The organism is Microcoleus sp. AT8-A3 (assembly GCF_036705675.1).
Lineage (GTDB): Bacteria > Cyanobacteriota > Cyanobacteriia > Cyanobacteriales > Microcoleaceae > Microcoleus.
In genome coordinates, this window is the sequence record NZ_JAUBVD010000008.1 from 1 (window position 1) to 57,671 (window position 57,671).

Annotated in this window: 51 protein-coding genes and 1 tRNA gene (1 of these 52 running past the window's edge); 25 read left to right on the top strand and 27 right to left on the bottom strand. The window is 45.2% G+C overall.

Annotated elements, in window-relative coordinates; genetic code table 11:
- The coding region (locus QUB51_RS06600) for a tetratricopeptide repeat protein (RefSeq protein ID WP_333392991.1) at window positions 1–690 on the bottom strand (690 nt) is incomplete at its 3' end.
- Between the two features lie 84 nt (window positions 691–774).
- Here QUB51_RS06600 and QUB51_RS06605 point away from each other — a divergent pair.
- The gene (locus tag QUB51_RS06605) at window positions 775–1,104 is read left to right on the top strand and encodes a hypothetical protein (RefSeq protein ID WP_333055536.1); all 330 of its coding nucleotides are present in this window, start codon (window positions 775–777) and stop codon (window positions 1,102–1,104) included.
- Window positions 1,105–1,133: 29 nt separating this feature from the next.
- Here the strand turns inward: QUB51_RS06605 and tsaB are convergent, their stop codons facing one another.
- The 3 genes from tsaB to QUB51_RS06620 form a co-directional block, all read right to left on the bottom strand.
- The gene (tsaB, locus tag QUB51_RS06610; RefSeq protein ID WP_333208061.1) at window positions 1,134–1,892 is read right to left on the bottom strand and encodes a tRNA (adenosine(37)-N6)-threonylcarbamoyltransferase complex dimerization subunit type 1 TsaB; all 759 of its coding nucleotides are present in this window, start codon (window positions 1,890–1,892) and stop codon (window positions 1,134–1,136) included.
- A 2-nt stretch (window positions 1,893–1,894) separates the two neighbouring features.
- Window positions 1,895–3,607, bottom strand: coding sequence for a serine/threonine-protein kinase (locus QUB51_RS06615; protein WP_333259345.1), 1,713 nt, complete (start codon window positions 3,605–3,607; stop codon window positions 1,895–1,897).
- Between the two features lie 225 nt (window positions 3,608–3,832).
- On the bottom strand, window positions 3,833–4,081 hold the full coding sequence (locus tag QUB51_RS06620; RefSeq protein WP_333055539.1) for a Ycf34 family protein: 249 nt from the start codon (window positions 4,079–4,081) through the stop codon (window positions 3,833–3,835).
- A 108-nt stretch (window positions 4,082–4,189) separates the two neighbouring features.
- Here QUB51_RS06620 and QUB51_RS06625 point away from each other — a divergent pair, with 108 nt between their 5' ends.
- Complete coding sequence (locus QUB51_RS06625) at window positions 4,190–5,440, top strand: CCA tRNA nucleotidyltransferase (RefSeq protein ID WP_333259348.1); 1,251 nt, start codon at window positions 4,190–4,192, stop codon at window positions 5,438–5,440.
- 127 nt (window positions 5,441–5,567) lie between these two features.
- Here the strand turns inward: QUB51_RS06625 and QUB51_RS06630 are convergent, their stop codons facing one another.
- The 4 genes from QUB51_RS06630 to QUB51_RS06645 form a co-directional block, all read right to left on the bottom strand.
- A complete protein-coding gene (locus tag QUB51_RS06630) occupies window positions 5,568–5,915 on the bottom strand; it encodes a DUF952 domain-containing protein (protein ID WP_333055541.1) in 348 nt (115 codons plus the stop codon).
- Window positions 5,916–5,934: 19 nt separating this feature from the next.
- A complete protein-coding gene (locus tag QUB51_RS06635; RefSeq protein ID WP_333259352.1) occupies window positions 5,935–7,560 on the bottom strand; it encodes a CocE/NonD family hydrolase in 1,626 nt (541 codons plus the stop codon).
- Between the two features lie 360 nt (window positions 7,561–7,920).
- Complete coding sequence (locus QUB51_RS06640; protein WP_333055543.1) at window positions 7,921–8,373, bottom strand: cupin domain-containing protein; 453 nt, start codon at window positions 8,371–8,373, stop codon at window positions 7,921–7,923.
- Window positions 8,374–8,533: 160 nt separating this feature from the next.
- On the bottom strand, window positions 8,534–9,304 hold the full coding sequence (locus tag QUB51_RS06645; RefSeq protein WP_333055544.1) for a cysteine hydrolase family protein: 771 nt from the start codon (window positions 9,302–9,304) through the stop codon (window positions 8,534–8,536).
- A 213-nt stretch (window positions 9,305–9,517) separates the two neighbouring features.
- On the opposite strand from QUB51_RS06645, the gene QUB51_RS06650 reads away from it, so the two are divergent.
- The 5 genes from QUB51_RS06650 (at window position 9,518) to QUB51_RS06670 (ending at window position 15,588) form a co-directional block, all read left to right on the top strand.
- Window positions 9,518–10,963, top strand: coding sequence for an amidohydrolase (locus QUB51_RS06650; protein WP_333259355.1), 1,446 nt, complete (start codon window positions 9,518–9,520; stop codon window positions 10,961–10,963).
- Between the two features lie 310 nt (window positions 10,964–11,273).
- Complete coding sequence (locus QUB51_RS06655; protein WP_333055546.1) at window positions 11,274–12,476, top strand: glycoside hydrolase family 10 protein; 1,203 nt, start codon at window positions 11,274–11,276, stop codon at window positions 12,474–12,476.
- Between the two features lie 14 nt (window positions 12,477–12,490).
- Entirely contained in the window at window positions 12,491–13,168 is a 678-nt protein-coding gene (locus tag QUB51_RS06660) for a TIGR02117 family protein (RefSeq protein ID WP_333259359.1), read from the top strand.
- A 131-nt stretch (window positions 13,169–13,299) separates the two neighbouring features.
- Window positions 13,300–14,073, top strand: coding sequence for a 1-(5-phosphoribosyl)-5-[(5-phosphoribosylamino)methylideneamino]imidazole-4-carboxamide isomerase (gene hisA, locus QUB51_RS06665; RefSeq protein ID WP_333055548.1), 774 nt, complete (start codon window positions 13,300–13,302; stop codon window positions 14,071–14,073).
- A 144-nt stretch (window positions 14,074–14,217) separates the two neighbouring features.
- Window positions 14,218–15,588 carry a cation:proton antiporter gene (locus tag QUB51_RS06670; RefSeq protein ID WP_333055549.1) on the top strand — a complete coding sequence of 457 codons (1,371 nt, stop codon included), beginning with the start codon at window positions 14,218–14,220 and terminating at the stop codon, window positions 15,586–15,588.
- Between the two features lie 144 nt (window positions 15,589–15,732).
- Here QUB51_RS06670 and QUB51_RS06675 read toward each other — a convergent pair whose 3' ends face one another.
- From QUB51_RS06675 to QUB51_RS06705, 7 genes are all read right to left on the bottom strand, one after another.
- Window positions 15,733–18,564, bottom strand: coding sequence for a PAS domain S-box protein (locus QUB51_RS06675; RefSeq protein ID WP_333055550.1), 2,832 nt, complete (start codon window positions 18,562–18,564; stop codon window positions 15,733–15,735).
- 42 nt (window positions 18,565–18,606) lie between these two features.
- Entirely contained in the window at window positions 18,607–19,677 is a 1,071-nt protein-coding gene (locus QUB51_RS06680) for a BMP family protein (protein WP_333055551.1), read from the bottom strand.
- Between the two features lie 252 nt (window positions 19,678–19,929).
- Window positions 19,930–22,104, bottom strand: coding sequence for a glutamine synthetase III (locus QUB51_RS06685; RefSeq protein WP_333231102.1), 2,175 nt, complete (start codon window positions 22,102–22,104; stop codon window positions 19,930–19,932).
- Window positions 22,105–23,104: 1,000 nt separating this feature from the next.
- Window positions 23,105–24,379: an alpha/beta hydrolase gene (locus QUB51_RS06690; RefSeq protein WP_333208050.1), complete on the bottom strand. Its 1,275-nt coding sequence runs from the start codon at window positions 24,377–24,379 to the stop codon at window positions 23,105–23,107.
- Between the two features lie 632 nt (window positions 24,380–25,011).
- Window positions 25,012–25,668 carry a hypothetical protein gene (locus tag QUB51_RS06695; protein WP_333259363.1) on the bottom strand — a complete coding sequence of 219 codons (657 nt, stop codon included), beginning with the start codon at window positions 25,666–25,668 and terminating at the stop codon, window positions 25,012–25,014.
- 4 nt (window positions 25,669–25,672) lie between these two features.
- Window positions 25,673–26,962 (bottom strand): AAA family ATPase, encoded by a 1,290-nt coding sequence (locus QUB51_RS06700; RefSeq protein WP_333259366.1) that lies wholly within the window; start codon window positions 26,960–26,962, stop codon window positions 25,673–25,675.
- Between the two features lie 246 nt (window positions 26,963–27,208).
- Complete coding sequence (locus tag QUB51_RS06705; RefSeq protein WP_333055556.1) at window positions 27,209–27,811, bottom strand: 2OG-Fe(II) oxygenase; 603 nt, start codon at window positions 27,809–27,811, stop codon at window positions 27,209–27,211.
- A 245-nt stretch (window positions 27,812–28,056) separates the two neighbouring features.
- Between QUB51_RS06705 and QUB51_RS06710 the strand changes: the two genes are divergently transcribed.
- Window positions 28,057–28,278: a hypothetical protein gene (locus QUB51_RS06710; protein WP_333055557.1), complete on the top strand. Its 222-nt coding sequence runs from the start codon at window positions 28,057–28,059 to the stop codon at window positions 28,276–28,278.
- A 183-nt stretch (window positions 28,279–28,461) separates the two neighbouring features.
- A complete protein-coding gene (locus tag QUB51_RS06715; protein ID WP_333055558.1) occupies window positions 28,462–28,821 on the top strand; it encodes a group 1 truncated hemoglobin in 360 nt (119 codons plus the stop codon).
- Window positions 28,822–29,150: 329 nt separating this feature from the next.
- On the opposite strand, the gene QUB51_RS06720 is transcribed toward QUB51_RS06715, so the two are convergent.
- The gene (locus tag QUB51_RS06720; RefSeq protein WP_333102648.1) at window positions 29,151–29,486 is read right to left on the bottom strand and encodes a XisI protein; all 336 of its coding nucleotides are present in this window, start codon (window positions 29,484–29,486) and stop codon (window positions 29,151–29,153) included.
- A complete protein-coding gene (locus QUB51_RS06725; protein ID WP_333102649.1) occupies window positions 29,474–29,887 on the bottom strand; it encodes an element excision factor XisH family protein in 414 nt (137 codons plus the stop codon). The genes QUB51_RS06720 and QUB51_RS06725 overlap by 13 nt, the downstream gene beginning before the upstream one ends.
- 158 nt (window positions 29,888–30,045) lie before the next feature.
- On the opposite strand from QUB51_RS06725, the gene QUB51_RS06730 reads away from it, so the two are divergent.
- On the top strand, window positions 30,046–32,496 hold the full coding sequence (locus QUB51_RS06730) for a glycoside hydrolase family 31 protein (protein WP_333259369.1): 2,451 nt from the start codon (window positions 30,046–30,048) through the stop codon (window positions 32,494–32,496).
- Window positions 32,497–32,534: 38 nt separating this feature from the next.
- Here QUB51_RS06730 and QUB51_RS06735 read toward each other — a convergent pair whose 3' ends face one another.
- The gene (locus QUB51_RS06735; protein ID WP_333231097.1) at window positions 32,535–32,753 is read right to left on the bottom strand and encodes a hypothetical protein; all 219 of its coding nucleotides are present in this window, start codon (window positions 32,751–32,753) and stop codon (window positions 32,535–32,537) included.
- A gap of 274 nt (window positions 32,754–33,027) precedes the next feature.
- Here QUB51_RS06735 and QUB51_RS06740 point away from each other — a divergent pair, with 274 nt between their 5' ends.
- The 5 genes from QUB51_RS06740 (at window position 33,028) to QUB51_RS06760 (ending at window position 42,819) form a co-directional block, all read left to right on the top strand.
- Complete coding sequence (locus QUB51_RS06740; protein WP_333259373.1) at window positions 33,028–35,637, top strand: DNA methyltransferase; 2,610 nt, start codon at window positions 33,028–33,030, stop codon at window positions 35,635–35,637.
- 155 nt (window positions 35,638–35,792) lie between these two features.
- Window positions 35,793–36,977 (top strand): Fic family protein, encoded by a 1,185-nt coding sequence (locus QUB51_RS06745; protein ID WP_333231093.1) that lies wholly within the window; start codon window positions 35,793–35,795, stop codon window positions 36,975–36,977.
- Window positions 36,978–37,001: 24 nt separating this feature from the next.
- Window positions 37,002–39,827 carry a BPTD_3080 family restriction endonuclease gene (locus QUB51_RS06750; protein ID WP_333259376.1) on the top strand — a complete coding sequence of 942 codons (2,826 nt, stop codon included), beginning with the start codon at window positions 37,002–37,004 and terminating at the stop codon, window positions 39,825–39,827.
- 55 nt (window positions 39,828–39,882) lie between these two features.
- Window positions 39,883–41,748: an ABC transporter ATP-binding protein gene (locus QUB51_RS06755; RefSeq protein ID WP_333055565.1), complete on the top strand. Its 1,866-nt coding sequence runs from the start codon at window positions 39,883–39,885 to the stop codon at window positions 41,746–41,748.
- Between the two features lie 474 nt (window positions 41,749–42,222).
- Window positions 42,223–42,819, top strand: coding sequence for a Uma2 family endonuclease (locus QUB51_RS06760; RefSeq protein ID WP_333055566.1), 597 nt, complete (start codon window positions 42,223–42,225; stop codon window positions 42,817–42,819).
- 296 nt (window positions 42,820–43,115) lie between these two features.
- Here QUB51_RS06760 and QUB51_RS06765 read toward each other — a convergent pair whose 3' ends face one another.
- Window positions 43,116–43,538 carry a hypothetical protein gene (locus tag QUB51_RS06765; protein WP_333055567.1) on the bottom strand — a complete coding sequence of 141 codons (423 nt, stop codon included), beginning with the start codon at window positions 43,536–43,538 and terminating at the stop codon, window positions 43,116–43,118.
- A gap of 293 nt (window positions 43,539–43,831) precedes the next feature.
- Here QUB51_RS06765 and gnd point away from each other — a divergent pair, with 293 nt between their 5' ends.
- Complete coding sequence (gene gnd, locus QUB51_RS06770; RefSeq protein WP_333055568.1) at window positions 43,832–45,286, top strand: decarboxylating NADP(+)-dependent phosphogluconate dehydrogenase; 1,455 nt, start codon at window positions 43,832–43,834, stop codon at window positions 45,284–45,286.
- Window positions 45,287–45,389: 103 nt separating this feature from the next.
- Here the strand turns inward: gnd and QUB51_RS06775 are convergent, their stop codons facing one another.
- Window positions 45,390–45,620 (bottom strand): hypothetical protein, encoded by a 231-nt coding sequence (locus QUB51_RS06775; RefSeq protein WP_333055569.1) that lies wholly within the window; start codon window positions 45,618–45,620, stop codon window positions 45,390–45,392.
- A complete protein-coding gene (locus QUB51_RS06780; protein WP_333055570.1) occupies window positions 45,604–45,801 on the bottom strand; it encodes a hypothetical protein in 198 nt (65 codons plus the stop codon). The genes QUB51_RS06775 and QUB51_RS06780 overlap by 17 nt, the downstream gene beginning before the upstream one ends.
- A gap of 77 nt (window positions 45,802–45,878) precedes the next feature.
- On the opposite strand from QUB51_RS06780, the gene QUB51_RS06785 reads away from it, so the two are divergent.
- The 3 genes from QUB51_RS06785 to QUB51_RS06795 all read left to right on the top strand — a co-directional run bounded on the left by QUB51_RS06785 (window position 45,879) and on the right by QUB51_RS06795 (window position 47,178).
- Window positions 45,879–46,349 carry a restriction endonuclease gene (locus QUB51_RS06785; protein ID WP_333055571.1) on the top strand — a complete coding sequence of 157 codons (471 nt, stop codon included), beginning with the start codon at window positions 45,879–45,881 and terminating at the stop codon, window positions 46,347–46,349.
- A gap of 3 nt (window positions 46,350–46,352) precedes the next feature.
- On the top strand, window positions 46,353–46,766 hold the full coding sequence (arfB, locus tag QUB51_RS06790) for an alternative ribosome rescue aminoacyl-tRNA hydrolase ArfB (protein WP_333183163.1): 414 nt from the start codon (window positions 46,353–46,355) through the stop codon (window positions 46,764–46,766).
- A 172-nt stretch (window positions 46,767–46,938) separates the two neighbouring features.
- Entirely contained in the window at window positions 46,939–47,178 is a 240-nt protein-coding gene (locus QUB51_RS06795) for a hypothetical protein (RefSeq protein WP_333055573.1), read from the top strand.
- Between the two features lie 123 nt (window positions 47,179–47,301).
- Here QUB51_RS06795 and QUB51_RS06800 read toward each other — a convergent pair whose 3' ends face one another.
- From QUB51_RS06800 to QUB51_RS06815, 4 genes are all read right to left on the bottom strand, one after another.
- Window positions 47,302–47,571 (bottom strand): helix-turn-helix transcriptional regulator, encoded by a 270-nt coding sequence (locus tag QUB51_RS06800; RefSeq protein WP_333038826.1) that lies wholly within the window; start codon window positions 47,569–47,571, stop codon window positions 47,302–47,304.
- Window positions 47,572–47,805: 234 nt separating this feature from the next.
- The gene (locus QUB51_RS06805; protein ID WP_333055574.1) at window positions 47,806–48,087 is read right to left on the bottom strand and encodes a helix-turn-helix transcriptional regulator; all 282 of its coding nucleotides are present in this window, start codon (window positions 48,085–48,087) and stop codon (window positions 47,806–47,808) included.
- 130 nt (window positions 48,088–48,217) lie between these two features.
- Window positions 48,218–49,534: a transposase gene (locus QUB51_RS06810; RefSeq protein WP_333208030.1), complete on the bottom strand. Its 1,317-nt coding sequence runs from the start codon at window positions 49,532–49,534 to the stop codon at window positions 48,218–48,220.
- A gap of 414 nt (window positions 49,535–49,948) precedes the next feature.
- On the bottom strand, window positions 49,949–50,221 hold the full coding sequence (locus tag QUB51_RS06815; RefSeq protein ID WP_333038831.1) for a helix-turn-helix transcriptional regulator: 273 nt from the start codon (window positions 50,219–50,221) through the stop codon (window positions 49,949–49,951).
- 246 nt (window positions 50,222–50,467) lie between these two features.
- Between QUB51_RS06815 and QUB51_RS06820 the strand changes: the two genes are divergently transcribed.
- The 6 genes from QUB51_RS06820 (at window position 50,468) to QUB51_RS06845 (ending at window position 55,404) form a co-directional block, all read left to right on the top strand.
- On the top strand, window positions 50,468–51,466 hold the full coding sequence (locus tag QUB51_RS06820; RefSeq protein ID WP_333055575.1) for a hypothetical protein: 999 nt from the start codon (window positions 50,468–50,470) through the stop codon (window positions 51,464–51,466).
- Window positions 51,467–51,473: 7 nt separating this feature from the next.
- Window positions 51,474–51,635, top strand: coding sequence for a hypothetical protein (locus QUB51_RS06825; RefSeq protein WP_333055576.1), 162 nt, complete (start codon window positions 51,474–51,476; stop codon window positions 51,633–51,635).
- A gap of 359 nt (window positions 51,636–51,994) precedes the next feature.
- The gene (locus QUB51_RS06830; protein ID WP_333259380.1) at window positions 51,995–52,219 is read left to right on the top strand and encodes a hypothetical protein; all 225 of its coding nucleotides are present in this window, start codon (window positions 51,995–51,997) and stop codon (window positions 52,217–52,219) included.
- Between the two features lie 55 nt (window positions 52,220–52,274).
- Window positions 52,275–52,622, top strand: coding sequence for a hypothetical protein (locus QUB51_RS06835; RefSeq protein ID WP_333259383.1), 348 nt, complete (start codon window positions 52,275–52,277; stop codon window positions 52,620–52,622).
- Window positions 52,615–52,842 carry a DUF2283 domain-containing protein gene (locus tag QUB51_RS06840; RefSeq protein WP_333259386.1) on the top strand — a complete coding sequence of 76 codons (228 nt, stop codon included), beginning with the start codon at window positions 52,615–52,617 and terminating at the stop codon, window positions 52,840–52,842. The genes QUB51_RS06835 and QUB51_RS06840 overlap by 8 nt, the downstream gene beginning before the upstream one ends.
- A gap of 93 nt (window positions 52,843–52,935) precedes the next feature.
- Window positions 52,936–55,404, top strand: a complete 2,469-nt coding sequence (locus QUB51_RS06845; RefSeq protein ID WP_333259389.1) for a restriction endonuclease — start codon at window positions 52,936–52,938, stop codon at window positions 55,402–55,404.
- 220 nt (window positions 55,405–55,624) lie between these two features.
- Here QUB51_RS06845 and QUB51_RS06850 read toward each other — a convergent pair.
- Both QUB51_RS06850 and QUB51_RS06855 read right to left on the bottom strand, forming a co-directional pair.
- A tRNA-Val gene (locus tag QUB51_RS06850) sits at window positions 55,625–55,698 on the bottom strand.
- Between the two features lie 86 nt (window positions 55,699–55,784).
- Window positions 55,785–57,671: the 3' portion of a serine/threonine-protein kinase gene (locus tag QUB51_RS06855; RefSeq protein WP_333259392.1), read on the bottom strand. Its footprint extends 204 nt past the window's final position; the window shows 1,887 of its 2,091 coding nt (coding positions 205–2,091); its start codon lies off the right edge, out of view; its stop codon occupies window positions 55,785–55,787.

Here is a 57,671-nt window from a genome sequence, read left to right on the forward strand (position 1 = left end):
ATACTCTAGCGCTTTCTGTTTTTCTCCCAATTCTGAGTAGACACTGCCGATGCTGGTGAGGGTGACAGCTTCCCCACCGCGATCGCCGGTTGCCTGAAATAAGGGAAGCGACTGGCTGTAATACTCTAGCGCTTTTTGTTTTTCTCCCAAACCTGAGTAGACAGTGGCGATATTGGTGAGGGTAACAGCTTCCCCACGGCGATCGCCTACTGCCCGTCTCAGGGGAAGCGACTGGCTGAAATACTCTAGCGCTTTCTGTTTTTCTCCCAATTCTGAGTAGACACTGCCGATGTTGTTGAGGGTGATAGCTTCCCCACCACGATCGCCTGTTGCCCGACTCAGGGGAAGCGACTGGCTGTAATACTCTAGCGCTTTTTGTTTTTCTCCCAAACCTGAGTAGACTAAGCCGATGTTGCTGAAGGTGACAGCTTCCCGGCGGCGATCGCCCGCTTCTCTATACAGCTTTAAGGCTTCTTCCAACTTGACGATCGTACCTCTTTTTGCTTCCGCTGTTCCTTGATTGTAGAGTTGTGCTGCTTCTTTTAAAGCTTTTTCAGCCGCCTCGCTACTGTTAGTTTGTGCTGTTTGTACGACTTTACCAACGGGCACGGCTGCTGCCACTGGCTGACTTAGCTGAAGCGAAAGCGCGATCGACATACCAGCCAAAAACCATTGAGTGCGATCGAACATAGCCACCCCTTTTGTATTTTTGTCAATTTTAGTCGCTAGGCTGCTTAGTGTTAAGGCAGGAAGAAGTCAGGGCGATCGGCATTTTTGCTAGAGTTAACGAGTAGTGCGATTCCCTGCGGGATCGCTACGCGGCGCGTACTGTTTCCCAGCATGAACAACATCCTAACTACCCCCGATCCCGTAACAACCCACTGGGATTGCCCCGAATGCGGCGGCACCGGTACCCTTAGCCCAGAAATTTGCCCTGTTTGTCTCGGAGCAAAATACATCGATCTCGCCACAATAACGAACTGGATGCTCGATTTTATGGAATCTCGCGGCTGCGATCGAGCTGAGATCGATCGATTGCGAACCGAAAACCCAGACCCGCTAACATTAACTTTTTGCCTCGAAGTTTGTATCGCCCTTAAATAAACAATTTACCAATTACCAATTACCAATATTCAGTGTCCCTTAACCGGATGTTGACCGTAAAAAGGCAAAGCATCCGACCAATCAGGACGACTTCCCATTTGCCACTCCAAATAAGCCAATTCCAACACGCTAGAAACCGACCAACCCAACTCGCTACCAACTTCAATCAACTGATAAGATTTTTCCCAACTTTCCAACTTTTCCTGCCAGGATTCCGCCGTCATCACAGTATCAGGAAACAACTCAGTTAAACCTGAATCTTTGTTAATTGAATAAACAGCGCCAAACAATTGTCCCCGCTGTGCAGGCATTTGCACCGCGATATCATCTCTCAAAAGCCCCCCCTTAGCAAGGGGGGGTTGGGGGGGTTCGGTATTCAAAAGCCCCCCCTTAGCAAGGGGGGATTCTGCACTCAAAAGCCCCCCCTTAGCAAGGGGGGGTTGGGGGGGTTCCGCCCAAGCCACAGCGGCCAAAGTTGAAACCGCAAAAACCGGAATATCCAACTGTTGAGCCAAAGTCCGCGCCGTCACCATACCCATCCGAGTCCCCGTGAAACCTCCGGGCCCCTTCGCCACTGCAATAAAAGCCAAATCCGCCCAAGTTTGCGGCCCAATAAACTCGACTAAATACTGATGCAAATGAGTCGCTAAATCCCGATCCAAATTCCAAGTTTTGCAGCGAGAATCCCCGGCAAAATTGCTGATGGCTAAACCGAGTTCCCGACTAGCTGTGTGCAGGGCTAAGCCGTATTTTTTAACTGATGTTCCGTCTTGGGGATTGCTATTCACGATTACTGATAATTTTCCTTAACAAAAAACAGAGGCAGAGCCACAACTAAGCAACCCAAAAGAATGCCAAATATTCCCGTATTTAAAATCCTAGAATTACCCATTCCTCCAGTCATCAAAAACAGCACTACTAAACTTGCAAATAAATTTTTATTGGCAAATTCTTTGTTTTGGGAAACTTGATGCTTCACCGTCATAAAACCCGACGTAACTATTAGCGCAAACCAAGAATTAAAAATGACTATTTGAGAGCCAAAGATAAACCAAACTAACGCAAACATTAGCGCATCTATCCAAAAATCCTGAGTTTTCAACTTCGGCAGCCAAAATTCTTGGGTAGTAACAGAGGCGATTTTCTTGAGTAATTGATTGTGTTGCAGCCGCAACAGTTTGTTTCTCAATTTAATCTTGGGATCGATTTGCAATATTTGCTTCCACTCCGGGCGGCGAGAATTGTTGACTCTTCCCAACAGCTTCACGGCTGTGACTTTATTTAACTCCAAATCGGTGAGTCTGGTGGCAATTATTTGAGATAAGTGCGGATAGTAAACGGGGTTGTCTTCGGTTCTGTTGATGACGATAGTGAGCTGTTGCTTGGCTTGACTGACTTGGATTGTAACATTGTAGGGGGCGAGATCCTCTTGCAAAGCTTGCTGAATTTCGGCTTGCTGTTGGCGAGTGAAAAGCGACACACCGGGCGCAGGTGTAACCACCCGTTCTGCGGGCGTTTCCGGCGCGTCTAGCACCGGCGGTGCGTCTAAATACACCGGTTTGGGGTTCAAGTGCCGGATGACTGCTGATGCTGAACTGTAGCGCCGATTGGTGGCACTTTGAAGCATTGTGTCGAGGATGCGGCCGAAATCATCGCTAACAGCAGTCTTCAAATAATTTCGCCAAGCCCAAGAATCCTCTGTGCTGTCGAACAAGTCGAAGGGAGGAATTTCAGTCAGCAAGTGAATGCAGGTAACGCCCAAACTGTAGATATCGCTGGCAAAAACTGCTTTCCCCATCAATTGTTCTGGGGCTGTATAAGCGGCACTGCCGATGATTGTACCTGTTTGCGGCAACCCGGTTGCTGTTACTTTCTTAGCTGCACCAAAGTCTACTAAAACAATATCTTTTTGGAAAGGAGAGGGCTGATAGGAATTTTCTAAGGCGGGTAAAGGAGTTGGAGTTAGTCGGCGGCGAATGATATTTTCGGGTTTGATATCGCGGTGAATAACTTTGGATTTGTGGACGAAGTGGAGCACTGGCAATAAATCGTTGAGGATTTGCCGAATTTGAGTTTCGGTGAATGCTCCTTTTTGTTCTAATTCTCTGGCTAGGTTTTTGCCGTCTATAAATTCTTGTACTAAATACTGTCTCCCGTCTTGTTCAAAATGCGCGATTAATTCGGGAATCTGGGGATGTTTTCCCAAGGTTTGTAGCTGGGCTGCTTCTTGGTGAAATAGTTGAGCGGCTTTTTCGGCTGCGGTATTTTGCTGCAAAAATTGCTTGATTACGCACTGCGAAAAAATCAGGGGTTTGGTTTCATCAACTGCTAGAAAGGTTCGGCCAAAGCCTCCTTGCCCGATCGGCTTTATGGTTCGGTAGCGAGATGCGGAGGGTGTTTCTGCGTCAATAGTCAACAACAATTTTGATCCACAACTTTTGCACAATTCTGCATCCCCTGGGTTTTGCGGATTCTGACAAGTTGGGTTTAAGCAATAGCACATTGGATTTTAGATTTTAGATTTTAGATTTTAGATTGGTAATTGAAAATGGGGAATTGGGCATCGGGCATTGCGAATTGGGAATTGGTTATTGGTTGTTATCGCCAACCACTCACAAAAAACCTATAAAAAACAACAAATAGCAACCAACAACCAACAAATAACTAATGACTACTGACTACTGACTAATGACTACTGACTAATGACTACTGACTAATGACTTCTTCCTTAAGTTGGTACGAGTTCGCCTGGCCGCAATGAGGCCCATTTGCCGGTCTCTTGCTTGAAACTCTGACACCCAACTACATCCCATTCCATTTCAATTTCGTCTTGGCGGGGGCGGATGTTGACGTTGATGGTGGGTTCTACGGGGTCGAAATCGGGTGTTTCGGTAAGGTGAAGCTGTTCGTGCTGTTCTTCTACGGCGTGGTAGGTGAAGCAGCGGTCTACATAGTGGCAGTTAATACAAATACACATTCTTGATATCCTCTGTGCATTTCAAAAAGATTGGTGAAATTTGAGCTTTCTGTTAATCTAGCGTAGCAAGAGTTTAATTGTTTGTAAGGAAAGTAGATTTTTGTTGCGATGCCGATTAATTTGCCCTCTTCATTATCTCCTGATTCTTGGCCGTTTGATTTGGAACTGCTGACACCGCCTGCTTATTTGGTGGGCGGTGCGGTGCGGGATGCGCTGCTGGGGAGGCGATCGCACTATTTTGATTTGGATTTCGTTATGCTAACACGGGCCGTGAAGACTGCTCAAAAAATTGCCGATCGCACGAAAGGTGGATTTGTCTTGTTGGATGCGGAACGGCAAATTGCGCGGGTTGTATTTGCGGGCGGTACGGTGGATTTGGCGCAGGCGGAAGGGGGGAGTCTGGAGGGGGATTTGCTGCGCCGGGATTTTCGGATAAATGCGATCGCCTGCAATCCTTTTACAGGAGAAATCATCGATCCTTTGGACGGTCAAACTGATTTGCGGTTGGGTGTGCTGCGGATGATTTCGCGGTCAAATTTGGAGGACGATCCGCTAAGGTTATTAAGAGCTTACCGCCAAGCGGCGCAGTTGGGTTTTGCGATCGAAGCTGAAACTCAATCGGCGATTCGGGAATTGGCGCCGCTGTTGAGTCGGGTAGCCGTGGAACGGGTGCGGACGGAATTAGGTTATTTGTTGAGCAATCCTGACGGTGTTCCTTGGATTTGTCGCGGTTGCGAAGATGGTTTGTTTTCGATTTGGTTTGAAAGTGCGATCGACCGTTTTGATATTTTGACAAAAATTGATGCGTCTGCTGACCAATTAGCGGCAATTTACCCGGAATTAGGGAAGGAATTCGGGCGTCAGATTCGAGATACGATTAAAACGCCGTTGTTGGCGGTTGCGAAGTTGGCTATTTTGGCAGATTCTGACCCGACAATTGCTGAAAGGCAGTTGCTGCGGTTGAAGTACAGCAATGCGGAGATTAAAAGTGCGATCGGGCTTTTGAAATACTTACCACAATTGCCAGCAAAACCTATCGCCCAAATGTCTTTGCGAGAACAGTATTTTTTGTTTCGGGATGTGGGAATAGTATTTCCGGTTTTAGCGGTTTTGGCGGTGGCGGCGGGCATTAAGGTAGATGAGATTTCACTGTTAATTAATCGCTATCTGGATGCTGATGATATTATTGCTCATGCCACACAATTAGTTAGCGGCAATGATTTAATGGAATATTTGAAATTGCCCAGAAGTCCGCGCATCGGTCAATTGTTGATGGACATTCAATTAGCGCGAGTGGAGGGGAGAATTGCGACTCGCGAAGATGCACTGAAATTGGCGGCAGAGTTGGTGAATCAGTAAGTTTAAATTGATATATTTCATAAATTAGAACGGGCAAGATGCCCGTTCCACAAAATTCAACTTTCCCGTGGGGTGGGCTTCTAGCCCGCCCTAAAAAGTTAGTTTACAATGCTAAAAAATCAGAATCTTAAACAACATCCCTTAATTCTTCCGGCAATTCAAACTTGCCATCTGCACCCGGTTCAAACTCAACAACTTTCAACACAGCATCAACATTCAGCGGCCCGTAAATGTGCGGGTAATTCTCACCCGCCGCCAATTCATACTTAAGTTCAGCTTGCACTTTGTCCGAGTCAATCCAAAGCAGCAGCAATCCTGTTTGTCCCACAAAAAATTTATTAGCAGATTTAAGAACTTGTGGCAGAGTCGAACAGTGGATAAATCCTTCAGTATCTAGCGTATCGCCGCGATAGGATTGAACTTGTTTTGCTTCTTCCCACTGTTGGCTGCGGGTGATGTGAAAAATAACGCTCATAGTTAGATAGGTTTTAGGTTTAATTGACAATTGGCAGCAAAATTTGAGAGGGACAATTCCCGCCACAACTTACTGTCAGCGTGATAATTTTAGCATCGATCGCCCGCGCTTCACCGTCCGGCGCGCCCGTTCCCGGATTCACGTCGTAAGCGGGAAAGCAAGCCGCACTCAAACTCAGACGCAACGCATTACCTTTGGCAATTTGCATACAAGTTGCTTGCAGTACAATTCTTACAGGTGTTTCACCTGAATTTACCCGGACGTAACCTTGAGTAAAATTGTAGACGTTGCCGCTATCTTTGACCTCAGAAAGTATCGCACACAAATCAAAACTCGGCGCATCTGCGGTACAAAATACTTCGACAATTATATCTCCAGATAAGTGCAAATCTGCTGTTAGCGGTGCCGAAGTGTATGTTAACACATCGGTGCGGCAGTCAATAGTCGATCGCTCGATCGCACCGGCAGGAAATGCAGCGTGACCTCCCAAGGATGGCACCGGTCGCCAAGGGTCATGTACGAATATATCATCAGTGCAAACATCCGCGCAACTATCTGTTAAAATACCAGCATCTTCTCTCATCGCGGCAAGTCCGGTACTTGCTAAAAAATAAGATTTATGATTATTATTAGGCCATTTATCAAATTTCCGCCAATCATTCCTCCCCATCTCAAATAGTGAAATTTGCCACTCGTCTAATATTCCTGTATCAACTCCTTTGAGGAATTGATCGAACCAGCGAATTTGCAACTCATCCACAGGATTTGAAGCTGCCAAACCATAATCCAACTCTCCCACTTTTCGCCCCCAAGGTAAATGCGCCCAAGGGCCAATTATCAAATGCTGCGGACAGGAACTCCGGCTCGCCATTTCCTTGTAAATATGGATTGTTCCTCGCAAATAATTATCAAACCAACCGCCAACGTGCAGCATTGGCAAGTCTAAATCTTTGATGTTTGGCGATAACTTTTCCCAATACTCGCTCGGTCGATAATTATCCAACCAATCATGATAATATGAGTCGGGTGCGAGATTTTTAATAATGTCAGGACGCGCGGGCACGGTATCGTATAGCGGGAGATTTCTCGAAGCTGCATAAAAGGCTTGATAGGCAGAAATATCGGCTTTTAAGCGAGCGGTTTCTGCGGCTAGCTGAATTGCCCAGCCGAGATTTGATTGCAGGCAAAATGCGCCGCCTTCATAGGCCCAATCTGCGTATAAATTGCCGCCTACCATTGCCGGACAAATTGTGATTAATGCGCTTGGTTTAGCAGCCGCCGCGTAGAGTTGAGTCATGCCTTGGTAGGAAAAACCGTACATTCCGACTTTGCCGTTACTTCCCGGCAAATTAGCTGCCCAATTGACGCTATCAAAACCGTCTTGTGTTTCGCTAACAAAGGGGTTAAATTTGCCTTCGGAAGTGCCGCGTCCCCGCACGTCTTGGATGACAACGATGTAGCCGTGTTTGGCGTACCATGCGGGATGGGAATATACTACTGTAGAGGCGATCGCCCTTCCGTAAGGTTGCCGCATTAATAATACTGGAAATTCGCCCTCCGCATCGGGGCGGTAGATGTCAGCATCTAAACGAACCCCATCTTTAGTTAGCATTGACGCTGTTTCTTTCGGACGAAGTTTCAGCATAAATCCTACAAAACATCAAATAAAAAAGTTCTGATAAAGGACTGAGATCCTTACTACAAACCTGATAATTGTTCGTAGGGACACGGCACTGCCCATTGGTGTCCAATTAACGTACAACCCATATTCCGGCAGGGGTTGAAACCCCTGCCTCAAAGCTAAAGTCCTCTAAAGAGGACTAAGAAAAACACTTTTCAACTCATTAGTCCTCTTTAGAGGACTTTAGCTATTAGACAGGGACTTCAGTCCCTGGCGGAATGGCGGGTGCGCGGGAGGACTGGCGGACTGATAGCTTAAGTTGACACGCTTTGGGCAATGCCGTGTCCTGTATTTCATCCAATTAAAAACTGCTATACTACAAACCTAGCAGGATACGAGTACATCCGATCGCCCAAGAACTCTCATATCTTCCTCATCGAGTTCGACTGGTGTACCGCTGCGAATTAGTTCCACAAAATCTTCATTCGGCACCATAATGCACAAAGTGTACAAACGTTCACTCCCCGTATTCTCAATTACGTGAGTCCCCGTTGGAGGCACTAACAAACTATCTCCCGGTTGAATACTAACTGTTTTGCCGTCGCAGGTTGCTTGCCCGGTTCCTTTGAGTACAAAAAACATTTCTACTGCGAATTGATGGCGGTTGGGAGGAGTTTTGCCGCCCGCATCGAAAATCTCCACGCAAACTGTTAATGAAACATTAGCTATTACCGGATCGAAGACGATCGCTAATCTATTAGTATCGCCCGGACTGATGCGAAATGCTTGGTAGTCTTTCGGAGACTTTATAACAGGAATCACGCACTGGTTTGTCATTTTTTTGTGCTTAATTGTTAATTATCGTAGGGGCGGTGCCCCCGTGCCCGCCCAGCCCCGTGCCCCCCCAGCCCCGTACCCGCCTACTCAGTTTCTTAATCAAGAGGGGCAACCACGGGGGGATTGCCCCTACACTCATTCTAGGAATCATTGCTGACTACTATTTAATTGCTTCTAACATAGCCTGAGAATCCGACAAAAAACCAAAACATTGCTTAACGTTATACAGAGTAGCTTGCCAGCAATACTCTGGAGATGTCGTAGCTGTACAATCTTTGACTAAAATACAGTCGTAACCGAGGAAATTAGCATCTTGCAGGGTAGCCATGACGCACTGATCGGCGTTTACTCCTCCAAAGAAAAGTGTAGTTCTGCCGAGGTTCCGCAAGATACTATCTAAAGGAGTATCCCAAAAGCCACTCATCCGATATTTATCAACACAAATATCCTCCGGTTTGGGTTTTAATTCATCGACAACCTGCGCCGCCCAACTCCCTGCCATCAGTACAGGTGCGTTGTTTTTTGGCAGCGGATCTCCCAAACCTACGCCGGATCCTGTGGGATTGTAAACGTGACGGGAAGCTGCACTAATATTGAGCAAATCGGGGCGGTTTCCCCAGTTTATCCAAATAATTGGTACTGCGTGCGATCGCAATTTTGGCAGCAAATTTTTTAAAGGATTAATTGGAGTTCGGGCGGGCGTTACATCTACGCCAATATGTGCTAGCCAACCGTCGGGATGACAGAAATCGTTTTGCATATCTATCACCAACATCGCTGCTTTTGCTAAGTCTAAACGCAGGGTTTTAGTTTCTGTTTCCAGGGTAACAGGTGCAGGCGCGATCGGCGATCGAGTGATATCGGCAATTTTGGCATCAACTTTCCAAGCATTCGGCGGTACGCCCAAGGTGCGGAGAGAATCAGGATTCATATTGATTTTGACTCAAAAACAATTTCAATCTTATAACTATTTGATTGTCACTAACTTGTCATATCTTAAATCTTGGTTATAATTAAGTATCCGGGGTAACTTTTTGAGAAAGTTTAGGATTTATTAACTTTATTCTCGTTGGGCGATCGCCAATGTTAGCGCCAGGGAATCATACAATAAAAATCAATGTAAATTTACAAAAAGGGTAAATCTATGAGCTTGACAATTCAAAATACTTTAATTCCGGTTGATAGCGGTTATGAAACCGCAGATGTGCAAGTGGTGGATAATTGCATAAGTGCGATCGCGCCCAATAACTCCACCTCTAATTCCCCCCCTTACCAAGGGGGGGATAGGGGGGGTAAAACAGTTATTAACGGCAAAAATAAGCTGCTGCTGCCCGGTTTTGTCAACGCGCACACTCACTCTTCAGAAATGTGGCAACGAGGCATCATTCCGCCTTTGCCCCTAGAGTTGTGGATTGCCGAATTATACGATTTTACACCTCTCGATCCCGAACAAGTTTATTTGAGCGCCTTGGGAACTGCGGTAGAAACATTGCTGTCGGGCGGTACAAGCGTAGTCGATCATTTAGTTTTGATTCCGGGGCAAGAATTAGAGACGATCGCCGCCGCAGTTCGCGCTTATCAAGAAATCGGTATCCGCGCTTTTATCGGGCCGTTAATTCAAGATGAATCCCTGACGGCGGGAATGCCTGCGGGCGATAGCGGTATCGAACACGCGGCTTACATTCGATCGACTAAGGCCACTTTGGAATTAATGGAAACAGCCATAAAACAGTTTCACAATCCCGAAAAAGGTGTTAATATATTATTGGCGCCGACGGGAATTCAACTGTGTTCCGATGCTTTGTTTGAAGGCTGCATCGATTTGAGCGATCGCTACAATCTTTGTCGGCACGCCCACCTATTAGAAACTTCCGCTCAAAAACAGTTAGCTTACGAAAAATACGGCTGTAGCGCTGTCGAACACCTGCAAAGAATTGGTTATTTGAGTCCCAGAACTTCCTTAGCGCACTGCGTTTGGCTGGACGATTCCGACATTGCGATTATGGCAAAAACTGGAGCAACAGTCGTACACAATCCCCTCAGCAATTTGCGGCTAGGAAGCGGGATTGCACCGATTTTGAAATACCGTCAAGCGGGAGTCAACGTATCTTTTGGCTGCGACGGCGCTGCTAGCAATGACTCTCAAGATTTGCTGGAAGCGATTAAAATTGGTTCGAGTTTGCACAATATCACTGATTTGGATTACCGCCAATGGATTACACCGCGCCAGTCTGTAGAAATGGCATCGATGGGAGGAGCAAAAGGCTTGAATCTCGCCGATGAAATGGGTTCGCTGACAGTCGGTAAAAAAGCAGATTTTGTGCTGTATGATTTAACCAGTTTATCATTGCTGCCGCGCACCGATCCGATTGGCTTGCTAATATTGGGACGCCCGACTAATGCGGTAGACAGCGTTTGGGTAAACGGCAAGCAAATTGTCGCCGAAGGTAAGGTGAAAACGATCGATGTTGGTGCTTTGAGGCGGGAATTATTCGATCGCAGCGAGTGGAATAGCAAACGTCAATCGCAAACGGTGAGCGAGATTGAAGCGCACTATCGGCAAGTGATGAAACTGCAAGGTTATTCTTAGTAGGGTAAAACTGAGATGTTGCACCATTGTCAGCAACAGGCTTTCCGGCCTGTTCCACAAAAGATAAATTTTCTTGTGGAACAGGCATCTTACCTGTTCATAAAAGGATTATTGAGAATGGTGCAAGATGTGAGGTAAAACTGAGATATTGCATCATTTTGAATAAGCTTTTTAAGGGCCGGCGAGGAGCAACGGCCCACAAGAAAAAAATTCACTCTTGTGGAACAGGCCGGAAAGCCTGTTGCTGAGAATGGTGCTCTTGAGTGAGGTAAAATAGAACTCTCACAATAATCATATTTGCGACAAATTGATGATTAAACTGCACAAATGGCAGCGGATACTGGCTTTAATAGTTGTTTTTACGATCGCCCTTACCTCCTCCGCGATTTTATCTCCGCGTCTTTTGGCTCAAACCCCGCCCAAAGCCCCAACAACCGAATTGCGCGGCGTCTGGCTGACGAACATTGACAGCGACGTTATTTTCTCCCGCAACAACATCATTGACGCTGTAAATCGACTGGATCAACTCAATTTTAATACCATCTATCCCACGGTGTGGCAAGGAGGCTATACGCTTTATCCCAGCGATGCAGCCCAACGAGTATTCGGACAGTCGATCGACCCCTCGCCCGGATTGAAAGACCGAGACATCCTCAAAGAAATTATAGCACAATCCCGCCAAAAAGGTATAGCAGTAATCCCCTGGTTTGAGTTTGGTTTCATGGCTCCCGCCGAATCGGAATTAGCCACACTTCACCCCGACTGGCTGGCGCAGCGGCGCGACGGTTCAACTATTTGGAAAGAAGGCAAACACGATCGAGTTTGGCTGAATCCCTTTCATCCCGAAGTCCAGCAATTCATCTCAGATTTAATTCTAGAAATTGTCGATAATTATGATATAGATGGCATTCAATTTGACGACCATTTCGGCTTGCCCGTAGAATTTGGCTACGAGCCGTTAACCGTGTCAATGTATCAGCAACAAATCAAAAGTCCTCCCTCCAACGACCCCCGCGAAACCTTCTGGGTGCGCTGGCGCGCTGACAAAATCAACGACTTCGTGGGACGAGTTTCCCGCGACATCAAATCCCGCAAAGAAAAATGTATTGTCAGCTTATCTCCCAACCCTTTTCACTTTTCTTTACCCGCCCACTTGCAGGACTGGTTTACCTGGGAAAGACGCGGCTACATCGACGAAATTGTGTTGCAGGTTTATCGCAGCGATATCAAGCGTTTTAGTGCCGAACTGGAACGGGAAGAAGTTAAACTGGCTAAACTTAATATTCCAACTGCGATCGGCATTTTAACAGGTCTTAAAAATAATTCTGTTCCCCTCAAACAAATTCAAGAACAAGTGCAAGAAGTGCGAAAAAGAGATTTCGCTGGCGTGTCGTTCTTTTTCTACGAAAGTTTGTCGAATTGGGCGAAGGAAACCCCGGAACAGCGCAATTCTGCCTTGCAAGAATTCTTTCCCACAAAGATGCAGCGCCCGCCCTCAGAAGCCAGAATTTGAAACCCACGGTTAAAATGAGAAAAAGCATACAGCGCTTAGGAATTGTCATCTTATCTTTAAGCGCTTTCCTAACAATTGGCTATCTCACTCCCACAAAGTGGGGAAATTACTCGCAAGCAGATTGCACCATGTCTCTATACGTTTCCAGCCAAGGCATTCACACCGAAATCATTGTTCCAGTTAAAAATAAATATTTTGACTGGAATCAATTTTTACCGCTAATAGAAATAGGGCGGGAGGCGAATTCTGATTATAAATATTTGTCTTTTGGCTGGGGAGATCGAGCTTTTATGTTGGAAACTCCCACATCAGCAAGTATCAACCCAGTTACAGCTTTCAAAGCTCTATTTCTCCCTACTCCGTCTACCCTACACGTTCAAACTTATCGGGTTTTCCCCCAAAGTATAGAAACCAAATGTGTGAAAATTAGCGGCAAAAATTATCTTAAACTGGTAAAAGTTATTAAAAATTCATTCCAATTAGACGCAGCCGGTAATAAAATTAAAATTAGCTACGGCTACGACAACAGCGATAGTTTTTATGAAGCAAAAGGCAGTTACTCTATTTGTAAAACTTGCAATGACTGGACGGCAGAAGCTTTGGAAAAAGCCGATGTCAATACTCCTTTATGGTCAACGCTTTCTTCGGCGATTATGTTTCATTTAAATAGCGGCTGCGAATGTCAAAGATAAATGGTATTAACGAATGGTAATAATGTTTTACTTTAGCTTATAAAGTTTATAATGAATGATTATGTATGGGTGGGATGTTAAAGTTGCATTGTGTTTTTTAACTGGTATAATTAGCAATTTGAGCAAAAATCATGAATGTAATTCCAGCGATCGACTTATTGGATGGAAAATGCGTCAGATTGTATCAGGGAGACTACGCGAAGTCTCAAACTTTTAACGACAACCCCGTCGAAGTCGCGAGACAGTGGGTAAGTGAAGGCGCGACAATGCTGCATTTAGTAGACCTCGACGGCGCTAAAGCCGGTCATCCAGTCAACCAAGCAGCCATTGAAGCGATCGTCCGATCAGTAGACGTTCCTTGTCAAGTAGGTGGCGGAATGCGCGATCGCGCCTCGGTTGCTGGTATCCTCAATTTAGGCGTCCGCCGCGTCATTCTCGGCACTGTCGCCGTCGAACAACCCCAATTAGTCGGCGAATTGTCCGCCGAATTTCCCGATCGAATTCTGGTCGGCATCGACGCCAGAAATGGTAAAGTTGCTACTAGAGGCTGGCTAGAAACTTCGGAAGTTTTAGCGACAGAATTGGCGCAAAAAATGGCCGAGTTAGGGGCGGCTGAAATTATTTACACCGACATTCACCGTGACGGTACTATGGAAGGGCCGAATTTGGACTCTTTACGCGAAATTGCTAACGCTATTTCGATTCCGGTGATTGCTTCCGGTGGCGTTAGTTCGATCGCCGATTTATTGAGTTTGCTGGCTTTGGAACCAATTGGTGTCAAAAGTGCGATCGTCGGTAGGGCAATTTATACCGGCGATATCTTGCTAAAAGAAGCAATTCAAGCAGTCGGACAAGGGCGGTGGCAGGATGTACCCCCAGATTTGGGTTCTTCAAGCTTTGCTTGATAATCATGTCGAGTTAACTGGCTACCCAATATGTAACAGTTATCAATTTTCCGACTCACAGTCAACAGTCAGCGTAGAATCGTATTTCTTACCATCATCGTAACCATGTTTTTGAACCATACAATTACAGCTTTAAGTTCTGGTATGGCATCCCTAGTTGCTCCCATACCTTTGTTAGCAACAGTCGAAGCCGAAAATTCGCCGATCGTTCTGAGCGGAGTTTTGCTCAGTTTGGTAGTGATTTATCTCGCCAGTAAATTAGGCGCGGAAGCGGCTAAAAAGTTCGATTTGCCACCGGTTTTGGGTGAACTTGTAGCAGGGGTAATTGTTGGCGTATCTGCTTTACACCTGGTCATTTTTCCCGAAGCAGGGCTGTCAGCCTCAGACTCAGGGATTATGACAGTTGTGCAATCGATTAATCATCTGTCTCCTGCCGCCCTCACCAGTGTGTTTGAATCGCAGAGTGAAGTCATTTCAGTGCTGGCTGAAATAGGCGTGATTATTCTGCTGTTTGAAATTGGCTTAGAGTCGGATATCAGACAACTCAAAGAAGTGGGGGTTCAAGCCGTCGTTGTCGCCTGTGCCGGCGTGGCAGTTCCCTTTGCCGCTGGTACTGCGGGCTTGATGATAATTTTCCACACGGCGGCGATTCCGGCGATTTTTGCGGGGGCTGCTTTGACGGCAACCAGCATCGGAATTACCTCCAAAGTTTTGTCGGAATTAGGACAACTCAAATCTAAAGAAGGTCAAATCATTGTTGGTGCAGCGGTGATTGATGATGTGCTAGGAATTATTGTCCTGGCTGTTGTCGCCAGTTTAGCGAAAACCGGTGAAATTGATGTTGTTAATGTCATCTATTTGATTGTCAGTGCAACTGCGTTTCTGTTGGGTTCTATTCTGTTGGGCGGCATCTTCAACAAAAGCTTCACTGCGGTGGTGGAGAAACTCAAAACTCGCGGCAATATAGTCATCCCGGCATTTGTCTTTGCTTTCTTCATGGCTTTTCTGGGCAACGCAATTCATCTCGAAGCGATTTTGGGTGCGTTTGCGGCTGGTTTGGTGTTGGATGAAAGCGATGCCCGCAACGAGTTGGATGAACTGGTGAAGCCGATCGCGGATTTGCTGGTTCCCATCTTTTTTGTAACCGTGGGAGCTCGCGCGGATTTGGGGGTTTTGAACCCAACAGTGCCGGATAATCGGGCTGGCCTTTTGATTGCCGTATTTTTGATTGTGGTTGCGATTTTGGGCAAGCTGATTACTGGTTGGGTGGTGTTTGGTCTGCCGGGAATCAATCGATTGGCGATCGGAGTGGGGATGATTCCTCGGGGCGAAGTCGGGTTAGTTTTTGCTGGCATCGGTTCCGCGAGTGGGATTTTGGATAAACCGTTAGAAGTCTCGATTATTATCATGGTGATTCTGACGACATTTTTAGCGCCGCCTTTTCTGCGGGTTGCCTTTGGCGATACAGTAGAGCCTCCTGCTAGTGGCGAACTTTCTAGCGAGAAAATCGTTTGATTACCGGGTGATATTAAGTCGGTTTTGAGGTGGTTGGGGGCGATCTGCTGGTATTGAATCACTTGGCGGCGATCGTCTCCCTTGCTACTCATTCGCCTCCTGGTTCAAACGGGGTGACAACCACTTCAGAGAATGCGATCGCAGTTATTTACCCACGAATGCTACAGCACCGCTTTGTAACACAGGAATTTCAATGCGGAACTCTGCTCCTTGATGGGGTTGAGAGAAACACTGGAGTAAGCCACCATGCTTATCAACTACAATTTGATAGCTGATGGATAGTCCTAATCCAGTTCCTTTACCAATTGGTTGGGTGGTAAAAAAGGGATTGAACACCTGTTGTCTAACAGTTTCCGTCATCCCTGGCCCATTGTCTTGAACTTGAATCACCACGTTTTTAGAACAATTGGGCCCAGTTTCCTTTGTGACTAGCTTCGTCCGAATAGTGATGCGACTGGGATTTGTTTGGATGTCTTTTCGAGAACGCTGATTGTCGTAGTTTTCTAAAGCATCGATCGCATTTGCCAGAAGATTCATAAAGACCTGGTTCAACTGTCCGGCATAGCACTCTACCAGAGGTAAGTCGCCGTAATCTTTAACAATTTCAATAGCAGGATGATCCGGTTTCGCCTTCAGTCGATTTTGCAAAATCATCAATGTGCTGTCAATTCCCTCGTGGATATCAACTGGCTTCATTTCTGCCTCATCCAGCCGCGAGAAGTTTCGTAGCGACAGGACAATTTCACGAATGCGATCGGCTCCTACCTTCATTGAAGTCAGGATTTTGGGTAAATCTTCACTAATGAAGTCCAGCTCGAACTCTTCAATTTTTTCCTGAATTTCGGTATTAGTTGGATAGGTTTGCTGGTAAAGCTGAATCAACTTTAGTAAATTTTGCGTATAGTCCGCAGTATGGCTCAGGTTGCCATAGATAAAGTTGACTGGATTATTAATTTCGTGAGCAACACCAGCAACAAGTTGCCCCAAACCAGACATTTTCTCTGCCTGAATAAGCTGTGCCTGAGTTTGCTGTAAGGTTTTGAGTGCAACCTCAGCTTCCTCTTTTGCTTGCCTTAACGCAGCTTCGGCTTGCTTGCGCTCAGTAACATCCAGTGCCAAGGATGCAACTCCAAGAATCTCTCCACCATCCCCTACTAAAGGCGTATTGAACCATTCGCAAATAATGGTTTTGCCGTCTTTCGTAAGATTTTCGTTGACGCTGTAGCGTCCTCCGGTCTCAATCAACAGCTCGTTCATAACTCGATCGACAGTCTTTCTGGTCGGCGCAGGCACAATTAATTCTGGGGGATGGTGTCCGATCGCCTCTTTCGCCGTGTAACCAAAAATCTTCTCGGCCGCTGGATTCCAGGCAGTGATTTTTAAGTTTAAATCCCATTCCACAACTGCCAGTGAAGTTTGGCAGAATAAAAAAGATAGCCGCTGCTCCGACGCTTTGAGTTCTTCTTCTGCCTGTTTCCGTTGAGTAATGTCAATCCCTGTTTTGATGATGTACTCAATTTCACCTCGATCATCGACTAAAGCAGTATCTGACCAGGCAATAAGTCTAAGTTGTTGATCTTTACTCACCCAACTGCCTTCATACTGCAGCGGAAAATTACCAGCTTTTAAAGACTCAAAAGTAGTTTTGGCTTGTCTAGCTAAGTCTGAGTTCGGGAACAAGTCCCAAAAGTAGCGCCCCTTCACTTCACTAAACGAGTAATGAGTCATTTGTTCGCAAGCTCGGTTAAAGCGAACGATTTGTCCCTGCGGGTCGAGCACAACTACCAGGGCACCTGCAATTTCAAGAATGGCTGAAACAAAATTGCGTTCCACTTCAACTGCTGTAATCAGTTCCTCTAACTGAGTTGCCATATTGTTAAAGGCGATCGCCAATGTCCCCAATTCGTTTTGGCTGTCGATGTTGACCCGCGTCTCTAATTCCCCCGCACTGAGTTCAGTAGCTGCCGTGGTTAAGCGCTGTAGCGGCACCACAATTTGCCGAATAAATAGATACCCAATGCCAACAGCGACGATCGTCACCAGCGTCAATGAGCCTCCCATAATTGAGAGCATTTGGTAAACGGGAGCATAGGCCTCAGCCGTTGGCAGTTCTACAACCACCGTCCAATTCACGCTCCGAACTAAGGTACTGGCTCCCAATACTTCTACCTGCTTTAGACCCAGATAAACATTAAGGTGCTTAGTATCTTCCGATGCTTTCAAAAATTGAAAAAAGGGACGCTTAGAAATATCTTGAAGCTGAAACGTTTCTGGCTTACTACCCTTTTGAGCAATGAGAAAATTACGCTCATCAACTACATAGACATAACCCGTCTTGCCAACCTCCGTTTGGGAAACAATAAACCAGAGAAAGTTGAGATTTATCTCTGCTAATAGCACCCCATCCACCTCATCTCGATCATTCCGAATCGGAACCGCCATAATTGTTGTTAGTTGGTTGGTTTGAGGATTAATTTCTACAGGACTGACATAATCTTCCTGCTGTTTGAAGGCACGAATAAACAGTGGCGAATTGGCTGGATTTTCTAATTGAAGCGGTTTATAGGGTGAAACTGACGCAACAAATTGTCCCTTCCTATTCAAAATGGCAACGGCTTCATAAGCATCATTATGACGAATCAACCCTTCCAACAGGCTCTGCTGCACTTGAGATTGAAAGTTGGTGAGTCCTTTGACCCTAGCTAAATAGCTCAGTTTTCGTTTCAAGTCATCTAGATAATTATCAATCTGCCCTCCTGCTGTCTGGCTACGCGCTTGTTGGAGCGATCGCGATTGCTGGATCTGGGCCTGAAAGCTGAGGTAGATCAGCAAGCCACCTGTGGGCAGTAAGCTCAGGAGAACCAAAAATATCAAACCATAGCGGAGCTGATGTGCAATAGAAAAGAAGCGTTGCCAGAGATGTGAAGGGGAGCTTTTGGCAATCGGCAGAGCGCGATCGTTGCGTTGATTTTGCATCGGACTTAAGGATCAATATTGGTAAATCAATTAATGCGCGCACTAAGGAGACACATCAATTTGGCCAGTCGTCACAGCTTCTCGGATGGTCTTGAAAGTGTCCTCTTCCTGAGACGTGAGACTACCACGGAAAGGGGCAAAGTCGTAGATCTTTTCCTTGAGCCCAAACTTGTAAAGTTTTCCTTCCCAGCGACCTTGCTGGGTTAACACTGCCACATTTAGCACCAGATTGGGAATGTCCTGCAGAACGCTAGTGAGGACTTTGCCGGGAGCCACTTCATACTGATCCTTTGTCCTACCAATCACAAAGACTCCTGGCTTTTGCGAAACGGCTATTAGGGCGGCTAACCCTGCCTCACCCGCGTTGAAAGTCAAAACATCTACTCCAGAGGCAACCATATCCGTGGCAATTTTGGTGGCTTTTTCCGTATCAACCCAAGAATCGAGAAAAGCAGTCGAGGCTTGAACAGAGGGATTCGTGGCTTTCACTCCCCGCCTAAACAATGCTTCTTCTTCTTGGTAAACGGGATAAGGTTCACCCACAATATAGCCAACTTTATTGCTTTTGGTCTTCATCGCAGCCAAAGCGCCTGTGAGGTATCCCACCTCACCCGATCGAAAAGCAACAGCCCCTAAATTTCTGTTATTCCCTGGATGCGTTGTAATCAGGGCAAATTTCGTGCGTGGAAATTCTTTAGCGAGCTTTTCGGCAGTTGTGGAATAGGCACCACTGGCGGCAATTATCAGGTCATAGCCGGACTGGGCATATTTGCGAATGATAGGTTCACTATTTTCACCGTCAATACTGTCAGTAATGTCTACCTCAGCATTAAATTTATTTTTGATTAGATTCAATCCTTCAAAGCAAGCTTGATCCCAACTTTGGTTGTCTTTGGCGCCTGTGGTGAGCATGGCCACTCTAAAGCTGCTAGAGGTGCTGGCTTCAGGGGCAGAGTCTAGGTTCGGAGTCGATCGACTGCAACTGATCGCAAAAACCAGAGCTAGAGCCGCCAGAGTCATGTGTTTCAAGAGAGATTGAATCAGCATAATAGCTTTTCGCAGCAAGGTTACTTTTTCTACGCCGATAAATTTGTTGAAGGCTATCTCAACCATCTTCAAAACTCTTACTGTAGCTGGGATTTAATGACTCTGACAGATTCAGCGTAAGCTGTCCCGCCTTTAAATTGTATATTCAGGGCGGGCAGGACGCTAGGGCCCCTACTCCCCACAAGACTTTATTTTTTTTTGACATACAATTTAAATGCTGCAACAGTTTAACACTCATTTAAGCTCAAAAACAAGTAAGGACACGGCACTGCCGTGTCCTTACAACTCTAACCTGCAATTAACCGAATTTGTTTGCTCTTACTTAACAAACAGCATTTCTTGATAAGTAGGCAGAGGCCACAAATCATCAGCCACTTCACCTTCCAGGGCATCCGCATACTGGCGAACCTCATCCATCAAAGGACGAATTGTTTGCGAAGCATATTGCATATGGTCTTCTGTCGAAGCAAAATCGTGCTTGCTCAAAGCCGCGCTCAATTTGCTCGTAGTATCCATCATGGACTTAACTAGCACCGCTACTTTTTCGGCACTTTCCTTTTCCATTTCAATTCCAATCTCTTTCAATTTAGAAATCGTGCCGGAAAGTTCAGCTAAATACCTCAAAGCTGCGGGGTAAACAATGGTTTTTGCGATGCTGATTACCAGTTTTGCTTCGACTTCAATTGCCAGCAAATACTGCTCAGCATAAACATCGTAACGGCTTTCCAATTCAACGGGAGTCAGAACACCTGTCTTTTCAAACAAGTCTTCAATGTATCCTTCCTTCAACACGGGTAAAGCATCTGCCGTAGTCCGCAAGTTAGCTAAACCCCGTTCCTCAACGGCCATTTTGTGCCATTCTTCGGAATAGCCGTCGCCACCAAATACAACCGCACCGTGCTCGTCCATCACTTCTTTGAGAATGGTTTGGATGGCAGCATTCAGTTCAGTTCCCTTAGCCAAATCGCTTTCTAATTTGTTAGCAATCCAGTCCAAAGAATCTGCAAGAATTGTATTCATCGCCACCAGCGGCCCGGAAACAGACTGACCGGAACCTACGGCCCGGAATTCAAACCGGTTTCCAGTAAAAGCAAAGGGCGAAGTCCGGTTTCTGTCTCCAGCATCCTTCATGAAAGTAGGCAATGTTTCTACACCTAAGTTCATAATTCCCCGACCTTTAGAGTCCTTAACTTCTCCCCGGCTAATTTGCCCGAAGATATCTTCTAATTGCGAACCCAAATAGACAGAGATAATTGCTGGTGGAGCCTCATTTGCACCCAATCGGTGGTCGTTGCTGGCAGTAGCAACTACCGCGCGCAATAGCGGCCCGTATTTGTGAACTCCGCGAATCACAGCGCCGCAGAACACTAAAAATTGTATGTTCGAGTGCGGTGTATCGCCTGGGTCTAATAAGTTGCCTTGGGTGGCATTCCCTACCGACCAGTTGACGTGTTTGCCGGAACCGTTAATGCCGGCGAAAGGCTTCTCGTGCAGCAAACACATAAAACCGTGTTTCTTCGCAGTGTTGCGGAGAATTGTCATGGTTAATTGTTGGTGGTCGCTGGCGACGTTTGCCGCTTCAAAAACTGGTGCAATTTCAAACTGACCGGGAGCTACTTCGTTGTGGCGGGTTTTGGCAGGAATTCCCAGCCGGTACATTCTTTCTTCTACTTCCTGCATGAAGACTTGAACGCGCTCTGGAATCGCTCCAAAATAGTGGTCGTCAAATTGCTGACCTTTGGCAGGAGGTTTGCCAAACAGGGTGCGACCTGCTAGCAGTAAATCGGGGCGGTTGTTGGTGAAATTGGCATCTACCAGGAAGTATTCTTGTTCGGAACCGCAACTGGAATTTACCGGAGCAACTTCGGTATTGCCTAATAGCTTTAACACTCGAGTTGCTGCTTTGTTCATGGCGGCAATGGAACGCAAAAGCGGCGTTTTCTTGTCTAAGGCTTCACCTGTCCAGGAGATGAAAACAGTAGGAATGCACAATGTCATGCCGTTGTCTGTTTCCATGACATAAGCAGGGCTGGTGACATCCCAGGCTGTATATCCGCGAGCGGCCGCAGTCGAGCGAATGCCGCCGTTGGGGAATGAGGAGCCATCGGGTTCGCCTTGTACGAGAACTTTGCCTGCAAATTCTGAGATGACGGAACCGTCGCCTTGCACTGAGATGAAACCGTCGTGCTTTTCGGCGGTGCCGTTGGTTAGCGGGTAGAATACGTGGGCGTAGTAGAGGGCGCCTTTGGAAATAGCCCAATCTTTCATTGCTACTGCAACTACATCAGCTACGGAAGCATCGAGTTTTTGGCCGGTTTGAACGGTGTTTTTTACTGATTTGAAAATGCTTTTGGGCAGACTTTCTTGCATCTTGCTCAGAGTAAAAACGTCTGTTGCCCACATATCTTCTAGCCGCTTGGGAGGCCGACTAGGCATCAGTTTGCGGTTGACGATTTGAGAAATTGCTTGAACGCGCGATTCGTTTCCACTCATGGTTATTTTTATTGGTATTGCGGGACGAGTAGTTGAGAAAAAATAGATGTTAGCAAAAGTCTAACGATTGACGAATATGTTGGATTTACCTAAGATTTTGCACCATTCTCAATAACGGGCAAGATGCCCGTTCCACAAGAGATCAATTTTCTCGCTTCACAGGCCGTCCAGCCTGTTCATAAAAGGCTAATTGAGAATGGTGCAACATATGAGATTTACCCAACATTTTTTGTCAAAGCTAACTTTTGCGAGAATGCCTTTTTTGGCAGGCTCTACAAGATTGGATGAGCGAGGCGCAATCACTTCGCCGTCCACCGGGCGTGAGAATCCAGTGTGAGATGCGGTTGGATTTCGGTTATTAGCAAGAAGATAGATGGCAAGAGCCTGTACAAACTTGAGTCAACATTATAGATGTCTGCACTGCACAAATTTAGTAATTAATCTTTACCCTGGTCAGCTCAAAAATTTTGTGCGAATCAATTCCGATGAATTCAGGTCAAAACTACTTATGGTTTTTAACGGTTCGACGATCGATAAATCGCAGTCCAGCAAACAACGCACTCGTTTAGGAGTTTTGGAGAATTATGGAGAGTACACAATCTACACTTGGAGAGTTTAAACAATCATTAACCAAATAAATGTATTGTAGGCTACAGAATTTTAGGTTTTTTTCAGAAAGGTCGATCGCACCAAGCGCACACAACCGCAGGATTTCAGTTTAACAGGACGCGGGGCGCTCAAACTAAGGGCGATCGTACTCGCATAGGGCATAGGGCATAGGGCATAGGGCATAGGACATAGGGCATAGGGCATAGGGCATAGGGCATAGGGCATAGGGCATACCTCACTTTCTTAAGAACTGCTATATGATAAATAAAGTCTGGCAACTCTTCTAAAAGTTGGTGCGACAATTTGCCGTAGAAATCTTTACGAGATTTGGGAACTTATTAAACTGTTATAGCCGCAGTTTATTGAGCATAAATGAGTAAGTTGATAGTTTTTATTTAACTCGTTGGTAATCAGAAGACTTCAGAGTATGAGCCAAAAAGCGTTCTGTGTAGTACAAAGCTAATTGATTGCTCGGGCCATTAAAAACTGCATCAAAAGCGTGTTCAGCCCAAGGAATTTCGAGCAAAATAGCCGGTGAAGCGAAGCTATCCCGTAGGGAATCGCCCGTGGCTCGCAATCGTTGGTAGAGCGATCGACCAAACTTGGGCTGAACGATATGGTCGCGACCTGCATAAACCAGTAGAGAAGGGGGAAGATTCGGTTTAATATAATTGATGGGAGAAGCCCGACGGTAAAGCTCGTTGAGTTCGTCTGGCGTTCCTCCCAGAAAGGCACGCAAGACGGCTCGAACATTTATGGCATCAGGAAAAGGTGGGTCATTGTATCCCCGGATCAGGTCATTTGGCCCGTAATAGTTGACCACGGCTCGAACTGGAAGCACACTAGAATTATAAGCAGTTAGCATTGCTAAATGGGCACCTGCAGACCTTCCCATCAGAGCAATGCGATCGAGATCGATGTCCCAATCAGCAGCATGAGTTTTGATATAGGAAAGAGCGGCTTGTACGTCCTCAAGCTGAGCAGGAAATCGATACTTGGGAGCGTGGCGGTAAGCAATTGCAACCACACAATAGCCTTGGGCGGCCATATAACGGCTGAATTCCTCATTGGAATCGGGATTGCCTCTTTGCCAAGCTCCCCCGTAGAGTGTGATAATCGCCGGATATTTGCCAATTTGCATCGGCCGGTAAAGGTTTAATTGTAGTGAAACTCCGTCAGGTTTGGCAAATCCAATAGCCCGATCGATCCTAACCTCTCTGATGGGAATTCCTCGGAAGGCATCTGCGAGGATAAACGGTTGAGGGCGTAGCTGCGCGCGATGGGCTTGAGGAAGGGCTGCTAAATAGTTTTCCCCTAAAACTGCTTGCATTTGGGTAGCTATCGCTGTATTGGCTGCTGGGAACTGCATCAGGGGAAGCAGGCCCAGGATGAGGGCGAACAGGTTACAAATGAGTAAAATAATGTAGACTTTGCCTTGATGCCGTCTGAGCAGGTTCAGCAGAAGGGCGATCGTATTGATACCAACCAACCAAGGACTGATTTCTGGTGCTCCCACCGCCAAAGGGTACAGGAACATCGTGGGTGCTGGTACGATGATCCAGAGACTGAGAAATAGGGCGATCGTACTCAGGAACCAAGAAATAAATGGCGTGACTAAGAATGCTGCTAATAAGGGTAACTTTTTGCGGTTATTCTTGTGGATCATCGGATTTTCGCAGCCTAACTTTTAATCAGTTTAAATTAATCTGGTGGTTTTTATTGGTAATATCATGTCCGGTCGAGCGACCGCGATTTTTGTAGGGGCGGGTTCACCAACAATACCGGCCAATAATTGACCATCTCAAAAACCCGCCCCGACCGGGATATTAGAGTTAATTGATCGGACATGATATAAGTCGATCGCCTCTGGCATTACCAAACCAGCAGCTTCATTGACTCCGACATCCTGCGGCGAGCGAAAATGCTTTGCATCGTTCTATTTTCTTCTTTGGGGTTGTTCGCTGTTTCTGGGAATGTTAAGCTGAGGTTGTCCCGCTAAACTAGCTTTATGGGCTGTTATATCATGTCCGATCGATTGACCATAATATCCCGGCCGGGCGGGTTTTTGAGATTGTCAATTATTAGCAGATATTGTTGGTGAACCCGCCCCTACCTGATTTCGGGCGAAGCGAAGCGGAGGGAATCGACCGGACATGATATTACTCATCAAAAGTTTGGCTATTATTCCAATTTTGGTATTTAGACAGGACTTAGGCACGGGTGTCGAGAAACCGGGTTTTTTTACGAGTCTACTTCTTCGTGGCGCTAGGCGATTCCCAATAAAAAAACCCGGTTTCTTTACTGACTCGTTAAGCCTCGAAGTTTATCTCGAAAATAACAGAAGCTTGGTGACAAATTCTTATCTACGTCCATGTGGGGAGGAATATTGTTAGCCCAGTTTGTCTTCTCTAAACCAATTGCTTGCCCACCTTGTTGAGATAAGTTTTGTACACCACCGGAAAACACCGCCTCAGCTAACTTCTCCCATGTACCACAGATACTATCATTGGTGTAAGAATTTAGGACTGCTTCTTTTGCTCTCGGATAAGCTGCCTTAACTGCTGCTAAATCGCCTAGATACCATGCTTCTCCTTCTTCAATTGCTATGCAAAATTGCGTCTTTGGCGGAGGATTACACTTATCTACAATATCTAGTAGTTCTTTGCGAAACGTACTGAGGCATCGGTTATCTAGATCGCAAATTACAATGAGGACAAAAGAGTAATCAGGACAGTCAGATAATGTTTTACCCCATCCTTGAACAATTTTCGGAAGTAGGTCGAGCAAAATTCGTTTTTTTGCATCAGAAGTAGAGTTTATATCTTTAGGAACCTTATGCCCAAGTCCTTTGTAATAACTGATCTTAAATGTGTGTTCGGTGCTAATAATCTTTGGGATAAGAATTTCAAGAGCCGTTTTTCCAGAAATATCCTCGACAAGTATCTCAAAGTGCATTTATTCACCTTTTATCTAGATAATCGCTGTACCAAAGTCCGCCAAGGGGCAATCCTTCAGAAACAAGGTTATTAATGAGAGGGTCTTGGCTAGCTCGTCTGATTGTAGAAAAACCATCCTCGCCCTTTTCAAGTACCCAAACCTCTTCAGGGTTAAGAGCATCTACAAAATAGGGTTGATGTGTTGTAACAAATACTTGCGATCTTTTTCGAGCTGTAGCGTGTTCTCGAAATTCTCGGACTAGAGTTTCTAAAAGCTTATGGTAAAGTCCGTTTTCGGGTTCTTCTATGCACAAAAATGGCGGTGGTGAGGGGTCTTCTAAAAGAAGGAGATAGGCAAATATTTTCAGTGTTCCGTCTGACATTTGTTGAGCATAAAATGGTTCTTGAAAACCTCGATCGTTGAACTGCAGCAGAAGTCTACCGTCTGGACTTTTAGCGGTGCTAATCTTTGCCACGCCTGGAATCTTACTAGATATTTTTTGCAGAATTGATTGGAATTTCTTAGGATGCTCTCTCTCCATAAATTGAACCACATTTCCTAGATGATCTCCATGAATATTCAAATGTTTTTGTGGCCCAGCCAGAGGTAAGCTACGGGCAGCGTCTGGTGTGAAATAGCTGAGATACCATCCTTCGATAAATCTACGAAATGCGGAAATTCTTGGGTGTTGTTTGAGCGCTCCCAAAGTAGCAATTCCCAGTTTTCGCTTGTCGTCAAGTTCAACTATTTCCTTTTCTTTACTTTCTTCTGATCTCTCACCTATTTGGATTTCTTCTATTAAATTGTTTACATCAAATTCTCCTCGATCTTCATCAACTAGCTGACCTCCTTCTTCACCTTTCCATGCTAAGCCCTTACCTTCATTCAGAATCAAAAAAGAATAAGGTTGTCCTTTTTTTTCGTTTTTTCTCCGTTGTCTAAGTCTTTCTTTTTTTACATACGGTCTTTCAGAAGAGTCAAGGTCTATTGCCAAATCATAGGTGATTGGTCGAGCGTTACGATCCTCTTTATAGTAAATCTGAAACTCAACACTTCCCTTTTGTCCTTGCGATCGAATTCTCTCGAAACCTCCCCGCCCACGGGCATCACAGGCTTCTTCGACTCCCCCTTTTAAGCAGTCTGCAAGAAAGCCAAAAGTGTCAAAAAGCGTGCTTTTCCCAACACCATTTTTACCGATAACGGCTGTCATTGGCGTTAGTTCCTCGGCATTTTGCGTATTCCACAGCTTGCCCATAGTAATATCACGCAGCGAGCGGTAATTTATTACCCTAAATCCTTCTATTTTTGCCACTTAAGTTCCTCTGCTCCATTAGGAATGTTATAAGTTACTCTAACCATATAACAATTCAGTAACTCTAACATTATACTTGATTTTACTTAAGCCGATCGCCCATAATGCTCGGTCTTAAGCCACTCGGATCGCAGTAGTTGTTATGGATAATCTCCTAGCACATAAGTTGGCGGTGATTGAACCCTTGATGCAAGCGGCGGGTTAAGCGTGTCCTGAATTTATCACCCTTCCAGGAGCGAATAAACATTACTTAATTTTTGCTTTCGCGGCCCTAGATTCCACTGTGAATCCTGGAATATCTTGCAATTCTGTTTCGCTCAAACTGTACTGTTCGCAAACCAAACTCAAACGAGTCCCGGTACTTTTAACAGCGTTGACAGAGTGAGTCAAATCTCCTTGAAAATAGATCAGCGAGTTGGCTTGTGGCTTAATCTGGCCGACTTGCTGTTTGTTGCGCCGCAGTATCAATTCTCCTCCTTGCAAGTTCGGCGGTACTTGTACGTACAAAACGCTGACGGCTGCGGGAGGTTCAACTGTTTTGCAGTACGATCGCAAAGATCGATCGATATGCGGATCGACGCGGGAACCTTCACCCAGCAACAAAGGGTTGAGGTAAAAAGCATTGCATTCAGGCAGTAATGCTTGGTCTAGATAGGGTTTGAACAAAGGGAACCGCCGTTCTACTTCGGCGATTTCCGCACGTTGAAACACGACGGAAAACCCTTTTGTGCCAATGAAATCGCGATTGAGGTTGTTGATTGCTAGATAAGGGGAGGCTAGAATTGCTCCTCGCAAGTCGTTGAGGTAGTCGATCGAGAAAGCGTTAGGATGTTGACTATAGTATTTCAAGGCACTCAAAAATCATCAAAGTTCAAGGAAACAGCAGATAGAAATGTAGCAATCGCTCAGACTTGGGATTGCTTCGTTTCTCGCAATGAGATAATAATGTTTATTTGTGTCCGCGTACTTAAGTCAAAGGTTTTTCTTAACTGCGGGCGATCGCCCGGAAGTCTCGCAACCGACTAGCAACGGCAGAATATCAGTATACAGGCGATCGTTGTGGTGATTCGATTATATTTGCAGTTTAATTATACATGATGCTGCTGGGAAGCCGATCGCCCATTTATTTTAACTTGTCCAATTGCAGGGGCGATCGCAATTTCCGCGATCGCATCCGGCCTCTGTTTTATCACCGATTTCTTGAGTTTGCTAGCTGGAAAACAGATGCGTGTTGCTGGTGTATAGGAAACATCTTGCTAAAACCAGCAATCCGTGCATTAGGTAAAACTGCTGGGAGGGCGATCGACAATATCTAACTGGCGAGAGAACGTTAATAAAGTTTACAATTAGAGAATGTGGTCTAAGAAATACCAGCAGTCGCAACAGTTACTCAGTAATTATTTCAGATTAAATTAACATTTCACAGTGGAAAAAAGCCAAGCTGCCAGCTATAATTAAAGAGTAAGGGAAAAAAAATAACTCGCTGAAACGATAACGATATGGCAACAACATTGTACGAAAAAATGGGTGGAGAGCCAGCCATTAAAGAGATAGTCGATGATTTTTACCGCGATGTTTTGGCTGACGAGATAGTGAGCCACTTCTTCGATCATACAGACATGGAAAAGCAGCGCCGCCATCAAACTGCTTTTATCTCCTATGCCCTTGGCGGCACCAAGCAATACTCAGGCCGTTCAATGGAGAAAGCACACGCAGGTTTGAATTTACAGCCTGAACACTTTGATGCAATTGTGAAGCATTTGACCGATGCAATAGTTGCCCACGGCGCATCCCAAGAGGATCTCGATGAAGCGCTAGGTAAGATCGCGACTTTGAAAGAGGCTGTTTTGTACAAGTAAGATCGAGTGAATGCAACTGGGTTTTTGCAGCCACTAGAATAGTGATAAAAGTGGAGATTTCGTAATTGTGAAGCGAAAGCTCCACTTTGTTTTTTGCCGGATATAATGAACCGCTTTCGAGGCGAAGGAAGTAGCCTGTAGGGTTCGTCAGCTCGCTCACTTATTAGGCAAGAAAAACGCTGCGGCCCGTGGCACCATACAATACTATTTTAAATGCGTAACAGCTTAAGTAGATTTAGTAAAGTACAGTAATTGTTCGGCCATCCATGAGAGCGACGCTGATTGTTTCTTCGGTGAAGTACAGGTTTTTAACTCTATCGCCGGCAACCTCATGCCACCGCATATCCCGTATGAGGGCGGGCGTTGGGCGGTTGAAACCCCAAGACAATCTGATCTTTCCCAATCCCGGCTTCGACTAGCTCATTTGTAATCCCATCCTCAATGCCATCGCGTTGAATCCAAATTTTGTCATCAATAATTTGGACGTGAGTTATACATCCATGCACTCGCCGTTTTTGCTGCCAACCCACATCAAACAGCATAAAGTGATTGCGATCGCGATCGACAATTAAGTGCTGATCGATTTCTCCAAAAGAATAGGGAATTTCTGCATACTTTCTTAAAATGGTCTCGATCGTTTGCCGATAAAACTCTAAGTTATCCATCTTCTAACCTCCGCTGTGTTCGCATCAAAAATTAGCAATTTTAAGTGATTAATTTCAACCATTAATTGTGGCAGCTCCTCTGAAAAAAAATCTAAAAACACGCTTTCTGGAATGGCTAAGTACAACAAACGCGCCGAATTCTGCCGCTCCAAAACTTGTGAATACATGATGTATTGACCTAGCGCCTGCTCCAAATCATGTACGGGTGATGGGCCGATAAAGCTTTTCACCTCCACTGCAATCCGCTGACCTTCTTTCTCTGCTGCCAATAACTTCTGTGCACCCAAATCTATATAAGCCGAGCGTCCTCCTATCTTCAAGGTTAAGGGATCGTTAGTAATCGTCCAACCATCATTTTCTAGAGCCGTTCTCACCGTATTGTGGTAAATGTCTTTAGCCATCTTCAGAGTACCTCATCCAACTTAATGTCGGCTCCTTGTCGCCCATTATACCCTGGCTACGGGTGGGGAATACTCAGTTTGGCTATAGTTCAGCCTTTTGCCAGATGACAACCCTTAACTGCTCATAGCAAAATCGATAATATTTCGAGTCAGAGTGTATGCCGCAATACTTCGGAAAACTCCAAACAACCGAACAGCCTTGGTCAATTATTGGCTCTGTACAATCGATCGATAAAACCGATTCCCTACGGGATAGCTGCGCTTCACGCACAATTCACTTCAACTGTACCAATTCCTCCCTAAATATCAGCATCCTCGCACCGAATTTAATCCGAGTGCGAATGTCCCCAAACCCCCCCCAACTAGGGCGGGCACGGGGGCACCGCCCCTACAAGGGGGAGGAAGAAATTATAGACCAACCCCCCCTTAATAAGGGGGGGCTAGGGGGGGTAGAAAGCCGATCGCACTCAATAACCGTCCCTGACGAAGAGTGGGAAATTATACCATTTGAAGTGCGAGAAACAGACGAAAAAATAGAAATTGAAACCGCACAAATATTGATTTCCGTAAAGCGCGATCGCACTTCCATCGAATGCTTCGACAAATCGGGAAAACCCTTTGCTAGCGACTGCGATCCCAGTATGGGATGGCGCACCGGCGCAACCGCAGGCTGGAAGCGCATCGAAGCAGACGAGCACTTCTACGGTTTCGGCCAACGCACCGGCTTTCTCGACAAACTCTCGGAAGTCAAGACAAACTGGACAACCGACTCCCTCGACTACAATTCCCTCACCGATGAAATGTACCAGGCGATTCCATTTTACATCGCCCTGAATCCCGATCGCGCTTACGGCATTTTCTTCAACACGACATTTTGGAGTCAATTCGACATCGGCGCCGAAAAACCGGGGGTTTTGCGGATGGAAACCAGAGGCCCGGAACTCGATTACTACATTATTTACGGCCCGGAACCCGCCCAAATTCTCGCCACCTACACGCAGTTAACCGGCCGGATGCCGCTTCCGCCAAAATGGGCGCTGGGATACCACCAATGCCGCTGGAGCTACGAATCCGAGGACGTTGTGCGCGAGTTGGCGAAGGAATTTCGCGATCGGGCGATTCCCTGCGATGTCATCCACCTCGACATCGACTATATGCGCGGCTACCGCGTTTTTACCTGGAGCCCGAAGCGTTTCCCCGATCCCGCGAAACTGATCGCAGACTTGAAAGCAGCGGGTTTTAAGGTTGTCACGATTGTCGATCCCGGTGTCAAGTACGAACCGGAAGCAGATTATGAAATATTCGATCGCGGTGTAGAAAATGACTATTTCGTCCGCACCGCAGAGGGAAAGCTATTCCACGGTTACGTTTGGCCGGATAAAGCGGTGTTTCCCGACTTCCTGCGGCCGGAGGTGCGCCAGTGGTGGGGCGAATTGCACAAAACCCTGACAGATATTGGGATTGCGGGGATTTGGAACGACATGAACGAACCTGCGATCGCCGAACGGCCTTTTGGTGACGGCGGCGAACACATCAGCTTTCCCCTGGATGCACCGCAAGGCCCGGAATCCGATCGCGCCACCCACGCGGAAACCCACAATTTGTATGGGTTGATGATGGCGAAAGCTTGTGCTGAGGGCTTGCAAAAAGTGCGATCGAGCGATCGATCTTTTGTGCTGACGCGATCGGGTTTTGCGGGCGTTCAGCGTTACTCGTCGGTGTGGATGGGCGACAATCAATCGCAGTGGGAACACTTAGAAATGTCGCTACCAATGCTTTGCAATATGGGGCTTTCGGGCGTGGCGTTTGTCGGTTGCGACATCGGCGGCTTTGCGGGGAATGCAACGGCTGAATTGTTCGCGCGGTGGATGCAGGTGGGGATGCTGTATCCCTTGATGCGCGGTCATTCGGCCATGAGTACGGCGCAGCACGAACCGTGGGTTTTTGGATCTCGCACTGAGAAGATTTGCCGCGAATACATCAATTTGCGCTATCAGTTGTTGCCTTACATTTACACGTTGTTTTGGGAAGCTGCGACGACGGGAACGCCGATTTTGCGACCGCTACTATATCACTTTCCGCGCGATCGCACAACTTATCACCTTTACGATCAAGTATTACTCGGCCCGTCGCTGATGGCTGCACCTGTTTACCGGCCGGGAGTTGAGCATCGCGCCGTGTATTTGCCGGAGGGGACTTGGTACGATTGGTGGACGGGTGAATGCTATCAGGGCCCGATGCACATTTTGGCTTATGCACCTTTGGAGAGAATGCCGCTTTACGTGCGGGGTGGGGGCATAATGGCGATCGAACCTGTGAGGCAATTTGTCAGCGAAGAACCGCTTGAGTCATTAAAAATGCGAATTTGGCCCGGAAGCGGTGAATGGACGCTTTATGAGGACGACGGACACAGTTTTGAACACGAAAAAGGTGTCTGGGCTACGACTAATTACAAGGTGTATTTGGAAGAGGAAAAAATTATCGTTGAAATTGCCGCGCGCGAGGGTCAATTTTTGATATCAGAACGCGAAGTTATTGTGGAAGTTGTTGGCGTTGGCGAACAGCGATTTACAGATGACGGTACGGTGCGGCGTTTGATATTTGGATAGTTTTGGCATAAAGCGGTTTATGCTATGGTGGGATTCATTCAGGGCGATCGCTCGATCTGGCAGAGTTTGAGATGGAAAGGGCGATCGTATCCCTCGATCTGATATCTTGCACCATTCTCAATTAGCCGTAGGGGCGGGTTCGCCAACAGCCTTAAAGCTTGCAAATAGGTTCTATAAACCCGCCCGACCCCACGAAAAATCCTCTTATTGATATTGCTGCAAGATGTCAGTCGATCGAACTCAGCCTGCGATATCATTTCCGTTTAATTCGGAATTGTATCTAATCAGATTCTGTAGGGGCGGGTTCGCCGAGATATTTGATAAATATTGACAAATTCTATAAACCCGCCCCGCCCCTACGCCCGACGATACAACCGGAAACGATATGATTCCATTGTGGCTAGATAAAATTCATTTCAAGAATAGCCAAGATATTAGCAGACTAGAGCAATCCCAAAAAACATCTAACAAATTTGGCAAAGGTGTGGGATAAATTGTAAGGTAAAGGTTTTGAGGGTATAAGGAAATCGTATGGCGAGGCAAAAGAAACCTGACCAAAGAGCGATCGGGCAATACAACCACGAAAACCAACAAAGGGTAAATAACCCACCCGTCGGACTGGTTACGCCAGACACCGATCCAGATGGGGATAGCAAACAATATGCCTACGATCCTCACCTTGACCCTCAGTTAGTTTGGGCTGGAAAAGCAGAACATACTAGCTTTGAAGTCCCTACAGTCTCGCTGCACGTTCACGAACGCATCGATCCGCGCAGCATCATTGAAGCAGTGCGGAAGCAAAATCAAAGTCAGGGTGTACAGTTATCTCTATTTGAAACACCCGAAGAAAATCCTCCGATTCGACAGGCGATCGAGTTTTACAAGCACAAGCATAATTGGAGTAACCGCTTAGTTGCGGGAGACTCGCTTTTAGTGATGAATTCCCTATTAGAAAAAGAGGGAATGGCGGGACAAGTGCAGATGATTTATTTCGATCCGCCCTATGGGATTAAATATGGTTCAAATTTTCAGCCATTTGTGAATAAGCGGGATGTGAAAGATGGGAAAGATGAGGATTTGAGTCAAGAACCGGAAACGATTAAAGCGTTTCGGGATACTTGGGAATTGGGGATTCATTCTTATTTGACTTATTTAAGAGATAGATTGTTGTTAGCGAGAGACTTATTGTCGGAAAGTGGTAGTGTTTTTGTCCAGATTTCTGATGAGAATGTGCATCTAGTTAGAATTTTAATGGATGAGACTTTTGGAGCAGCTAATTTCGCAGGTATAATTTCTTTGAAAAAAACTGGCGCTCAAACAACAAAACTTTTACCACCTGTTTGCGATTTTATTATTTGGTATACAAAGTTAATCAAGCAAGTAAAATACAATCAGTTATTTAAAGAAATGGTAGCTGGTGAAGGACATAGCACTGGAGAAAGATACGATCAAGTTATTTTAGAAGATGGGACAATAATTCCTGCAAGTAAAGTTGAATTAGCTTCTGAGAAAGTTAAATTTTTTAGATATGTAACACTTTCCTCAAACCGTCCAGCTAAAGAGCATGAAAAAGTTCCTTTGCATTTCAAAGGTAAAACATTTTTGCCGCCACAAAACCGAACTTGGACTACAACTGTCGAAGGATTTCAGCGTTTAATTTGGGCTAACAGAATACATTCGGGACGTGCAAGCTTAAATTACATTAAATTTTTGGAGGACTTCCCAGCCAATCCTATTGGGAATCTTTGGGAAGATTTACCCGGTACTCCAGATAAAACTTACGTTGTTCAGACTAATGCGAAAGTTATTCAACGCTGTCTTTTAATGACCACCGATCCAGGCGACTTAGTTCTCGACATAACCTGTGGTTCCGGTACAACTGCCTATGTTGCGGAACAATGGGGACGTAGATGGATAACCTGCGATACCTCAAGAGTCGCAGTAACCCTGGCAAAACAACGCTTGATGACTGCAACATTTGACTATTACCAACTTGCAAATTCCCAGGAAGGCGTAGGCAGTGGTTTCAAATACAAAACAGTCCCTCACATCACCCTCAAATCTATTGCCAATAACCCAGAAATTCGGGAAGGCATGAACCGCATACAAATCGAACAAGCTATTAATAAATATGCCGACCAAGAAACCCTCTACGACCAACCTTTATTAGATAAATCCAGAGCCAGAGTTACTGGCCCATTTACAGTCGAGGCAGTCCCCGCCCCCATAGTCAAACCAATTGATGATGTTATCAATCCACCCGTTGCTGACCAATCAATTGCCCGTTCTGGGGAGACTCTGCGACAATCAGAATGGCGTGATGAAATGCTAAAAACAGGAATTCGCGGTAAAAACGGGCAATACATCCTGTTTTCGCGAGTGGAAGCTTTACCCGGTACTCGCTGGCTTCATGCCGATGCCGAAACCAAACCTAACGATTTGGGATCAAATACCGTCAAAGAATCTGGCGGCACTTATGATAAACCGATGCGAGTTGTGATTTCTTTCGGGCCAGAACACGCACCCCTAGAACAACGCCAAGTCACTCAAGCTATTGAAGAAGCACAAACTTTAGTACCAAAACCTAAATTAATTATCTTTGCCGCCTTTCAATTTGACCCTGAAGCGGCCAAAGACATCGACGAAACCAACTGGCCGGGTGTCACGCTTCTGAAAGCACAAATGAACATGGATATGCAGACAGAAGACCTCAAGAAAAAACGCGCCAGTAACGATAGCTTCTGGCTGATGGGTCAACCAGATGTCGCCCTCCGCCGCATTGATCAAGGCGAAAATAAAGATAAGTGGGAAGTAGAAGTTTTTGGCTTCGATTACTACAACACCAAGACTGGAAATATCGAGTCTGGCAGCGTTGAAAAAATTGCCGTATGGATGTTAGATACCGATTATGATGGCAGAAGCGTTTTCCCGCGTCAGGTTTTCTTCCCGATGGCAGGAGAAAAAGATGCTTGGTCGCGTCTAGCCCGCAATCTCAAAGCCGAAATTGATGAAGATTTAATTGAGTCTTATCAAGGCACTGTATCCTTGCCTTTTGACATAGGAGAATATCAGCGTGTTGCTGTTAAAATTGTGGACGATCGCGGGATTGAAAGTTTGAAAATTATTCGGTTAACGCCATAATTGCTCTCTAGCAATGCGGTCGAGTTGGCCTGTCCTGGGAATCTTATTATACTAAAAAGCTTTTTAGTATAATAAGATTCCGAGCCAGCCGTCTTATTTCACTGGAATAACATAAGATAACAAGACCTCAACCTTTGTCCCTCCGTCACCCAACTATGCGATCTGGTCGATACGTCCAACAAATTGAAGGATACAGCGCCTTCATTCCAGCGCCCCTCCCTCCCGAACCGCCCATTAAAATGGACGCAGAGCTCCATCGCTTGCTCTCCAATGCCGATCGCGCTTTGGGAAGACTGGACGGTGCTACCTCTATTTTGCCCAACCCTGACCTATTCGTAGCGATGTACGTCCGTCAGGAAGCCGTTCTTAGTTCTCAAATTGAAGGGACGCAAAGCACCCTAGAGGACGTACTTCAATATGAAATTGATGTCAAAGGTCAAGAACGCTTTAAAGATGTGCAGGAGGTTGTTAACTACGTTAACGCTATGAACTACGGTTTAAAGCGGCTTCAAGAATTTCCACTTTGTCTGCGCTTGCTGCGAGAAATTCATGCAGAATTACTCAAAGATGTGCGAGGAAGCGATCGCACACCAGGAGAATTTCGGAAAAGTCAAAATTGGATTGGCCCTCAAGGTTGTAACCTCGGTACTGCGGCCTATGTACCTCCAACAGTTGCAGAAATGCACCAATCTCTCGATAACCTAGAGAGATTTTTGCACGATAACAATTCTTTACCTGTACTGATTCATTGCGGATTAGCTCACGCTCAATTTGAAACAATACATCCATTTTTAGATGGAAACGGACGGATTGGACGATTGCTAATTACTTTTTTGCTTTGTCAGCAAGGAATCCTGCAAAAGCCTTTACTATACCTCAGTCATTATCTAAAATTTCACCGAATAGAATATTACGATCGCCTGATGGCAATTCGCACTCATGGTGATTGGGAAGGATGGTTAAAGTTTTTTCTTCAAGGTATTTTTGAAGTCAGCCAGTCAGCCACAGCCACAGCCCGTTCTATTCTGGAAATGCGCGAAAAACACCGCGAAATTATCGGTCAGCAAATTTCCAGTAGCAGTTATGGGTTGCGCTTGCTAGATTTACTTTTCCACCAGCCAATTGTGAATATTCGTTTGGTACAAAATGAACTGCAATGTACTTACGCAACTGCTAGTAAAATAGTCGATAAATTTGTAGAAGTTGCTTTGCTTCAAGAAGTTACAGGTTGGCAACGCAACAGACTTTATCGTTACGAACCCTATCTCGATCTTTTTGAAAGCAGCTACACATTAATCAATCCAGAAAAATCTGATTCTATACCCTCAACTCAAAGTTAATATTTTTTGAATACAGCAAATCTTATGTCATCAAAAACGACCATCGATCAACTCATTATCAATTCTCCCTACGAAGAACCGAAACAATATTGGCACTACGATCGCACTTCTCGCCTATTTAGCCTTGCAGAAGGAAGAAGACCCGCAGGCTATATCATTGCTTCGGAAAGCTCCAAAACCTTCGACGATCCAGGCAAATTTGTCGAAATTCCTCTAGTTAACCAAATCCGTCCCCGCGTCAAAGCTTGGTGCAATAAGGGACACCCCGGCGTTACAGGCGTTACCAAGCGTCTGCTAGAACACTGGCACAACTCCGAAGAACGGGACTTTCCCTTCTTTTTCTGTCAGTTAGAAGCCATAGAAACCCTAATCTGGCTAACTGAATCCCCCCCGTCTGAAAAAGTTGGCATCGACATTCCTTCCGATGGGGGAAACTTCAAACGCCTCTGTTCCAAAATGGCAACAGGTTCCGGCAAAACAATCGTCATGGCGATGTTAATTGCATGGCAAATTCTCAATAAAGTTACCTATCCCCAAGACTCCCGCTTTTCCAAAGCTATTTTTGTCATAGCCCCCGGACTTACAGTTAAGAATCGTCTGCAAGTTCTGCTTCCCTCTGCTGAAAATAGCTACTACGAAATTTTCAATATTGTTCCTCTGGGCTTATTCGATCAACTTCGTCAAGGCAAAGTTTTAATCCGTAACTGGCACGCCCTTAACTGGGAAACAGAGGAACAAATTAAAAAGAAAAAAGGAGTTGATAAACGTGGTGCAAAAAGTAATGAAGCCTACGCAAGAGAGGTTTTAGGTGAACTTGCCAACTCCAGCAACATTGTTGTCATCAACGACGAAGCACACCACGCATGGCGCATTCCTGCTGAATCCAAAGTTAAAGGTGTCAGCAAAGAAGACTTAGATGAGGCAACTAAGTGGGTTGGTGGGTGCGATCGCATCCACCAAGCTAGAAAAATCCTCACCTGCTTTGACTTCTCCGCCACACCCTTCGCCCCGTCTGGTAAAAAGAGTTCGGAAGAAGCTCTCTTTGGCTGGATTGTCAGTGATTTTGGCTTAAATGATGCGATCGAATCTGGCTTAGTCAAGACTCCCCGCGTTGTGATTCGCGACGATGCAAGACTCAACGTGCAAGATTTCAAATCCCGCCTTTACCATCTTTATCGAGATCCAGAAGTTTACGATGATGTAAATCGTAAAGCCAAGCCCAATGAATCGCTTCCTGATTTGCTCAACAACGGCTACCTCTTACTCGGAAAAGATTGGCTGGAAACTGCGAAAGCATGGAAAGAATCTGGGCATAAAGTTCCACCAGCAATGATTTCGATCGCCAACCGTACCGAAACTGCTGCGCGAATCAAATATGCCTTTGACCATAACAAAATTCAGGTCGAAGAACTCTGCATTCCAGAATACACATTACACATAGATTCTAACGTTCTGAAAATGGCAGAATCCCAAGAGGAAAGCACTGAGATACAAGACACAAATTCAGAGACTGCCGAAGATGATAACTCTGATGATGAGCCTATTCGCAAACTTTCTAAGAAAGAACAGGCAGAACTTTTACGGCAAATGGTGGATACGGTTGGTCAAGTTGGGAAGCCTGGGGAACAGATTCAAAATGTCATCTCAGTTGGGATGCTGTCTGAAGGCTGGGACGCTAAAACTGTAACGCATATTATGGGGATTCGCGCATTCACCAGCCAACTTCTCTGCGAACAAGTCGTAGGTAGAGGTTTACGGAGAACTACTTACGACATCAACCCAGAAACAAACCTACTTGAAGCCGAATATGTTAATATTTTTGGTGTTCCTTTTACCTTTCTTCCCCACGAATCCGATGAAGGAACTCCGCCTCCACCCCCTACTCCTAAAACTGAAATTAAACCAGATCCTGAAAAGCAGCAGTTTGAAATAAGTTTTCCCAATATCGTTCGCATTGATTACATTTATAAACCCGAACTCAAACTCGATTTGAGTCAGGTTAAGCCTTTGAAGTTAAATGCCTCTGACAATATTACCCTAGCAGACCTCGCTCCCAGTGTCGATGGCAAACCCGATGTCACGAAAATAAAGGCGATCGATCTAGAAGATTTAGGTCGAAAACAGCGGATGCAAAAAATCACTTTTGAGGTTGCTAGAGATATTTTCGATCAGATGAAACCCGGCTGGAAAGGTAATCGAGAATACTTACTGGCAAAACTGATTCAATTAGTCGAACAATTCATCCACTCAGATTTTATCCAAATTACTCCGCCATTGTTCAATCGAGACGAAATCCGACGACGTATCCTGATCACTCTTAATCTGAGAAAAGTCGTTGAACACATCTGGAACGCTATTTATTTAGAAAATACAGAAAGAATTGAACCAGTTTTCGATCCAGTTCATCCAATCCGATCTACAGGTGATATGCGTTCCTGGTACACAGGTAAACCTTGTGATTACACTCGTAAATCTCACATCAACTGCTGCGTCTTTGACAGTACATGGGAAGCCAGCGAAGCCTACGAACTCGATCGAGAAAGAAACGATCATATTGTAGATGCTTGGGTGAAAAACGATCGCCTGGGATTTGAGATTCTCTATATTTTTGGCGGAGTTGTTCGGAAATATCGCCCCGACTTTATAGTTCGTCTGAAAAATGGCAATTTTTTGATTCTAGAAACTAAAGGGCAACAAACTCGTCAAGATGAGGCTAAATGGGTATTTCTCGATCAGTGGATTAAAGCTGTTAACCAGCATGGTGGTTTTGGTTATTGGCAGTATGATGTATCCACAAATCCGGCTGATGTTCGATTAATCTTGGAAAAAGCGGCATTTCAGTTGAGATAAAGTTACTATAATATATCATCCGGGGATGAGTAGACCCGACACCTACCCACAAATAATGCAACCCATCCAAATTACCACATTCCAAGCTCTGTGGCGCAGCTTGGGCATGATAATCAAAGCCGCACCAATTGAACTCCGCAATTTAATAATACTCAACATTATCAGCGGTGCTGCCCCATCGGTCGTGCTTTTTTTAGATAAATTAATCATTGATGAAGTATCTCGGTTGCTGTCGCAAACCCAAACAGCACAGCCCCTTGCTTTGATGCTTTCCCGACCAATATTGCTGTGGAGTATTGGCGGAGTCTTAAGTCTTAGGTTAGTCGGCGATGCCCTAGACACAATGAGTTCTTTTGCAGCGACATCTTTGCGCGATCGCGTTCAAGGCTTTGTCGAAGGAAAAGTCCTCGAAAAAGTCGCCAATTTCGACGATATTGCCCTGTTTGAAAACCCGGAACTATTAAATATAGTAGAACTCGCAAAAACCGGAGTATTCAAAATACAGCAACTAGCATTTACCATCAGCATGACCATCACGGGAATTTTTATATTTATTCCATCGATAGGCCTTGCTGCTGCAATAGCTTGGTGGGTGCCAGTGGTGATGTTGATTTCATCCTGTCCCTCAATTTACATCCAAAGAAAATATAGCAAAATCATCTGGAGAGTTCAAAGAAAGCAAGCTAAAATCAGCCGCGAGATGAACTTGTCCGCTAGAGTCCTGACGGGCGAAGAATATGCTAAAGAATTGCGTTTGTTTGGCTTGCAGGAACTTTGGCTCAAACGCTGGCAGGAGCAGTTTTTGCAATTTTTTAGCGAGATGCAGCAAATCCGAAAAAAAGGAGCAATTGTTTTACTTTTGTGGTCAGTGTTTAGTAGAATCGGAGTAGCTTTGCCCTTTGTTTATGTGGTAATGGGAGCTTTGGGAGGGCGCTATACTTTGGGAGATTTGGCGCTGTATTCGGGTTTGATTGTTCAGGTGGAGCAAAGTTTGCAGTTACTTATAGGCAATTATGCTAATTTGTACGATATTTCCCTCGGTGTTACTCCGATTTTTCAACTTTTGGAACTCAAACCAGAATTGCAGTCTCCGCTTGGAGATGTAGCATCTCGCCTGCCTAGTTTACCAGAAGACGGGCTAGATGCCTGCCCCACAAAAGATAAAATTGGCATCGAGATTAAGCATTTATCTTTCTGTTATCCCGGTAGCAATAAAAGCACGATCGCAAATATCGACTTAACCATTAATCCGGGTGAAATGCTAGTGCTTGTTGGTGAAAATGGCGCGGGTAAAACCACCCTTGGCAAACTGCTCGGCAGACTGTACGATCCGACAAGCGGTACGATCGACTGGAACGGCAAAGATTTGCGATCGTACTCTCTAGCATACGTGCGATCGCGCATCGCCGTCGTCATGCAAGATTACGCCCGTTTCCCCTCCACAGTTCGCGAAAACGTCGGTTTCGGCGACTTGCTTTCACTCTCAGATGACACCGCAATTAATGAAGCTATTTCCGAAGCAGGAATTAGCGCCAAAGTAAATAGTCTTTCCGCAGGTTTAGAGACTCCGTTGGGGAAACAATTAGAAGACGGCATAGACTTATCGGGGGGACAGTGGCAAAGAATTGCGATCGCCCGCGCCTTAATGCGGCTTTCTACAGCCGAAGTGCTCATTTTTGACGAACCAACCGCCGCCCTCGACCCCAAGACAGAACACGAAATTTACAGCATCTTCCGCCAAATAGCCGCCGGGAAAACAACCATAGTCATCAGTCACAGATTGGGATTAGCAAAAATTGCCGATCGCATCGCCGTCATGGAAAACGGTAAAATAGCAGAAATAGGAACTCACGACGAATTGATAGCATCAAACGGAATTTACTGCTCAATGTTCACCCGTCAAGCTAGCAGCTATATTTAGAATTAAACAAACAGTCCGCCAGGGGTTTTAACCCCTGTCTCATAGCAAAAGTCGGTTGAAACCGACTGAGGAGATATTGCAATGCTTGTTCAAAAATGTGTCTTTCAGTCCTCTTTGAGAGGACTTTTGCTATGAGACGGGGGTTTTCAACCCCCGGCGGACTTGTGGGTTAGCGTGGGGAATTAAGCGCGGGTGATTGCGATCAATTATCGCGGATTTGCGCTCTAATTTCTCTCGTTAGGTGGCGATAAACCGAGTTTCTGCGACAAGTTTCAGTTGAGTACGAGAAATATCGGAAGAAACCCGGTTCCTGGGATTAGCTGCGTGGCGAGAAACCGGGTTTCTGCGACAATTTTCCGCCTCGCACGAGAAATATCGAAAGAAACCCGGTTTCTGAGCGTGCGATCTTTTTGAGAAAATTGTCAGAAAGTGCGAGTTATAATAAAACCAAGCTAGTTGGCGATAATATCAACGATGGAAACTATAACTCTCAACCTACCTGCATCCGTCGCTTTAACCGACGAACAATTTTATCAATTGTCCATCGCTAATGAAGAGTGGCGATTAGAACAAACCCCCGAAGGAGAACTAATTATTATGCCTCCAACAGGCGGCGAAAGCGGCATCAGAAATTCGGATCTCAACCTGGGACTCGGTTTGTGGAATCGTCAGACTCGATTGGGAAAAGTCTTTGACTCTTCCACTATCTTTCAATTACCCAACGGTGCGAAGCGTTCCCCTGATGCTGCTTGGGTACTCCTAGAACGTTGGGAAGCATTATCCGCAGAAGATAAGCGCAAATTTCCTCCCCTGTGCCCGGACTTTGTAATAGAATTGCGTTCGCAAAGTGATTCCCTAGAAACATTGCGGGCTAAAATGCGGTATTATCGAACTAACGGCTGTCGCTTAGGTTGGCTAATTGACCCCCAAACGCCTTTAGTAGAAATCTATCGCTTGTCTGAAGATGTAGCAGAAGTGATTAATTTCTCTTTTGACCAACCGCCTACACTTTCGGGTGAAGATGTACTTCCCGGATTTCTTCTAGATATTACACCTATTCTCAATCCTTGAATCTAGATCGAGAACTGTCGCCCAAGTTGCGAGAAACCGGGTTTCTGCGACAATTTTTGGTTGAGTACGAGAGATGTAGGAAGAAACCCGGTTTCTGGGATTAACTGCGTGGCGAGAAACCGGGTTTCTGCGACAATTTTTGGTTGAGTACGAGAGATATAGGAAGAAACCCGGTTTTTGGGATTAACTGCGTGGCGAGAAACCGGGTTTCTGCGACAATTTTTGGTTGAGTACGAGAGATATAGGAAGAAACCCGGTTTCTGAGATTCTTGTGCCTCCAAAAAGTCGATCGCAAATTATCTCCCCGTCAACGTATCCGCATAAGGATCGGGCAAAGCTTGCTGCACCTCCAAAAGCGGCAAAGGATCTCCAGTCAACGGTTGGCTAATCAAATTTTTTTTTACCCCATCCCCCTTGCGATCGCGCTCTTGCAAATGCGATAATTCCTCTTGATAAACCGCAAGAATTCGCGCCAAACTCGCCGCCAAATCATCCCAATTCTCATCTCCTCCCAACTTCTCAGAAATTCCCTCAAATAACTCTCCCGCTTGCCTTTTTTGAACATAAGCTTTCAAAAGCTTTCCCGACTTTTGCAAAACGGCCTGATAAATATCCCCATCAGACCACCACAGCCCCTGTTGACTCAGCAGCCAAGTCAAAATATACTCGCGAGCGTGTTGCTCCTTCACCCAGGCCGCGAGATACTGCAAATCTTCCATAGTTACAACAGTCTCCTCAATTTTCCTCAAAATGTCCGCTTGTTTGTATCTACCGTTACCGCGATCGACATAATACCTGCCTTATCATCACCTGTCGGCGTCATTAATATCCCTTAAATCTTAAAAAAACCCTACTGATTTACCAAACAGCAATTCTGAGAATATAAAAATAAACCTAAACCTCCTAGGTCTATTGTCCAATACTTTTAGTCCACCGGAAAGCGGTACACCCCGCCTCGCTTTCCTCTCTCGCAAACCTATCATCAAGCGGGAACAACCAGCGGGTTATTAGCATGACAAAGCAAAATTTTGGTTTAATCGGTCTAGCAGTGATGGGCGAAAACCTAGCGCTCAACGTCGAAAGCAGAGGCTTCTCCGTGGCTGTATACAACCGCACCGCAGCCAAAACCGACGACTTCATGGCCAAGCGCGCCCCCGGCAAGAACATTGTAGCCGCCAAGACTCTGACAGAATTCGTCGATATCCTAGAAACCCCGCGCAGAATCTTAGTCATGGTGCAAGCTGGGAAACCCGTAGATGCAGTCATCGACCAGCTCAAACCCATGCTGTCACCGGGCGACATGATTATTGACGGCGGCAACTCGCTCTACGACGACACCGAACGCCGCACCAAAGATTTAGAATCGATCGGACTGGGATTTGTCGGCATGGGAATCAGCGGCGGCGAAGAAGGCGCGCTGAATGGTGCTAGTTTGATGCCCGGTGGCACCCGCACTGCTTACGGCCTACTAGAGCCAATTCTCACCAAAATTGCCGCTCAAGTAGATGACGGCCCCTGCGTCACATTCATCGGCCCTGGTGGCGCTGGCCACTACGTGAAGATGGTTCACAACGGCATTGAGTACGGTGATATGCAGCTCATTGCTGAAGCCTACGATTTGCTCAAAAACGTTGGTGGATTGAACGGCCAGCAGTTGCAGGAAGTTTTTGCCGAATGGAATACCACAGACGAGCTCAACTCGTTTTTGATTGAAATTACGGCTAATATTTTCAAGTACATTGACCCGGAAACTAAGCAACCCTTAGTTGAGGTAATTATGGACGCAGCCGGTCAGAAAGGTACGGGCCGCTGGACTGTAATGAGTGCTTTGGAATTGGGCGTGAGCATTCCCACAATTATCGCTGCTGTGAATGCCAGAATCATGTCTTCTTACAAAGACGAGCGCATCAAAGCTTCCCAAGAACTAACCGGGCCTAGCGGCAAGTACGAAGGCGATACTAAAGAGTTTGTGAATAAAGTCCGGGATGCGCTTTACTGCTCGAAGATTTGCTCCTACGCTCAAGGCATGGCGCTGTTGAGCGCGGCATCGAAGTCCTACAATTACGACTTGAGTTTGAGCGAAATTTCCCGAATTTGGAAGGGTGGCTGTATCATTCGGGCTGGCTTTTTGGACAAGATTAAAACAGCTTTCAAGGACGATCCTACGTTGCCGAATTTGCTGTTAGCGCCGGAGTTCAAACAGAGCATTCTCGATCGCCAATCGGCTTGGCGAGACGTGTTAGCTACTGCTTGCCAACTGGGGATTGCAGTGCCAGCATTTAGCGCCTCGCTGGACTATTTTGATAGCTACCGACGCGAAAGATTGCCACAAAACCTCACGCAAGCTCAGCGTGATTATTTTGGGGCTCACACCTACGAACGCACCGACAAACCGCGCGGTGAATTCTTCCACTCTGAGTGGACGCAGACTGCTAAAGAGTCGCTGCAAACCGGTACTACGGACTAATTAATTTTTGTAGGGTGCGTTTCGGCGCACCTTACTAATTTCGGATTTTGAACCGCTTCATCCGTGGGCTCGCCTCTCAAATCTAGAATCTAAAATCTAAAATTCATTGACGTTTGTTTTTGAGATAGGTTTTAATATATTCGTCGTTAAAGAGCGATCGGGCGATCGTCAGTGCTTCTTGTCTTTCTGCGTCTGTCATGTAATCATCGCCTTTTATACCTGATGGCGGGTGTCGAGGATCGCCGCCTGCATCGAGGAATCGCTGACGTGCGATCGCCATTAATTCTCCCAATCTGCGGTCTTGTTCTCTTCTAATATCATGCGGTTTCGTCATAGTCTTCCAGCTCGTCTATACGAATAATCTCGCCACTTTGTAGTATAGCAGCCCTTGGTAAAACTCGACTAGGGGTTTCGATGTACCAAAAGCCCTTTTCTTCATCATATATTCTCCAGATGAGCAAGTCGAGAGTTTCCAGGGCATTGATAATTAAGTATTGAACTCCTGATGATGGCATAGGTTGATGTGTAGTTGAGCCTGTACTGAGCAAATCTGGTACAATTATAACTACTCCTTTAAAATAAATGTAATTTTATGAAACCTTTTATAGTGAGAGCAGCAGCCGTTTTCAGTGATATTGCAGCATTGGTATTTGATAAATTAACAGAAGAAGATCAAAGAAAACGTTTATTAGATAGTGGTATTCTGGAAGTGGATGAAATGACTGGTAAAGAGTTTGAAATATTTCTCAATATCCATTTTAGGAACTTGGGTTATAGTGTTACTTTAACTCAAGATAGTCAAGATTATGGGGCTGATTTAATTTTATACAAAAATGGCTCAAAAACCGTGGTTCAAGCCAAAAGAAGCAAAAATCCAGTTGGGATTAAAGCAGTTCAAGAAGTAGCAGGAGCCGTCAGACATTACAAAGGAAATAAAGGTAGAGTAATCACTAACAACAGATTTACAGAAAACGCTTGCAAACTTGCTCAATCTAACGATGTAGAGTTATGGGATCGAAAAAAACTAATTGAGTTTATACTCACAGCTAAGAATTATCAATAAATCATGTTACAAATTTCTAATACTGTGTTCATTCCTGATGGCGAAATCGAGATTAGTGCGATTCGCTCTCAAGGCGCGGGGGGGCAAAATGTCAATAAGGTGGCGAGTGCGATTCACTTGCGCTTTGATATCCCAGCTTCCTCATTGCCCGATCGCTACAAGGAGCGTTTGTTGCAAATCAACGACCAGCGCATCACCTCCGAAGGTGTGATTGTCATCAAAGCTCAGGAACACCGCAGCCAGGAACAAAACCGGGAAGAGGCTTTGAGACGGCTGCAAGAACTGATTAAAAGTGCGATCGTCATACCGAAAAGGCGCAAACCCAGCAAAGCGACTCGTAGTTCCCAGCGCAAGCGTCTCGACAGCAAAACCAAGCGAGGGCAGATTAAAGCTTTGAGAGGGAAAATTACGGATTGATTGATATAGCAATCCTTGCAGGAGTCGTAAATTTTTGACCCCACCCCAACCCTCCCCTTATCAAGGGGAGGGAGTAAGAAATTCACAAATGATTTAGGATGGCTATAATATCAATTCCTATTAAAATTAGGATATAATTGTAGGTGATGATTGTTAGTTTTAGGAAACAACAATGACAACTACTGCACCTAACGAGCCGACGCTAGCCGATGTTATTGAAAAGCTAGACAAGCTATCGGCAGAAGTTGAGAAATTATCAACTGATGTTGAGAAAACTAATGACAAAACCGACAGATTCAATGACAAATTCGATAACTACCAGAAAGCTACCCAATGGGTTGTGCAACTTGCTTTCACTTTGATTGCAAGCGCCACTATCACGGTGATTATCACTTCTGTTCTCCGTAAGTAATACCAAATCCTACTTTAATATCCTCTTTATAACTTGCTTGTTAGATGCCCGACTTCTTGAAGAAGTCGGGCATCTAATCTGCTTTTTTAGGTTGGTCTAATTAGAACCAAGCAACAAATGTTGTCAGTCGGGATTTGGTGGGCCTAAGTCGTTAGGTAAATCGTTAAGCGTTTTTCCCAAAGCTTTGCAAAGAGCTTTCATTTGAGCAATGGTCAGTTCGGGTTCGTCTAGTCCTCGTTCCCATTTGCTAATGGCTTGCTGAGTTAAGGTTTTTGTGCGAGTCTTGTCGGGAATTTGTTTTGCTAACGCGGATTGTGATAAACCAACAGCCTCCCGCAAGATTTGCAGTGCTGGTATATCTTTCGACTCTTGAGTTTGTTTCTTTCGGGGCATATCATAGAAAATTCACAACCAAAGTTGTTGACAAATCGCTAAAATACAACTAAGGTTGTTTAAGATAGAGACAACAGAAAGGCGGCTCCTTTAGCCGGACGGTGGAAACGCTTTGGTTTAGCGAGCTGCCTTATTTGTAGTTTCTACCCATTATGCCTGCATACCCTTAGTATTTTCCGGGCTTGGGTGCATGACTCAAGCCCCTTTCCCTAGACATGGACAAACCCCTGCGGGTTAGTTATCGTTCGGTGAGGACTCACGACTTGGTAAGTCATCGGGAATTTTGGTTACGTCTAATCCTAAAACCTCAAACATAGTTTTTAGAGAAACCTGGTACAGGTTAGCCATAGCAAGTATGTTTTCAGCATTAGGTAGGGCCTTGCCTAATTCCCAGTCAGCTTGTCTTCGCTCGGAAATTCCGATTTTTTCTTTGACTTGAGGGCGTGTTAGTCCAGCTTGTTCTCTGAGTAGTCTCAATGGAGACTTCTCCTTTTCTTGTAAATCTTCTTCTATCATGGGACGAAATATTCATGAAGTTTACGTCTTAACAAAGGCTTGAATAAGACGTAAACTTCATGTTAGTAGGCAAAACAAAGGCCGCTCAACGAGCCTCCAAGGTCAAAATGCAGGTGTCAACTACCCAGCATCAAGCGGAGTACCGCCGGAGATGTGGGCTTGTATCTGAGCTCCACCGCAATTCCGAGAATCTTTGCAGAATCTCAGCTTTAGTTTCACGGCCCGACACATTAGGGGATGCTGACAAGCTCCCCGTACTCGTCCAGTCCTGCCGGACAAGCAACGTTCTCATGGCAATATTTCGCGCACCCACCAAATCAGCATGAAGCTCGTGTCCGCAACATTCACAGCGAAACAATAGCCCTTTTTTTGGTCTATTGCCTGCTGATGTGTGTCCGCACTTTGGACAGCTTTGCGAAGTATAATGAGCTGGGACTTTAGTAGCTAAAGAGCCGTTCAAATTAGCTTTGTAGTCAATATAGCCGTGCAATTCGGCAAACGACCATTTAACTTTATTTCGATTAGCTCTTCGCTGTTTCTTGCTAGCCTTTTTACCAGACTTGGACTTAATTCTCTCCCGAACTCCGGTTAGGTTTTCCAGTCCAATCAAAGTATTAGGTTTTGCAATATCCTTGCTAATTTGGTGGTTCACGTCAGCGATAAACCGTCTTTCTCTTCCCGACAAAGCAATTAGTCTGCGCTTTGCCGAACGAGTGTCTTTACGCTGAAGAGTTTGTCTAGCTTTATGATAGCGGTTGGCTTTATGTCTAGCGTCGGAACCTGAGTAGAAATTCGACTTGTTTTGTAAGTCTGTTTCTACGGCTAAGTAGCGCATCCCCACGTCAACGCCAGAAACTCTAGTTATTTTCAGTGGGTCGAGTTCAGGGGTTTCTACCTCAATACTTACCATCAAATAGTAAACCTTAGAGGAACGCTGATAGACAATTTTAGCTGCTCCAAACTTGGAACCCTTGGCAATCAAATCCAGATGCTTGTTGTAGCCATCATACGAAACTACTATTCTACCAGCTAGGGTAATAATACTCACCCTCTGCTCGGATTTGAACGAGTAGTCGCGCTGATAATTCAAGGTACAGGTTCGAGAAATATACTTAGGGGGCTGGTCTAGTCCTTTGTACCTTTTCTTGGTGTATCCTTTGGCAATAGCATCGTTAGATTGTTTTACCTTAGTCCAGAGTGTTTTGTAGGTTGCCGACACTTGTCTGGGTACATTGCAAGCCATCTGAGCGCCCAGCCCAAATCGAACACGCAATTCGTTGTAAACAGCCTTTTGCAACTTAGCGCCATTGCTGGTTTTGTTCGCATCAAAAGCAACTCGCGAAGTATGATTCAAGGCATCGCGATAAGCCAAGGTAGTCTGAGACACCAAACCTTTGTGCTCGGCATTCAGGTTGAGTTTTAGCTTGGCGGTGATTATTTGAGGCATTACTTTCACGAAGTCTGAGAAAATTCTATCTCGTGAACATGGAAAAAGCAAGTGGTGTAGCAAAAATTATTTGTTCGCTCATCGACCGCCCCGAACTTTCCGACACATAAAGTCATCGGTTTGGTTCGGGACGGCTCTCCTGGCTCACGCAAATTCCTCCCGACGCTCACCTAGGTACAGGTAGAGCGCGGGACTCCTTTTGGTTTAGTTGAAGAACCGCCTTATTTTTCGTGTCTATCAATTATGCCTGCATAGCCAAGCGTATTTTCGGGGGTTGGGCGCATACCTCAAGCCCCTTTTTTCTCAACGCCGAGGAGGTGATGCCATGTAAAAGGTCGATCGACCTCACAGGAGTGCCCAACTCAAAATTGTATCAGCAGTAATAATTTTTTAACTGTTGGTTTAATTTAATTGCTAATTCGGCCCAAAGCTCTCTGGAAGTTCATCGATTTTTTCTATTTTTAGTTCTCGGCAAATAGCTTTCAACTGAAAGAGAGAAAATTTTGGTTCTGTGGCTCCAGATATCCATCTATGATACGTGGCCCGGGGAATCCCGCATCTAAAAGCAAACTCATCTTGTGATAAGTCTGTTTTGTTGATTCTTAGGGCTTCCAATGGTGAATTGCCCTCCTGTCTTCGTTCTTTTCTTGATGACATTGTAACATAAATCTCAAATTGAGATGTCATACTTGACAAATTTAAATCGACATCTCATAATGAGATACAAGTGACAGAACAAAAGCTGGCCGGTCAGGGCGAACAGCCAAAACCTACAGTTTTGAATAACCGCCTTGAGGTGATGCCATGTAAAAGGTCGATCGACCTCACAAGACAGCCCAACTCAAAATTGTATCAAAGATCCAGACCAAAACTTCAACTTTGCGATCGCACAACTTCCGTGCTATCGTGCCCTTTCTCGAACCATTCCAGATCATGTCCACATCAATTGACAACTTCTACCTAGGCGATGTCGCCTCCAACTTTCACTTTGCAGGCCCGCTGCTAGACTTTGAAGAAGAAATCCAGAATCAATCTCCCTTTCACGATTTAGATTACCTCACAGGCGAAATTAAAAGGGGATTCCTAGACTACGTGCGTCAAGGAATCATGCTGGACGCCATCCGAAAGCTGCGATTGTACAAAGACAAATTCAAAACTTTTAAAAGTTACTGCGAACAAGCATTAGGCAGGCAGTATTTTTACTGCACGCAAATTATCAAAGCTGCGAGCATTTGCCTGCGCTTAATTAAAGCCGGATTTGAGATTTTGCCTAGCTGCGTTGCTCAAGTTGTCCCTTTGTTCAAACACGCAATTACCGACCAATACGGCGACTGTCGTTTACAGGAAAAGTGGCAAGAAGTTGTCGATGTCATACCCAAAGAAAGGATTACGGCAGTAACTATTGCTGAAACCGTTGACAACAATCCCAACCTCCGGCTCAAACAAATTCGGATTAAAACCGACACCTACGCCATTTTAACGAAAAAAGCAGCCGCAGCCGGACTGTCAATTTCGGAATTTTTGGCAAGGTTGGTTGGCGAATACAATCCCAGAAATTCAGACCAGCCAGCGGAACATACTCCCGAACAAGAGGAGATTTTAGACCAATTAGACGCGGAGTTTAAGAAGCCGACCACGGAAACGACTTCAACTTCTGCCCCAGGAAAAGTTAAGTCTAAAGGTTTTGGAGTCAAAGTTGAGCCAAAAGGTGGTAAAAGGGAAGTGAAGGCGAAAACTTCGGAAAGGGAAGTTAAGGCGAAAACTTCGGAAGGTGAAGTTAAGTTAAAAAATCGGCAAACTGAAATCAAAGCCGAGAAACAGTCGAATTCATTTAATGAGAAAAATCATGAAGTCATCTGCCCAAAATCCTATCATGCGTCAACTGAAATTAATGGAGGCTCAACTGAACGAAATTCAGTGCCACCTTATTAAAGCCAGTGTGTTGAATTGGTGGCAAATAGTTTTGCCTGACGGTCAGAAAATTGCGATCGAGCACGCGGGCGGCGGACACTGGATTTTTCGGGCTAACGGGCTTGAGAAATTTCATCCAGAAGTGCGGCTAGCGGTGTTAAGGGCGATCGCCGAAGGCTGTCGCCGATAAGTTACGGGTAAGGACACGGCATCACAGCCGTGTCCCGGAAGGGGCTGGTAGGCGATCGATCTGATTTCATATCATTTGGGGATGCAGGGGGGCGATCGACATCAGTTAGGCTTGGTGTCTGAGTCCAAGATTTAGGCGATCGAGTAATGCTTCTAAATTCGTAAGTGTTCGTTGTTTTATCTTTTAACGCTTCGGTAATCGTGTTATTTCTCTATGGTGGCGGGAGTTGTCGCAGCAATCCCTTTTTTTAGCTGGATTGTAGCAAGTCAGGGCTGTCAGTTGCACTGAGTCAGGGGCTGGGTGCGAATGGGCGATCGTAAGTAAGGTAATATAGATTGATGGAGTAGCTACGCCTTGACATGAAACTACCTGACTACACCACTGCTTATAAATACTCGATTAAAAGTAAGGTGGAACTGGAAGCGGAGTTTAATAGCCTCGCAGAAGAATGGCGTACCGAGACAAGGATGCTGTCATTGGTTGCACAGAAGTCAATGCACCCAGCTTACCAGAGAATTATTGGCATGGGACAGCCTGTTGCACCGTTGATTTTGCGCGATCTTGAACAAAAACCCGATCGTTAGTTTTGGGCGTTGAGGGCTATTAGTGGTGAACATCCGGTAAAACCGAACAGCGTGGTTGGATGTCCCAAATGGCTCAAGCGTGGATACAATGGGGGAAAAAAACGGTTATGTAATTATATTTAGACATATGGTTAAAATTATCTGGACTGACTATATGCAATATAGAGCCGAGTTAAGGGGGTTTGACTTAAGTATCTTGGAAAATATTATTAGATTTTCGGGAGAAAGGTATGATGACACAGTAACGGGAACTCAAATTGTTGTGGGTAAACATAATCAGGAATTGGTTATGATACCTTATGAAATAAATGAAGATTCTATTACTCCGATCACTGTGCATACAACTACTCGTCAACAAATAAAGTTTCGTTTAACAAGTGGGAGATTGGTAATTTATGAATAATCCAAAAATGGCGTATTTTGAAAAAGAGGATATTCTTCATTTAACGATTTCTGATGAACGGGAAGTCGGAAGTGTGGAAATCAGCCCTAATATTACGGTAGAACTCAATGAAGCCGGGGAATTAATTGGGATTGAAATTATTAATGCTAGTGCTTTTATTCGAGATTCAATTTTAGAATCTGTGCAAGCTAGATTATTAACATTCAGCGGAAATAAGTAGCCAATTCGTTAATGAGAAGGCTGATATAATTCTAATTATTATGAGTTGTTCAACCAAATTTAGTAAAAAGTAATTTATAGGGACAACTAAAAAATGACTGTAAATGAGCCGACCATAAGATTTAAAATAGTGATACCAGATGAATCTCAATGGACAAATAAACAAAGAGGTACTTTTTGGGAAACTGTGTCAGCAGATTTATTTCGTAAACAACGATGGAAAGTAACTCAAGATATAGAATTTGAAGGAATGCAAACTGATATCTATGTCAAACACTTAGATACTGATGAAATAGGATTAATTGAATGTAAATTTCAGCAAGAGCTTATAGATGCTCCTACTATATTCAAGTTAATGGGTCAAGCTCTTTACAAAAAGGTTGACTTTGCCTACTTACTCTCAAATTCTGATCTTAACAAAAACGCAAAACCGGTTGTTCTTGAATATAAACAGCAACAAAATAAACCATTTAGTTTAGTGAGTTGGAGTTCAAATGAACTTGCTGAAGTATTTATGGGTTTATATAATATTAAACCGCCTGATATGGGTAAAATAAGTGGTCGTTGTGAAACTATTACATTATTAGTAACGCATGAAAAAAATTTCTTTTGGGTCGCAGAAGAAATAGGAAATAGTCATAGTCCAAATTGTGCTATTATTTTCCCAACTCAAAAGAGTAACAGATGTTTGAGTTCAGAAGAATGGAAAGAATATTTTGCTAGTGATAAAGAGTGGAAAAATCTTGAAGTTACTGTTTTCAATCCAACAGTAATTGAGCCTAAAAATAAATTAATAAACCAGTCGATTTCGGAAAAAAGAGTAACAATATCGAACATTAATCAGGCTGATAGTTTTGATGATTACCATCGTCCATCCCGCCCTGAAGATTTTTTTGGACGTAAGACACATCAACATAAGTTTTGGGAGTTTGTCAAAAAAGTAAGGGATAACAGCACAGACTTAAGAGTTGTTTCTTTTTCGGGAAATACAGGGTTAGGCAAATCATCTTTAGTTCTTAAGTTAGCATCAGAATGCGGTAGTAAATCAGAAAATGAAGATAAGAGAAATGTTTACATATATCATATAGATGTTACGAGCGTCAACCAAACAAATGTAGATTTATTTGTAAGTGCCGCTATTACAAAAGCATTAGAAGGTGCTATTGATAGTAAATTTGTTGAGATTCCTAATTACCTAGTATCTCTAAATCCTGAATCACCTTTTGATAGTGAATCAATTCGATTATTAATAGAAAACCTTGAAAATAGTGGTAAGGTGATTGTAATCTTTTTCGATCAATTTGAAGAAATTTTGACGAGATATGCACTTTCATCTCTTTACGGTTTGTTTAAGGAAGCAGCTTATAAGATTGATTGTTTAAAAAAGAATATAGTTTTAGGCTTTTGCTGGAGAACCGATGTTCATTTACCCCCAGAACATCCAGCATCTTCTACATGGGAAAAGCTACAAGAGCGACTAAAAAATATTAAGTTGGCTGAATTTTCTGAGTCAGAATCATTAGAATTATTAGAGGGATTTCAGGAATATGTAACAACTAAGAAAGATAAAGAATTAGAAATAATTACAAAAGCCACTTCGTTGCGTGACAATCTTTCTAGTCAACCTTGGTTCAATCAACCTTGGTACTTAAAAAGAGAGTGCGGTGAACTTTATAATCAAGATATTGATCAATCTAAACTTGATCCAGACCCGAACAAGGTGATAACCAAGTCTGATATCGAAACAAGCTTTAATAAAGATATTCAGGGAGCTATTATCACTGGAGATGATAAGTGTTTAAAGTATATAGCTAAATTTTCTCCAGTTTCTAAGATGGATGTACGCCGCGAGTTTAATAAAGATGTAATTAGTAGCCTCTTAAAAAGCAAGCTAGTTATTGAAACTGGGGAAAACTATAAAATCTACTGGGATATATTTCGTGAATATTTGTTGGATGGTAAGCTACCTGAAATGATAATAAGCTATAGACCCCGAACGAAAATTTCAACGGCCTGGAAAATCTTTAGACGGCTTAATCAATATCAAACAATATCAGACTTAGTAAGGGTATTAGGCTATAGCGAGGGCGTAGTTGAGAATGCTATTCTGGATTTGCAAAAGTTTTTTGAAGTAAGAAAGGACGAAAGAGGCAAAATAATAGTATTAGAGAAATTTCTAAAGTTACAAGATGAGGAAATAGCTGAAATATTAGCTGAACAAATCCAGAATCATGTCATAATAAAAAAAATTTATGAACAACTGAAACCAGGTGAATGGATATGGCTTGCTCAATTTCAAAAATTGTTGTCTGAGCAATATAATTTGAACTCAACAACGGCATCGGATTATGCCAGTCGAATGTTGTCATGGTTTCATTTTGCTGGTTTGCTGGAGGAAAGAAATAGGCAAATAGTCAGACCAAATAATCCAAAGCAGGGGAAACAAAAAGGGAAACCTGAAAATTGTGAGCCTCCTTATGCTTCACAACCTAAATCCACTGTAGTTGAGGGACAACTCTCCTTGTTGGATACCAGTAGCTATCGCAGTCGCCATGATGATTAGGACAATTTTATTTGTGGGATAACTTACGTGGCGTTGCTGATTTACGGTATGAAAGGCTAAATATGCACATCATAGAAACCAGTATTCACAACGCTTCGGGATTTTCAAGTGATTTTTTTCATACCCTGATTAAGCAACGCCGTTAATTGTCTAGCGAAAGACCAGACTCTCGGTAGGACGGCCAACCTAAAACCCTTGATTTATAAATGATGGAAATTCATGGACACAACTGGACTCGAACCAGTGACCCCTACGATGTCAACGTAGTGCTCTAACCAACTGAGCTATGCGTCCTCACGAATTCCTAATGTAGCAGAACATTCGATCGCCTGTCAAGCATAAATATGAAATTTTTTAAGCAGGCACTCTTGACATCGCCCCTAATGCCCCATCCCCCGCCAAATCTTCACAGTTCGATCGCCCGCACCGCTAGCCAAACTCCCCCCATCAGCACTAAACGCCACCGACAAAACCTCCTCCCCGTGGCCCGTCAGAATTTCCAGCAAACCCCCCGTACCCGCATCCCACAAATAAATCGTCCCATCCCGACTCCCCGTCGCCAAAACCCTACCATCGGGACTCAACGCCACACACAAAACATCCCCAGAATTGTCCCTCATACTCCGCAGCAGCGTCCCTCGCCCCTGTGCATCCACCCGCCACAGCTTCGCCGTACCATCCCGACTCCCCGTCGCCAAAATCGATGATCCTTCTGCATCTCCCCCCCTTACCAAGGGGGGGCTGGGGGGGGTCTGACCGGCAGGGGACACAGAGGAAGTCAATCCTTCTCCTACTCCCCCCCTTACCAAGGGGGGGCTGGGGGGGGTCGCAAAAACGATCGCCCGCACCCAATCCCCGTGCTCTGCTAAAGTACAAATCGATCGACCCTTTTGCCAATCCCACAACTGCACAGTCTTGTCCCGGCTGCCGCTAGCCAAAAACTCCCCGCCAGAACTAAAAGCCACCGCCTCCACCCCGCCAGCGTGACCAGTCAAAGCCGACATCGGCCTTCCCTTATTCAAATTCCACAACTGCACAGTTTTGTCCCGACTGCCGCTAGCCAAAACCTGACCATCCCGACTAAACGCCACAGCAGCAACCCTGTCAGAATGACCAGCCAAAGCGTACCACCACTTACCCTTATTCAAATCCCAAATATGAATCATTTTGTCCCGGCCGCCACTAGCCAAAGTCGCGCCATCAGGACTAAACGCCACACAAGTCACCCAGTCAGAATGACCCGTAAGAGTGTACCACCGCCTACCAGTCTCCAACTTCCACATCTCAATCGTCTTGTCCTCACTGCCGCTAGCTAAAGTCGCGCCATCAGGACTGAAAGCTACCGACGTAACAGCATTAGAATGCCCTACCAGAGTATGAACACACCTCCAAGTAGGCGCGCGTGCGGGCACAACCCGCTGCATCGGCGGCACAGGTAAAATGGTGCCTGCAACCGTTGGCGGCACTGCATTCTGCACCACAGGCGTCCTCTGCGGCACGGAAATTTTAGGCGCTGGTAGGGGCGGTGCCCCCGTGCCCGCCCCCGTGCCCGCCCCCGCCGACTGCTGCGGCTGCAAATCTTTCAATACCTCAGCTACAGATTTGTAGCGCCGACTGAGACTCGATTCGATCATTTTGTCGAGGATGCGACTTAATTTCGGATCAATTGGAACCTTCAAAAAGTCTCGCCAAACCCAAGCATCTTGATTGATATCGAACAAATCAAAAGGAGATATTTGAGTCAGCAAATAAATGCAAGTTACTCCCAAACTATACAAATCACTGGCATAAACCGCTTGACCTCTAATTTGTTCCGGCGCGACGAATTCGGGAGAACCGATGACTGTACCGGTTTCTCTCAAACCCTCCACAAGTTTTGCAGCGCCAAAATCAACTAAAACTAATTCCCCGGTTAATGTTGGGTAAGTATAAATGGTGGGAGTTTGAGAAAGGCGGCGGCGGATAATATTGGGGGGTTTAATATCTCGGTGAATTACACTGCGATCGTGCACGAACTGCAATACTGGCAATAAATCCTTCAGCAGACTAAGAATCTGACTTTCGCTGAAAGGCCCACTCCGCGCCAACTCTTCCTGTAAATTCTGACCTTCTATAAATTCCTGTACCAAATACTGATAGCGTTCCTGCTGAAAGTGCGCCAGCAGTTCGGGAATTTGCGGGTGTTTCCCCAATTCGTCTAGCCGCACCGCTTCTCGGTTGAATAATTCTGCTGCTTTCTCGCTGCTGCTGGTACCTTGGGATAGGGG

Coding starts and splice junctions, on each gene's coding strand:
- QUB51_RS06615 (WP_333259345.1), bottom strand. CDS start 3,607: ATGTGCTATTGCTTAAACCCAACTTGTCAGAATCCGCAAAACCCAGGG.
- QUB51_RS06620 (WP_333055539.1), bottom strand. CDS start 4,081: ATGTGTATTTGTATTAACTGCCACTATGTAGACCGCTGCTTCACCTAC.
- QUB51_RS06625 (WP_333259348.1), top strand. CDS start 4,190: ATGCCGATTAATTTGCCCTCTTCATTATCTCCTGATTCTTGGCCGTTT.
- QUB51_RS06630 (WP_333055541.1), bottom strand. CDS start 5,915: ATGAGCGTTATTTTTCACATCACCCGCAGCCAACAGTGGGAAGAAGCA.
- QUB51_RS06635 (WP_333259352.1), bottom strand. CDS start 7,560: ATGCTGAAACTTCGTCCGAAAGAAACAGCGTCAATGCTAACTAAAGAT.
- QUB51_RS06640 (WP_333055543.1), bottom strand. CDS start 8,373: ATGACAAACCAGTGCGTGATTCCTGTTATAAAGTCTCCGAAAGACTAC.
- QUB51_RS06645 (WP_333055544.1), bottom strand. CDS start 9,304: ATGAATCCTGATTCTCTCCGCACCTTGGGCGTACCGCCGAATGCTTGG.
- QUB51_RS06650 (WP_333259355.1), top strand. CDS start 9,518: ATGAGCTTGACAATTCAAAATACTTTAATTCCGGTTGATAGCGGTTAT.
- QUB51_RS06655 (WP_333055546.1), top strand. CDS start 11,274: ATGATTAAACTGCACAAATGGCAGCGGATACTGGCTTTAATAGTTGTT.
- QUB51_RS06660 (WP_333259359.1), top strand. CDS start 12,491: ATGAGAAAAAGCATACAGCGCTTAGGAATTGTCATCTTATCTTTAAGC.
- hisA (WP_333055548.1), top strand. CDS start 13,300: ATGAATGTAATTCCAGCGATCGACTTATTGGATGGAAAATGCGTCAGA.
- QUB51_RS06670 (WP_333055549.1), top strand. CDS start 14,218: ATGGCATCCCTAGTTGCTCCCATACCTTTGTTAGCAACAGTCGAAGCC.
- QUB51_RS06675 (WP_333055550.1), bottom strand. CDS start 18,564: ATGCAAAATCAACGCAACGATCGCGCTCTGCCGATTGCCAAAAGCTCC.
- QUB51_RS06680 (WP_333055551.1), bottom strand. CDS start 19,677: ATGGTTGAGATAGCCTTCAACAAATTTATCGGCGTAGAAAAAGTAACC.
- QUB51_RS06685 (WP_333231102.1), bottom strand. CDS start 22,104: ATGAGTGGAAACGAATCGCGCGTTCAAGCAATTTCTCAAATCGTCAAC.
- QUB51_RS06690 (WP_333208050.1), bottom strand. CDS start 24,379: ATGATCCACAAGAATAACCGCAAAAAGTTACCCTTATTAGCAGCATTC.
- QUB51_RS06695 (WP_333259363.1), bottom strand. CDS start 25,668: ATGCACTTTGAGATACTTGTCGAGGATATTTCTGGAAAAACGGCTCTT.
- QUB51_RS06710 (WP_333055557.1), top strand. CDS start 28,057: ATGATGCTGCTGGGAAGCCGATCGCCCATTTATTTTAACTTGTCCAAT.
- QUB51_RS06715 (WP_333055558.1), top strand. CDS start 28,462: ATGGCAACAACATTGTACGAAAAAATGGGTGGAGAGCCAGCCATTAAA.
- QUB51_RS06720 (WP_333102648.1), bottom strand. CDS start 29,486: ATGGATAACTTAGAGTTTTATCGGCAAACGATCGAGACCATTTTAAGA.
- QUB51_RS06725 (WP_333102649.1), bottom strand. CDS start 29,887: ATGGCTAAAGACATTTACCACAATACGGTGAGAACGGCTCTAGAAAAT.
- QUB51_RS06730 (WP_333259369.1), top strand. CDS start 30,046: ATGCCGCAATACTTCGGAAAACTCCAAACAACCGAACAGCCTTGGTCA.
- QUB51_RS06735 (WP_333231097.1), bottom strand. CDS start 32,753: ATGATATCGCAGGCTGAGTTCGATCGACTGACATCTTGCAGCAATATC.
- QUB51_RS06740 (WP_333259373.1), top strand. CDS start 33,028: ATGGCGAGGCAAAAGAAACCTGACCAAAGAGCGATCGGGCAATACAAC.
- QUB51_RS06745 (WP_333231093.1), top strand. CDS start 35,793: ATGCGATCTGGTCGATACGTCCAACAAATTGAAGGATACAGCGCCTTC.
- QUB51_RS06750 (WP_333259376.1), top strand. CDS start 37,002: ATGTCATCAAAAACGACCATCGATCAACTCATTATCAATTCTCCCTAC.
- QUB51_RS06755 (WP_333055565.1), top strand. CDS start 39,883: ATGCAACCCATCCAAATTACCACATTCCAAGCTCTGTGGCGCAGCTTG.
- QUB51_RS06760 (WP_333055566.1), top strand. CDS start 42,223: ATGGAAACTATAACTCTCAACCTACCTGCATCCGTCGCTTTAACCGAC.
- QUB51_RS06765 (WP_333055567.1), bottom strand. CDS start 43,538: ATGGAAGATTTGCAGTATCTCGCGGCCTGGGTGAAGGAGCAACACGCT.
- gnd (WP_333055568.1), top strand. CDS start 43,832: ATGACAAAGCAAAATTTTGGTTTAATCGGTCTAGCAGTGATGGGCGAA.
- QUB51_RS06775 (WP_333055569.1), bottom strand. CDS start 45,620: ATGACGAAACCGCATGATATTAGAAGAGAACAAGACCGCAGATTGGGA.
- QUB51_RS06780 (WP_333055570.1), bottom strand. CDS start 45,801: ATGCCATCATCAGGAGTTCAATACTTAATTATCAATGCCCTGGAAACT.
- QUB51_RS06785 (WP_333055571.1), top strand. CDS start 45,879: ATGAAACCTTTTATAGTGAGAGCAGCAGCCGTTTTCAGTGATATTGCA.
- arfB (WP_333183163.1), top strand. CDS start 46,353: ATGTTACAAATTTCTAATACTGTGTTCATTCCTGATGGCGAAATCGAG.
- QUB51_RS06795 (WP_333055573.1), top strand. CDS start 46,939: ATGACAACTACTGCACCTAACGAGCCGACGCTAGCCGATGTTATTGAA.
- QUB51_RS06800 (WP_333038826.1), bottom strand. CDS start 47,571: ATGCCCCGAAAGAAACAAACTCAAGAGTCGAAAGATATACCAGCACTG.
- QUB51_RS06805 (WP_333055574.1), bottom strand. CDS start 48,087: ATGATAGAAGAAGATTTACAAGAAAAGGAGAAGTCTCCATTGAGACTA.
- QUB51_RS06810 (WP_333208030.1), bottom strand. CDS start 49,534: ATGCCTCAAATAATCACCGCCAAGCTAAAACTCAACCTGAATGCCGAG.
- QUB51_RS06815 (WP_333038831.1), bottom strand. CDS start 50,221: ATGACATCTCAATTTGAGATTTATGTTACAATGTCATCAAGAAAAGAA.
- QUB51_RS06820 (WP_333055575.1), top strand. CDS start 50,468: ATGTCCACATCAATTGACAACTTCTACCTAGGCGATGTCGCCTCCAAC.
- QUB51_RS06830 (WP_333259380.1), top strand. CDS start 51,995: ATGAAACTACCTGACTACACCACTGCTTATAAATACTCGATTAAAAGT.
- QUB51_RS06840 (WP_333259386.1), top strand. CDS start 52,615: ATGAATAATCCAAAAATGGCGTATTTTGAAAAAGAGGATATTCTTCAT.
- QUB51_RS06845 (WP_333259389.1), top strand. CDS start 52,936: ATGACTGTAAATGAGCCGACCATAAGATTTAAAATAGTGATACCAGAT.